Here is a 57,671-nt window from a genome sequence, read left to right on the forward strand (position 1 = left end):
CAAGATTTCTACAAAGGACGACTTGTAGACAAATTTGATCTAGAAGTCCTAGTGCCTCCAGCGGACGCAAGGAAACTTGTTCACGAGATCATCTATGAAGAGCTTTGTCTTGGAATGATAAAAGAGGAATCCAAACAATCTTATATGGAGATCATCCAAAATTTAGTGAGTGAAGGGGCAGAAGCGGTTATTTTGGGCTGTACAGAAATTACGCTTTTAATAGCTCAGGAGGACTCGCCAGTTCCCTTATTCGATACAACGAAACTTCATGCTGAATATGCGGTGGATTATGCATTAAAGGATGTTGTGTATGATTCATGAGATAACGACTCGGTGGGATGAAGCACTATGGGAGGAAGCGGAGCCCGTATATAAAGAGGCCTTTCCAGAACATGGAAGAAAGAGTCGTGCGCTCATTCGAAGTATGTTTGAAAGAGGTATTTGCATGCTGCATACATGGCGAATAGGTGATAGCGTGATGGCAATGGCTCTTACTGCGTTGAATGCGAAAGTACGTATGCTAATTGTTGATTACATTGCGGTTCGTATAGAGCAGCGCGGCCAAGGCGTAGGTTTGGCATGTATGCGTGATATTCGAAATTGGGCAGAGAACGAAGCAAATTGTCTGGGCATTGTCATTGAGGTCGAGGCAGAAATGTCCAAGGAAAATGCAGATCGGATTCGATTCTGGGAAAAAGCTGGATTTCAATTAACCGACTACGTCCATACCTACATTTGGGTTCCGGAAACCTATCGGGCCATGTATATGAGCTTAAGTATAATTGAACAGTATGACGGAGAACGATTGTTCGATTATATTACCGAGTATCACGAGAAAGCCTATCGTGGGAAAGGCTAATAACAATAGCCCACTCTTTGATTAAGAGGGGCTCTTTCTGTTCATCTTTTTGTTTGCGCTGTATGTGAAGAGCAAGCGTAACAGCGGTGGTACCGCAAAGAATATGAAAAAAGTTCGAAATAACTGATAACCGACAACGACGGATAAATTAGCATTAATTTCGTGAGCGATGATTCCCATTTGGTCCATGCCACCTGGTGCTAGACTGAGTAGAGCCGTTGATTTGGAGATAGCGTGCAGATGCATAAAGATAAAACTGAGACCAAATGAGCCTAATAGTAAGACTAGACTACTTCCGATTGATAGTGATAGGATTTGAAACTTGTGGTTAAGTTGAGCAGGCTTAAGCATTAAACCCACTTGGATACCAATCATGATTTGTGCTGCGTTAATTATACTGTTTGGCAGTGCTGGGCCATGAAGACCAAAGAGTTGAATAATTGCCGTACTAAAGGCGGGGCCAAGTAAAAAGGCAGTTGGAAATTTGACGTTATGACCCAGAAGAGCACAACTGATACTTATTATGGCGAAAATAAAGATGTTCGGTGTTAGTTCACCCCAGCTAGCTGTCGAAGCAGTTACCGATTGAATTAGCGTTTGAGTTGCATGCTGATTGCCCATAATCGGACTAAATACTAGCAAGGGGACACAAATAACGATCATCATGAGCCGAATGACTTGCAAGACGGTCACGATGGTTAGATTGATTCCCTTTGTCTCCTCAGCCAAAATAACCATTTGGGTAAGACCGCCAGGGATGCTTCCAAGCAAGGCTGTTTTGAAGTTAATTGGTGATAGTTTGGAGATCATGTAGGCTAGCCAAACACAGAGTAGCATGAGAAGCAGTGTCATGAGCAGCATGGAAGGGAGCTGAATCGCCATTTCATGTAAAGCTGTGGCGGTCATGGAGAGACCAATCGTGTATCCGACAATGATAAGTCCTGCATTTCTAATCGGAGTAGGCCATGCAAATCGGTCTTTGAACACATTTGATCCAAGTAAAACGGAAATCATAGGACCCAACAGCCATGGGATGGGAATATGCAAAAGTTGGAACAAGTAACCGCCTAACAGGGCAGTAATGAGCGCTACGATCAATTTAATGGGTTGCTTGAAAGAAATCTTACTGATTACCATGAAACGTATTCACCACCTTGGCAGAACTGTACTAATGTTAGCACAGTTCTACTAGGGGTTCAAATAAGTCACAAGATAAATAGTCACACAGAAAGTCGAGGTAACTCATCATGATCGTAAGAAAGATGTATCGTGCCGTTTGGCAAAGAGGAATGAAGGATGTAGGTGTAAAAGCATTAGAACAAGACAAACATGTTCGCTTGTTGGTTGCTCAGGGTGAATTAATGACCGCTGCAGCTTATGTTTGGAAGGATAATCTATTCCTCTACTATGAATGTGTGAACCGCGAGGTGTTGCCAGATGAAGTAGCTGGGGCCGCGGCCCCCTATCTGATGGACTGGCCAGGACAAGAACAGCCCCGCAAGTGGATCTTAATGATCGATGTTTTTCATTTCAACGAGCCAGCAAGCGTTGAGCATTGGTTGAGAAAAGAGCCCGTCGTATCCCGAGTCGGAAGGGTTGCGCATCTGAAGCCTGAGATGATGAGCAGCTACATCTATTATCATTATCAATTGCAAGAGGAACGTGCTTTTCATGGAGAAAAGTATGAAATTATTGCCATGCACGAGAACCTGTTATTTGGTTATCAAGAATTTCCCAAAGTCATAGAGGAACCTATCGTAGCAGGGCGTCTCAGCACGAAAGGGACACCTGAGAATTGGAGCGACTCGGGTATGGATTTGCATTTTCAGCCATGGGAAGAGGATGGACATTTGTATTTTAAACCGATTGATCAGGTGTTTGCTTATTATGTTGGCGATTTGAAAGAAAGTACCTGATATTTTAAGTGTATAAGGTGAGATAGTCGAAATAATCGAGTATCTCTGAGAACAATGGCGCCTTTCGGGTTGAGATTGTCGCTGATCCGCCTTACTTCGTTATAAACACATTATCCATATACAAAATGCCTGTAGTATCACCAGCTACGCCAACTTTCAACCGGCTGACGTCAGACGCTGCTGAATTTTTGAAGCCCAATTGATTGGCTATTTTCGCGCCATTAACATAGAGGTCGAATTTTTTGGTGTCGGTATTCAGGATGACTTTAATATCATACCAGCTGCCAGTGGTGATCGGTTCGATACTCGAAAGCGTGGTTGCGCCATCATACACCTTGATGTAATTTCCTTGTAGTCCAATATGCAAGGCTGCTCTGCTCGAGCTGTCGTAGATAATGAAGTCTTTCCAATTGGCATCCTCTGTCCGCAGAGTGGCTTTGAAGGTCACAATGCCTGTTTGTGGGGTGAACGTTTTCTCGGCAGTGGCAGCATTCGTTGTGCTGGTTTTATTGATTTTCATGCTTCGATCAGGACCGGTTGCAAGTCCTACTGTTGGGACGTTCTGCACGGTAACAGTGCCCCCAGTAGTCACCGTCGTCCAGTTGGAGGGGGAGACTCCCGCAGCCGAGTAGCCATTCATAGCATCCTTGAAAATAATACTTTCCGAAAAGAGCGTTCTTCCGAGCGTTGGAACTTCATCCCTGGTGATCGTAACGGCATTACTATAAAAAGTTTGGATCGTGTACGTGTCATTGCCAGGTCCATTCGCAGCGGGGTATCCATAGAATTGATTGTCTGCCCAACCAATTGCCCACGTGAGAAACCAGGTGTAATCAAAGTTTGACTGAACAGCAGATTCCAAAGGGAGCAAACCGACTTCGGACAAACCGTAACGTTTATTGCCTAGAACAGAGGCTAACTCACTGTTTCCATTTGTGAATTTGGCATCTCCACGTGCTTGCGTATAGATGTCAGCCCCACCGAGATCTACGTAGGAGGAACCTGGGTAATGATTGCTGGTAACGGCATTGTTATCATCACGTCCTGGAGCCCACACCCATAGGAGGTTGTTCAATCCATGATAGTTGGTGTAGCGATCGTACATATTTTGCCATAATTTTTTGTAACTTGCTGCTGACTTGCCGCCCCACCAGAAGCCGATATTCATCTCGTGATAGGGCCGCCATAGTACGACAACGCCTTGATCCCGAAGCGATTTCAAATAGCCCGCCATCGTATCAATATGCGCTAACCATTTGTTATACAAGGTCGTTCCAGGGGTTGTAAGCAAGTCGAAATCCGCTTGTGACATGGAACTGATTACACTATTCCAACCACCTGCATCTGCTGTGGTATCCAAGGGGTTCGTCTCATGCCAAGAAAGGGTGACAAGACCGCCCTTCTTCCAATAATCTGTCGCATGATCGACAATGAAGGATCGCCATTTGGCGAGATCGGCAGCGTTTGTTACATTGTAAAGCAGATCATAACCAATCATCGCTGGATATTTACCCGTTACATTATAGAGGTGATCGGTCTCTAAGTAGCCATAGTTTTGCCCTCTTACGTATTGTCCGGAGATGATTTGGTTGTTCGTTTGGACGGTATCAAAATAATTCAATACATTTTGTACAGCTTGTGTCGCATTAGGATTAACAGGGGTTGCGGCATAGGCAGAAGTTCCACCTAACCAGGGTAAGCAGGAACCGAGAAGAGCAACAATGAGTGCAGCGACTACCAATTTGGACAAACGTATTTTTCGCATTATTCATTTCCTCCTTGATGATGTTTGAGTACGGTGTGTCTTTATGATCGTATGGCTTCTAAACGTCCCTCCTTCTATGCAGATGGTAATATTGTAAATGCTTTCAGGAGCAGCGTAGTCTGATTTTTTTGGCAACTAGTTATGGATCTTCGGATGTTAGCTTACGAGTGTAATGAAAAATTCAGTCTACGTTGTTTGAATCTAGGCTTGACATTCCTGTGAATCCCTTGTAATATATTGAAAAATTCATATCGAAATATTAATGAATGGGACAGTAATTCCTAACAGACAGTCACAGCGAGCCGGGTCAGTGTAAGCCGGTACGGATGTTGAGAATGAAACGGACCCAGGAAATGGTTTGCCGAAAATGGAGTAGGTAAATCCGGTCTGCCGACCGTTACGAAGCAGAGGGGTTAAACTAGAGGTTTAACACTTAGAGTGGTACCGCGGGAATTTATAGCTCTCGTCTCTTTCTTAGAGACGGGGGCTTTTTATATTTTCTGAAAAAGACAGGAGAGACACGCTATGTTAAATTATAAGCTGCATTTTGCAAAGAAAATCTCATCGTTACTTGCTGGTATCGAAGCTCAAGACATTATGGCATGGATGGAATATCCAGCGAATTCGGATCAAGGCGATCTATCTTTACCCTGCTTTCGTTTAAGCAAAACTTTAAGTAAATCACCACAAGCTATTGCTGAAGAGTTAAAAGCTGCGCTCGAAGTCGAACACATTGATCATCTGGAAGCTGTATCTGGTTATCTGAACATTTATCTCAACAAATCGATGTTTGTGGAGACTCTTATTCGTCACATAAGTCATTCTGGAGAACGTTATGGATCTCAGAATTTGGGTCAAGGTAAAACGGTAGTGATCGACTATTCGTCTCCTAATATTGCGAAGCCATTTCACGTTGGACATTTGAGATCTACCGTCATCGGGAATGCGATTTATCAAATCCATACCTTTCTTGGATATAGATGTGTGGGGATTAATCATTTAGGCGATTGGGGGACACAGTTCGGGAAGCTGATAGTAGCCTACCAATTGTGGGGAAGCAAGGAGGCTGTGAACGAAAGAGCGATCGATGAGCTTCTTGAATTGTATGTGAAATTTCATGATGAGGCTGAGGAAGACCCAACGCTAGAAGATCAAGCTAGATCTTGGTTTACCAAAATGGAGCATGGTGATCAGGAAGCACTCGCGTTGTGGCAATGGTTTGTGGAGATAAGCCTCGCGGAATTTCAGAAGATTTATAAACTACTTGGCGTGCAATTCGATGCATATCAAGGGGAAAGTTTCTACAATGATAAGATGGAGCCCGTCATTCAGGAGTTGAAGGAGAAACAGCTTGTGGAAGAAGATGAGGGTGCTCTGTTAGTAAGGCTAGATGAATTTGGCATGGCTCCAGCATTAATGTTAAAGAAAGATGGCAGTTCTCTGTATCACACACGTGACCTGGCGGCAGCTGTATATCGTGCAGAGAAGTACGATTTTGATAAATTGATTTATGTGACGGATTATGCTCAAAATCTTCATTTTCAGCAGCTATTTAAGGTTGTTGAATTAATGGGTTACACGTGGTTCTCGAAGCTTGAACATGTCGCATTTGGCCGTGTGAGTATTGAAGGAGGGAGTTTATCGACACGCAAAGGCAATGTGATTAGACTGGAAAACGTACTGGAGCAAGCGGTTCAGAAAATAAGCGATGTCATTGATGCGAGAAACCCAGGATTAGTGAATAAAGCGAAAGTTGCTGAGAAGGTTGGCATAGGGGCTGTGATATTTAACGATTTGAGTGCAAATCGTATCAAAGATATTGATTTCTCCTGGGAGGATGCACTTAATTTCGATGGTGAGACAGGGCCTTATGTACAGTATACCTATGCAAGAACGTGCAGTGTGTTGAAGAAAGCGCAATTGCATGAGAGAGATGAGATACACGACATTGAAATAGATGGCACTTGTTTGCAAAATACCGAGGCGATTGCAGTCGTCAAAATGCTTTATTTATTTACCGAAAGAGTAGAACAAGCAATGGTAAAGCTGGAACCTTCTATCGTATCACGTTATCTCATAGATCTCGCACAAGCATTTAACCGTTTTTATCACGCATGTTATATCTTGGTGGACGATAAGCAGGTACGTGAAGCGCGTCTTGCTCTCGTGAAATGTGTTCAAACGACGTTGCAGAACGGCATGAAACTTATTGGTTTACAGGCTCCAGAAGAAATTTAATACCATTAATTATTAATGGGGTAAAATGTATATTTCGACCATATGAATTGGTAAAAAACCTCATTCATGAGAGATTTTCTTAGGGGAATACTAATTGGCAACACAAGGTTTAACCCCTAAGGAGCTGGTTAATCGTGTTTAAGCGTATGGCTGCACTTGTTTCGACATGCTTATTGGCAAGCGGATGCTTAGGAAGTACCTCTACGCCTAAAGAAGATACAAGGATCGAAGCGAAGCAAATTGCTCCTCTGGTCCAAGAGGGGTCTACGCCGAGACAGTCCTTTCCCCCTTATCCTTTGACCTCAAAGATGCAAGAAGAAGCAGAAACGAAAACCACTCGGGTGAAGCTTGCTGCAATCGGGGATATTCTCATCCATGATAAAGTTTATATAGACGCAAAGCAGAAAGATGGCACGTATAATTTTGATCGTATCTTCGCGTGTGTAACGAACGAATTACAAGCCCCGGATATCCTTGTTGCTAATCAAGAAACGATGATTGGCGGCAAGGAACTGAGGTTATCGAGCTATCCTTCATTTAACAGCCCTCATGAAATTGGAGATGCCTTGAAGTTAGCAGGAGTTGACATAGTTACGGTTGCCAATAATCATGCGCTTGATCGAGGGGAAAAGGTGATACAAAGTGCGCTCACCTATTGGGATACGCTCGGAATTCCTTACACGGGTTCATTTAAATCTCAGAATGACCGAGATAGGATACGAACGGTCACGAAAAATGAGATTACGTTCTCCTTCTTGAGTTACACTTATGGGACGAATGGCATTCCTACACCAAAGGGAAAACCGTTCTTAATCAATCGAATCGATGATTCGCAAATTCGTACGGATGTGGAACAAGCCAAGCGATTGTCTGATGTTATCGTGGTTGCCCTCCATTGGGGGAACGAATATCAACGATTTCCAGATGTTAATCAAACAAGTCTTGCTCGAAAGCTAGCCGACATGGGGGTTCACATCATCATTGGGAACCATCCGCATGTGCTGCAGCCTCCCGCATGGATAGAAGGAAAACAAGGGCATCGAACCTTTGTTGTCTACTCACTGGGTAATTTTTTATCGGCTCAAATCAACTTGTATAAGCAAATTGGTGGAATGGCCACCATTGATGTGGTGAAAACCACGAACAAGGAAACCAAGAAGATTGAGCTCTTGATGCCAGGATTTCTCCCTACCTATACGCATAGTCTGCAAGGACGTCATTTCCAAATTATATCCATGGATAGGTTAACCAATGAGCAACTTATTCATGCCAACTCTCATTATGAAAGTATAAAAAAACATATGCGAACGAACATCCCGGAACTACATATCATGACATCTTCATAAGAAAACGCAAACACCGCTCCTGCTTAGCAGGGCGGTGTTTGTTTTCGTATCAATTACAACGAAGAATCATCTTGTTGAGTCGATTTAGCAAGATTTAGCTTCAAAGTAGTTTTCTTTGCTGCTAGTTCTCTCGCGATATCTTTTTGCAGACGATCACTCGTTTTAGTCTCTTCTTTTAATTTCGCCACGCGTGACAATTTGCTGCTCAAATCACTATGGGATTGGCTTAGTTTCATATCTCGCTCAATCTGCTTCATTTTGGCTTGAGCTTTTTCACTCTTTTTCTTCTCGTTAACTTGCTTGGCTTCAAGATCAGCAATTTCCTTTGTTAACTGAGAAACAATTGTTTTCGTAAAACTAATGGCCATTCTTACACCCCGTATCCATGTCATGTAGCTGAGACATTATTCTACTATAAAAGGGTGAGTTAAGCGAGAAATACCTCTATTACTTATCCTCTAATCGTTATTTCCATCCTTTTGCGGATATGGTTTGTTTTTTTCGATTGAAAATCCGCTTGAACAAGCTGACATTCTTTTTACGTCTGAGAGTGAGTCGAACACCTTCGATAAGCAGCAAAGACCTTAATGAATCGCGGCGATTTAGTGTGTGTAATCTTTTGATAAACTGCGCGTCCATGTCGATCATCCTCCCAAATGTTTACACAATAGTTATGAACCATTCGTTCTTACCTAAGTCTATTATAAATTCTGCATGCGAAAATAATTGTCAAACCATAGCTGAGTTTTATGCTATTTTTGTCGAAAATGTTTGTGATTTTTTTGGAATTGTGGAATGTTAGTACACTTAAGCGATGAGGAATTTTTGACTCGTCTATCCTTGGAAATCGCGGGTATATTGCAATGTTTGAATTTTTTAACAAAAAGGTTTACTTTCGCTGACATTCCGCATATAGTTAAATCACGGTGTTTCCTTTGGTAAACTTTTTGTCCCACTGGAAACTTTATTTTTGCCCGAAATGTTTCCCTAGGTAAAAATTATTGTAAACAAGCAATTTATAATAGGAGGTCATAGCGATGTTTCAGAAATCAGATAAAAAGTTATCGAGACGTAATCTTTTGAAGTTAGGAACGACAGGAGCGTTCGCTGTGTTAGGAAGTGCATTATTGAATCCTTCCTCGTTATTCGGTAGACCACCCGTTGCACAAGCACACGATAAACATGAGATTCACCAAGCGATGAAAGAACAATTACATGAGGGAATGAAGCATGGCTATGTCCCGAGCAACGAAATCACGGAAGGGTTCAAAGCTGCGCAACATGCGCTGACGGCTTTTGATTATGGCAAAGTGAGTCTGCTACCTGACGGTAGAACGCTTAGGGAATATGAAATTGTAGCCTACGAGACCAATGTGGAGATTGCCAAGGGCATCAAGTTTCCAGGATGGACGTTTAATGGCACCATACCTGGTCCTACGATTCGTTGTACTGAAGGGGATGTTCTTCGCGTGAAGTTTACGAATGGAACCTTGCATCCGCATTCTATTCATTTCCATGGGATGCACCCAACGAATATGGATGGCCTTGAATCTGTGCTTTCTGGGGATTCTTTTACGTATGAATTCGAAGCCAAACCGGCTGGTATGCACGTCTATCACTGCCATGTGGCTCCGTTAGCCCGACATATTCACAAAGGTCTCTATGGTAATTTCATCATTGACCCGAAGAAACCAAGAGCTGCTGCAAAGGAATTCAATATGTTGATGAACGGCTATGACCTGGATCTTGATGGAGAAAATGAAATTTACACCGTGAATGGTTATGCTTTTGCCTATCAGCAGGAACCGATTAAAGTGAAGGCAGGGGAGCTTGTTCGTATTTATTTAAGCAATCTAACGGAATTTGATTTAATTAATTCCTTTCATCTTCATGCGAATTTCTTCAACTATTATGCAACAGGGGCAGATCCTGAGGCTCGACCAGCGTATACCGATACGATTATGCAATGTCAGGGTGAACGTGGGATTCTGGAAATTGTATTTCCCCTGCCTGGGCGGTACATGTTTCATGCGCATCAAAGCGAGTTTGCCGAACTAGGTTGGATGGGATTCTTCATAGCTGAATAAGAAAGGAGGCGACGTACGAGATGAGTATAAATGAACAAACCACTAAGCCAGCATCTTCATCCAAAATAAAATCTATTCTTTGGGGCATTCTGCCATTGATCTTATTGTTAGCCATTATTACAACGATTGCCAAAGTAGGAACCGGGATTGAGAACGAGCCTGCGGCTCCGATCGAAGTCTTGAATGTTGAGAAAATCACACTGAATGACGACGGTATTCAAGTCAGAGTATTGAATTCTGGCCCAGAGGAAATAACCATCGCTCAAGTCGTTGTTGATGGCGCATTTTGGAATGCTTCTTTCTCGCCAAGTGATACGTTAAAAAGATTTGAACAGGGCATGATTCACATTCCCTACCCGTGGGTGCAAGGTGATCCACATGAAGTGAAACTTATCACGTCGAATGGATTAATTTTCATAGGCGAAGTAGCCGCTGCTGCCGCTACACCTGAAGCGAACGGCAAGCTTTTCTGGCAATATGCGTTAATTGGCTTCTATGTGGGTGTAATCCCAGTAGGGCTAGGCCTCCTATGGTATCCATTTCTCCGTAGATTCTCGGTTAGAGGCATGCATGCGATTCTTGCTTTGACCGTTGGTCTGTTGTTCTTCCTTGTCATTGATACCTTTGGTGAAGGTTTTGAGATGGCTGCTGAAGCGCCTGGTGTCTTCCAAGGTTCGGGGTTAGTATGGTTCGGCGCCTTACTAAGCTGTTTATTCCTCATTGCTGTCGACCAGTCGAACGAGCGTAAATTAAGCAGTGAGTCGTTTGCTGGAAAGCGCGTCGCGAACAAAATTGCAACAGGCATCGGGCTTCATAATTTCGGTGAAGGTCTAGCGATTGGTTCTGCATTTGCAGTGGGGGAGGCCGCATTAGGGACGTTCCTGATCATTGGTTTCACCCTGCACAACATTACAGAAGGGGTTGGTATTGCAGCTCCACTGCTGAAAGAACGGCCATCATGGAAAACATTCGTCAAATTAGCCTTAATTGCCGGAGGACCTGCTATAATAGGTACATGGGCTGGAGGTTTCATATTTAACGATACGCTTGCTGCTCTGTTCTTCGGTATCGGTGCTGGTGCGATTCTGCAGGTCATTTACGTTATTTCCAAAATGATTCTGAAAGAGTCTGAGAAGAAAGGCCTATCTCCGGTTTCATGGTTAAATTTCAGTGGTCTCACAGCAGGGATATTAATTATGTATGTGACTGCGTTAATGGTTAAATTTTAAGATTGATCCAAGTTGAGAAGGTGGTGATTCACATGTTATCAGGCATTGGCATACCAGGACTTATTGTGATTGTAGGTGTTGCATTACTGTTATTCGGGCCAACGAAACTTCCGCAACTAGGTCGTGCTTTTGGAACGACAATCAAGGAGTTTAGACAAGGAACGAAAGGTTTGTTAGAGGACGAAGAGACGAAAGATACGCAGAAAGATACGCATTAATGATTGCGGAGATAACGGCAACGTAGAGCAGGCTGTCCAGAAGTAGCGTAAGCTGCTTTGCTGGGCAGTTTATTTTTTTTGTATAATATATGTAGGAGGATCTGCCCAAATGAAATCACTGGAACAATATTGGAATGAATCGTATCAGAGGCCTAACCTCAACCCTACATGCGATAATTGGCTAGACAAATACGAGGAAACCTACTTATCGACTGCGAGTCATGGAGGGTTTGTCATTGATCTTGGCTGTGGTGTCGGTAATAACACGAAGTACTTGGTAGACCATGGACTGTCGCCAATCGCTTGTGATATCTCCGACAGGGCCATCCGTACACTGCAGTCATTCTTGCCAGATGTACAAACGCTTTGTTTGGATATGACGGAGGGGCTTCCTTTTCCCAATGATTCTGTACAAGTACTGATTGCTGATCTTAGTATACATTATTTTGATGAACCTACTACTCGCGCCGTCATCCGAGATCTTAGTCGAGTGCTGATGAGGGATGGTATTTTACTTATTCGATTGAATTCAACCAATGAAATTGCCAATAAAGGGAATATCATCGGAACGACAGATCCATACTTAATGGAATCAGAAGGGATTTACCGAAGGTTTTTTGATCGAGGAGAGATTGAGCGATTTTTCAAGGAGGATACGTGGACTTGCCTCCATATTGAGGAGTATGAAATGGATCGCTATTCCAATAAGAAGATGTTATGGGAGATTGCGCTGAAACCAATCGGATAAGTGAAAAGTCATGATAAAGCAAGAAGTAGTCAATTTCCGCATGTGTCAACGTAAAGGAATTGGTGTGGGTTGGGCGAACCTGTATTATATACATGTGTAACATGGAATTGAACCATCATATCGAAGCAGAAAAGGGGATTCCAATGAAACAAATAGGCGTTGCACTTATTGGTTGCGGGGCGATTTCCGGCGTACATTTGAAAGCTATTTCACAAATACCAAGTGCAAAATTGGTGGCCGTAGTTGACACGAACGCCGAATTAGCTGCGCAAATAGCGGAAACGTACTCTTGCGCATACTATACGGATTATCACGAAATGTTGACCAATCCCGAGATTGACGTCGTTCATATATGTACGGCTCATTACCAACACGCGCCAATGGCAGTTGATGCGTTGCACGCGGGTAAACATGTTCTGACAGAGAAGCCGATGGCTGAAACGAAAGAAGCGGCTCTCGCAATGTTACGCGCAGCAGAAGCGAATCCGAGTGTACAGCTTGGTGTTATTTTCCAAAATCGATATAACCCAGCCTCTCAGATCATGAAACAAACCGCTCAATCAGGTGAACTAGGGAAATTGTTATGTCTTAAAGGAATTGTCACATGGAGTAGGGATGCTTCTTACTATGAAACCGCATGGAAAGGGAAATGGGCTACAGAAGGCGGTGGGGTCCTCATTAACCAGTCCATTCATACATTAGATTTACTGCAATGGATAGGCGGCGAAGTAACGAGCATTAAAGGCTCCATGTCGACGGATTCACTTGAGGGCATTATTGAAGTAGAAGATACTGTTCATGCACATCTCACTTACGGAAATGGTGCAACAGCCGTCTTCTATGCAACGAACTCATATGGGGTGAATTCGCCTCCTGAAATTGAGCTAGTGTTTGAAAATGGGAAGCTCGTGCTCACTGGTGATACGTTATATCGTGTGATCGATGGTGAGCAAACGATGTTGTCTTCTCCAGAAACGTCGAATCTAGGGGCCAAATCCTACTGGGGCATCAGTCACGGCACGCAAATCGCTGATTTCTATGACCATATCTTATCGGATCGCAGCTATTGGTTGAATGGACCTGAGGGCTTTAAAGCGTTTAATCTTGTTATGGATGTATACGAATCTGCTAGAACAGGGAAACGTATCAACTATTAGACATTAATTAGAAATCGTGCTAGGTTTCTGCTCGAAACACAGTTCCATCATCGCGGAAATAAAAGGCAATTTCATCAGAAATCGTGCTCATTCTAATAGAAGTTCGGGTGAATTCTTCAATGATTCCGCGGTCAACTTCACAGTACACGCCGTTCTCATCTGTTTGCCACACGGATACCGTTGTTTGAGATAGCGCTGCTGTAAATAGATCTCCATCGGAAGTCAACGTCATCATCATGTTGATCGCCATCTCTCTCGGTTTTGAGTTGCTACTTGAGTATATTCAGAGTTATGTGTGAAATGCGAACTTTACGAGATATGTTCTTATTCTACTATGTAATTCTAGTCGTTGCCTTTTGGTAACGGCTTTTTTGTTGTTTCGAACGAGAAATGGCGTAATTGGCCATCACGGTTTATCTCTTTATTCAAATGGTCATAATGGGGAATGGATGAGAATAAGGAGGGATTCACATCATGCCTGGTGATGCATTGATTCCTATTGACCCGAGTGTTGAATTAAACCTAGAGCGTATCATCATGGATTTAGGCGGAAGTGATGATGTCGTTATTCGAGAGATACAAGATGATGGCACTTTGATAATAGCAGCCGCAGTTGTTTATATCGATGGACTTTCTGATACTGTGGCTATTAATACGTATATTTTTGATGTTTTAAATATGATGATAAGGGATGTCCCTAATGAACCACATAGAGACAAGAGGGATACTGAGACACTTGCCAAAGAATTGTTAACAGGCTTGGGCTGTATTCAAACCGTAGCAGATATGCCAACTCTGTATGAAAATTTACTCTCAGGTGAGGCCATAATTTTATTCAATGGGCAGAATCACGCCTATCGCGCAGACATTCGTCAATGGAAAGGCCGTGATGTAACTGAATCCACCAACCAGACGTCTGTACGAGGTCCGAGGGAAAGCTTTACCGAGACGCTTCGCACCAATACGGCATTAATTAGACGTAAAATAAAAGATCCTAGACTGTGGCTCGAGACAATTTCCATTGGTCGAATAACGAAAACTGACGTAACGATTATGTATTTGAATGGAATAGCCAAGCCGTCCGTCATCGATCTCGTTCGGTCTAAATTAAGGGCAATTGATATTGATAGCATTCTGGATAGCGGGTATATCGAGGAATTGATCGAGGATAATAAATTTTCGCTATTTCCAACTATATATAATTCGGAGCTCCCAGATACCACGGCTGCGCAATTATTAGAAGGAAAAGTGGCGATTCTCGTAGATGGTACACCCAACATATTGCTAGTACCTACGCAACTCGTTACTTTTTTTCAATCAGCAGAGGATTATTATCAACGCGCCTACTATGCGAGTCTTCTTCGATTACTTCGATTCAGTACTGTATTCATTTCTTTGTTGTTGCCATCCATTTATATAGCAATTACGACTTTCCATCGCGATATGCTGCCGGCCTCGCTGTTAATTGGCCTAGCCGCTCAACGCGAAGGGGTACCATTGCCGGCTTTTGTTGAAGCGCTAGTCATGGAAGTGACCTTCGAAATACTGCGAGAAGCGGGTCTCCGCATGCCTCGTGCTATTGGACAAGCCGTATCTGTTGTTGGCACGCTTGTTATCGGACAAGCTGCGGTAGAAGCAGGAATCGTCTCGGCAGCTATGGTTATTGTCGTATCCGTAACGGCGATTTCAACCTTTACGTTACCCGCGTACAGCATGTCTATTCCAGTGCGTCTACTTCGGTTTGTTTTTATGGGGGCGGCGGCAAGTTTTGGATTATTCGGTATTGCCATGGGGATGTTTGTGTTATTACTCCATTTGTGTGCTCTTCGTTCTTTCGGAGAGCCTTTTATGTCTCCATTATCACCATACCGTAAGGCAGATTTAGAGGATACATTACTTCGTTTACCGCGATGGCTTACGTTTAAACATCCTGAGACATCACTCAATGAAGGCAGTGATCGAATACGAAAGCCGTAGTAAGGAGGCGTAATTAGGATGAAATATAAGCTAACCATAGGAATTCTTTGCCTTCTTATGCTGTCTGGCTGCTGGAGCCGACGTGAATTGAATGAGTTGCTAATTGTTCTTGGTGTTGGCGTAGATTGGAAGGATGGCGAGTATGTGGTGTCCTTCCAAGTCGTTAATCCAAGCGAAATATCCGCGCAGCGAAAAGGTGGGGATCGCCCTCCGAGTACCCTGTATCAAGGGAGAGGGAAAACGCTATTCGAGGCAGCGAGATCATTAACAGCGGAAGCGCCTCGGAAAGTCTACATGGGTCACTTGCAACTGTATGTCATTGGAGAGGAATTGGCGAAACGAGGCATTAAAGATTTCCTAGATAATTCAGTCCGTGATAATGAATTACGAATGGATTTCAATCTCGTAGTCGCAAGAGGAACCTATGCAGAGAATATTTTGAAATTATTTACACCTGTTGAGAAATTGTCGAGTTATAGCATGCAGCAATCCTTACAGACCTCACAAAAGTCATGGGCTCCGACTGTCGCGATGACATTAGATGAAACGTTGAATAAGCTATCTGGCCAAGGTTTCGAACTCGCGCTAACAGGTATCAAAATAATCGGTGATACGAGAATTGGAGACACGAAAACGAACGTGGAATATTTTCAGCCGCCTAGTCGATATCGCTATACGGGCATCGCAGCGTTCAAAGAAGATAAATTAATTGGCTGGCTGGATGAGCAGGAAAGTAAAGGGTATACAGATATAACCAACAATTTAGATAGCACTTCTATCGAAGTTGCCTGCGGTGAACAGAAATATATGGCAATTGAAGTTACATCATCGGATGCTAAGTTGAAAGGGAGTGTGCAGAATGGGAAGCCTCGTATGGATGTATCCATACGAACGGAAGCGAATATTGTCGGCAGACAATGCAGAGATATCGATTTAACGGATCCTCAAGCTATCAAACGTTTGGAAGTAGAATCCAAGCAAATCATCCTATCCCATGTGGAAGCAGTCGTTTCACGTGCAATGGCAATGAAATCGGATTTCATCGGTTTTGGTAACCAACTTGGCAAGGATGAGCCTACATATTGGAAAGAAGTGAAAGATACTTGGAATGAAGACATGTTTCTTCAAACAAAAGTCAATTACAAGATAGAATTTTATATTAGAAAAACAGGCACAATTGGTAATTCAACCATGAAATAAGCATGGAGAGAGGACTTGTTCGTAAATGGCGTCTGTACTTACTGTTCTTGCACTAGCTGTGGGTACGTTCTGGCTAGAAGCGCCAAAACTATTGCGGCAAAATCATAAACGCGAATTTATCATTTTCACAATGTTCCTGTTGCTAGCAAGTGGTTCGTATGTCTTACTAACCCTAGAGGTTGTTTTACCAAACCCATTCAAAATCGTTGAATGGATGATTGGTTGGATGATTTAGTTTCAGGCTGACTGCAGGATTGAGGAGGTCCAATGAGTACATTTGACAATGCTACCATTTCTGTACGCCAATTTACGATCTTGATCATTCTTGGTGTTGTTGGAGATTCAATTCTCATTATGCCGACAATTCTTGCGAAATCTGCGAAACAAGATGCTTGGTTGTCTGTAGTATTGGCTCTCTTTCTTGGGTTCGTAACTGGGGGTATCTTTGCTGCTGTTGCGAACAAGCTTCGCAGGCGGCGACTTTTTAATTTAATTAGACTACATTTAGGTGTCTGGGTTGGTAGTATAATCATCCTTCTATTTTTATTTGAATTCTACATGTGTTCGCTAACCTTGTTAAGTGAGATGAGTCAGTTTATGACAACGCAATTGATGCCAGAAACACCCATTAATGCGATCATCGTTGTCTTTATCTTGGTTATCATCATCGCATATAAGTATGGTGTTGAAGCTTTTGCCCGAATGAGCGAGCTGTTGTTTCCTGTCTTTATCCTTTTGTTCCTTATTCTCGTCGTGTTACTGCTGCCACAAGTGGAATTTTCAAATTTGCGCCCCATAGCAGCAGGAGGAATGGGAGAGATCTGGCGGGGAGCATTCATGGCGTTTGCAACAGCATTTTCAGAAATGGTTGTCCTTCTTATGCTAGTACCCAATGTTACTGGTTCTGCTTCGCTAACCAAACCCATCTTAACTGGTTACGCGATTGGCGGTGCCATTTTGTTTATTATCGTAATGCTGTGCTTGCTTGTATTAGGACCCAATTTAATGGAGACGAAATATTATCCTACCTTCGTACTCGCTCAGAAAATCACGATTGGACATTTTCTAGAGAGGTTAGAGGCGGTTATGGCCTTTTTATGGTTCATATCAGTGTTCTTCAAGACGCTGCTTATCTTTTTCTCGCTAACTTCTGGTATGGCAGAACTGTTTCAGTTGAAAGAAAGTCATATGCTGACAATTCCTTTGAGCATGCTATTACTGGTGGGAACCATAGCAGGAACACCTAATATTACAGAGTATAATCTCATTCTGGAGAAGTATTATTCGTTGTTTGATCTTATTTTTTGCATCGGTATTCCTCTGATCTTACTTGCTTTGTTTTATATGCGGGATAAACCCAAGAATAATGTGACAAGTGAAGAGGATACCCATGAACCAGTTGTTTAAATTGAAGGAGCGAGGGACGACTGCAGCAACGGAACGTAATAACCAGAGATACTAAGTACAACGGATGGATTTCTATGGTGCCCTCAAGTCAACCGTGCTTGCGAGGACTGTAGCACCTCGCATTTTGCTGGTAGCGGACGCCGCGGCGTCTGCTTTTTTGGCGTTTCTATTAGTATTCAATCGGGCAAAGCTTGCTCCGCTTTCATACCATGCCTTTCTGGACAAGGGACATAAACTATCTAGAACTACTATATTGAGAGTGTGGTATAGATGGAGAATGAACTTCTCGCAGAAATTGCGGACACATACGGTTTGTCGATCAAACAGGTTGAAACTATCCGTGACACTTCACGTTCCTATGTCTTGAAAATCACGGCCACCCAAGGCAGCTTTGTGTTAAAAAGAATGCATATGGATACGCGCCGATTACAATTTATGCTGGAAACGGAAGACTTTCTTAGGAACCGCGGCATTCACATTCCAATGGTTTATCAGACAAAAGAGAATAAGAAATATGTGGCATATACAGGTCACTTGTACGTTCTCCAAGAATGGATTTGTGCCCATTCATACCCATTGGTCAGCGTAGAAAAGGCCGTTAAGTTAGCTGAAATACTAGGAAGAATGCACGAGTTGTCTAAAGTGTTTTATTCTTCCCATGGAATACTTCGATTTGGTGGTGCGAAGTGGGTACAAGAGTATGATGAAGCTCTTCATTTTCTGGGCAGTTGGAAATCTAAGCAGGAAGACGTAGAGGAGCCTTGGCGCAAAGCGGTGCTAACCTATATTGATTTTTATATGAGGACGGGTGAATACGTAAAAGAGCATATAAATGCCTGTTACACAGCCGGCGGGGAAGTTCATGCACAAGTCGTTCTTAGCCATCATGATTTTCATATGCAAAATATTTTGATGGATCCATCTGGGGATGTTTATATCATTGATTGGGAGTTTGTTCGATTTGATTTGCCTTCTAGGGACGTGAATCGATTGTTATATGCGATGATCAAAAAGTCGAAAACTTGGAATCATCGTGCATTTGTTACAGTGATGCGTGCATATCTGCAAATGAACCCTTTATCTAAGCATGAAATGAAGCTGTTGTATCTTGATTTGGCGTTTCCGCACAATCTGTGCCGCAATCTGATTTGGGGCAAATTCAGAGGTATGACTGAGAATCAAACCCATGATCTCTTGCAGAAAGAAGCAGCTAAAACTGAATTTATGATTGAGTTGTATCACAGTCAATCGTAATGAAATAGAGAAAAAAGATGCCTCGTCAACCTAATCGGTTGAGAGGCATCTCTATTTTTTAATACGCTAAAGCAAATAGTCCGTGAATGTGCGAAAGATAACGAACGTTACTTGCTTCTTTCATTAGTGTAGCGGGTAAGCCCTTTAATTGTGTGTTCTTACCGCCGATTGTACCGATGCCATCTTTACGGCCAAGACTGCCTAGTGTTCCTGAGAATACAGGCACGAATTTGTCCATTACGCCGCCTTTAAGTTGTACGGACAAGTTGTAACCAACCGTTTCACCCATTTGCCAAGCAAGTTGTGCAGTAGGGGGATATGGTCTTTCGCTGCCTTCAGGGAAGACAACTGCGCAATCACCCGCTAAGAAGATATCTGCGTGTGATGTGGATTGCAATGTTGAAGTTACCGTAGCACGGCCGCGATCTTCAGCGATGCCACAGCTGCCGACTACCTGGTTGCCTTTAACGCCGCCTGTCCAAATAATCGTACTTGCTTCAATCGTTTGTCCGCTTTTCAATGAAACTGTATTGCTCGTAGCTTCCGTGATTGCAACGCCAGTCAAGAAGGTAACGCCACGTTTCTCAAGGCTGGACACTGCACGCTCGATGAGTACTGGTGGGAACACAGGAAGAATGGAAAGTCCTGCTTCCACGCAGTAGATGGAGATATCACCAAAATCAATACCTTTGGCGCGGCATACTTCAGGAAGTTTATCTGCGAATTCACCAACAAGCTCAACACCTGTTAAACCACCGCCACCAACCACGATAGTTGCATCGGCTTTATTGCCGGAAGCTTTGTAAGCGTCCAAACGAGCTTCAACGTGTGCGCGAATTCGGTTAGCGTCAGAAGCGGATTTCAGAATTAAACTGTTCGCTTCCAACCCAGGAATACCGAAATAATTCGTTTCACTGCCAAGTGCGACTACAAGCGCATCGTATTTATGTACCGCTCCACTGCTTGTAAGGACTTGTTTTTCATTAGGTTTAATTTCTTGAATTGTGTCAACAATGATATTGACATTTTTGTCGCCTAGCAGCTTCTGTAGGGGAAGCGCAACAGCCTGCTCTTTAATCGTACCGCCTGCTAATCGATGCAATTCGGTAATGATTTGGTGCGTAGAGAATTTATTAATGATCGTAATGTTTGCTTCAGAAGCAGATAAATGTTTGCGAGCGGTTAATGCAGTCAAGAGACCACCGTACCCGCCGCCAAGAATTAGTATTTGTTTAGCCATCGTTACCATCCCTTGTCCGGATTAATTTTTTCGTTCAGCGAGTACGTTCAAGAATGCTTGTGCAAATCGAAGCGTTTTCTGTACTTCAGGGTCTTTCAGCATTTTTAACATTCCGAATAGACCGATGGTTGTGCTAACGTCAGCTTGCGAACGCTCACCAGCTTCAATGGCAGCCGAAGCGATGTTTTTTGCTTTTTCTTGTACTGGTTTTACGAATTCGCCAATACCTTGAGCAAAATCATTAATAAGTACTTTATCAGTCGCCACATTTTGTGCGAAATCGTATGCTTTGGTAAGCATGTTAACCATTTCGGCAAGTTTAGGGAGATTATCCACCAGGATCGTTAGAGATTCTTGCACCTCTGGTTTCAATAATTGGTCGAGTACGTCTAAAGATTTGGGTTCAGCTGCAATCGGAACAGGTATTTCTTGAACAGTTGATGTCTGTGACATGTGACATATCCTCCTTCGCATAGAAAAAACGTATTACATTATTCTACACCTTTTGACAATAAAAATATAAAGACAGATATTTCAAATTGGTGAACATTGCTATGTAAAAACGCAACTTGATCGCGAATTTGCCTGGTCTTGACTTCTGTGCCTGACTTTAGCGGCCGAAAAGGGCGCTAAAGTGCCCGAGGCAGCGCGAAGCGCAGGCCTGCGGTCGCAATAAGGCCCGAAAAGGGCCTTATCGCTCGCCGCGTGCAGCGGTGCCTGACATTAGCGGCCGAAATGGGCGCTAAAGTGCCCGAGGCAGCGCGAAGCGCGAGCCTGCGGTCGCAATAAGGCCCGAAAAGGGCCTTATTGCTCGCCGCGCGAGGAGATGCCTGACTTTAGCGGCCGAAACGGGCCTTATTGCAATCGCACCTTGTTACTCCAAGAAACGTAAATAGTCCTCACTCTCACTAACTTCGGATAATCGGAACGCAAGGGGGGATAAACCCGTCATTTTATGAAAAACCTTTCCGAAGTAGCTCAAGCTGGTATAGCCGCAAAGTGAAGCAACATTCGTGATGGACAGCTCATGATTGCGCAGCAGCTCGGCTGCTTTCTCGATACGCCGGTTTCGGACATAGTCCATCGGGGTTATGCGGAAGTAGTGGGGGAACATTTTGCACAAATAATATTTATCTAGCTGTGCAGCTTCTGCTAACCGATCCAAGGTGAGATCTTCGGCAATATGGTCTTGAATGTAAGTGACAACACGCTTGTAGGGGGAGGGGATCTCTGAACGAGTTGGGGCGTTTCCTTCTAATAAACAGCGTTGTAGTGAAAGCATCCATTCATATATGCGAAGTGACAGATCGAAACGATCATTCAATTGGTTTGCTGCAGTATCGGAATACAATCGCCAAAGTAGCTGAATAGGCAAGGAGTCAGGAGAAAGTTCGAAAACAGGTCCCACCATCTGAAGCAAATCTTGTCGCAGCCATTCTTCCTTAAACCCCCCGAAACGTATCCAAATAAACTCCCATTGGTCACAAAGTGTCGCATCAAATGCGTATTCATGATCGGACGGGATAGAAACCATGAACGCATGGCCCTTCGGAACGGTGTAATGTTCTTTTCCCATGCGAAGTTTGCCTGCTCCTTGTATGGACCATTGAACAATGACCCCTTGCCCGCCTCGCTTGAGTCCGTTCCATTGGTAGTTCTCGTCCGCGACCGAGCTGTGTCCAATCGATAGGAGCTTGAGAAGATGACGATTCTCACTATCCTTATCTGTGTATCTAAAACCATAGGATTTATGCACAATATTTTACCACCAATCATCAAAATGTTACTATTTTACCTCTTCTTACAAGGATGTATAATGTGCGTAATAAATAATATATTACCATATTGGAGGTTGCGGAAGATATGTCCCTTAAGGAATGGTTGGATTGTTATGTGCGCGTTGAAGGGACTTCGCTTCGAGTGGGGAACAGCAGAATAGAAAGGTCCTGGTCATTCGCCAGTGGCCATGCGGTTAATGTCTCCATTTTCGATAAAAACAAAGGTGAAGAATGGCTTGCGCCGCAATCGGATTCCCCAATGTTTCAACTTTCAGGGTTGTCGTATGAACAGCAGCCGCATGCTATATTCATTTCGTCACTCGTTGCGAATGATTACGGCATTTCTCAGCCATATCTACAAACGAATGTAGACATTCACCTTGAAGCGATCTCCACGATGTATCGGTTCACATTGAAGATCTATTCAGATGCACCGTTTATTCGACATGAGTTAACCGTGATGCCAGTTCATCATTTTAGAAGCAAAGTTAGCCTGATCGACAAAGAACCGAACCTCGTATGGACCGAAGATGATTTTAAAACAAATCGAACACTTTCCCCTGCTTCATTACAATTAGATTCGAATAATAAGCATAATTACACTGTATTGTCTGATTATTGTGAACGTATATTACTTCGAGATCTGCATTGCCGATGGACATCGGTTCAATTTCTTGATCAGACGGATACGAATAACAACCTTGTGAGTCAGGAGACAGGTTTAATTTATGTAAGAGAGAAGCGGAACTTGCGCGGAAATCTCCTGTTCCTTACGAAAACACTTCAGGAGCGCGGCTTATTAATCATAAAAGAAGGGCCGACAGAATTGGGGATCTACGGTAACTCTCGCATGGAATTTCAATTTCACGGGAAGAGTTTGAGTCTGCTAGGAACGGGGGTCAGCGAAGCGGATTTGCGCCATAACGTAGAAATGACTACATATGGTGTAACCGTCGGTGTATATGATGGGACAACGCTTGGGGGTTATGACTTACTCAAGACCTATCATCGCAGTCTTCGTGCGCACGTTGCGGATAGGGATAGCTTCATAATGAGTAACACATGGGGAGATCGCTCCAAAGATGGCGCCATTAGCGAGGCGTTTATACGCAAAGAATTAGTTGCGGCAGCAGCGCTGGGGTTGAGCATTCTTCAAATTGACGATGGTTGGCAGAAGGGTGCGACGGTAAATTCTGTTGATGCAGCGACGAAGTCGGATGGCGGACTGTGGAGCGATTATTACAGCGGTGATGGCGATTTCTGGGAGGTTCATCCGGAAAGGTTCCCAGACGGTCTCACACCGATCGTTTCGCTTGCCGCTGAACTTGGGGTAGCCTTGGGTTTGTGGTTTTCCCCGGACTCCGTCCGTGACTTTATAAACTGGGAAAAGGACGTTGCGACTTTACTGCTTCTTCATAGGAAATACAATATTCGAACATTCAAGTTAGATGGCATTGAAATACGCTCAAAACTGGGAGAGGTTCGTTTGCTGAATATGATGCGATTCGTTCAGAAAGCGACCAATGGGCAAGTTGATTTCAATATTGATACAACAGCGCAGAAGAGATTAGGTTACTTTGGGCAAACGCAATATGGCAGCATCTTTCTTGAAAATCGTTACACGGATTGGAGCAATTATTATCCTCATTGGACGCTTCGCAATTTATGGATGCTTGCTCCGTATTTACCATCGTCGAGGCTGCAAATGGAATTCTTAAATGTTGATCGCAACACGAATAACTATGCGGAAGATCCTTTAGCTCCAGATGCGTGTGGGCAAGTCTATGCTTTTGCAGCGGCGGCTTTCTCGAATCCATTAGCATGGATGGAACTAACGGGATTAACGAAGAAGCAAATGGGTTCTCTTACAACAATGATTCAGGCGGTAAAGCCATATCATGCTGAAATCGTAGCTGGACAAGTTTTACCAATTGGTGATGAGCCATCGGGAGCTGGTTGGACAGGTTTGCAAAGTATTTGTAGTCCCACGCACGGCTATTTCATCATCTTCCGCGAGCTGCACGAATCCGACACTGCCGTTATGAAGCTTTGGGGTGTGAGTGGCGAAGTAAACGTCACTGAGCTACTGAGAATGGATGTCAAAGATGAAGTGTTTGTTCCTCAAAGACAGCATCAAGTAACGTGGAAATCGACACAACAAGGTGATTATGTAGTTACGCGACCAGCACCATTTACATTCGTCATGTATCGCTACGATAATTTATCAGTTTCTATCTAACCGTCGAACATTTCAATAGAGGTTGGCACTTTGTCTTCAACGACAACGTGCCGACCTTTTTGTTTGTCTAATTACACAAGTTCCTTCTCATATAGAAAGACGTGGAAACCATCAATTGTAGCTGGACCCTTCTGTTGATAACCATTATTCATAAATAACTTTTGAGCGCCGAGTTGATTAGAAAGGGTATCGAGAATCAAATGGTTGATACCCAGTTCTCTGGCCTTATTTTCTAATTGAGTTAGAAGCTGTTGCCCATATCCCTTCTTCTGGTGACTAGGATGAACACGAAGACGTTTAATTTCGGCTTTGCCTTCGTCTAGGATCTTCAAGCCACCCATGGCCAATACATTTCCGTCAGGACCTGTGCCCACCAGAAATTCGCCGCCATCCTTCAAATACTGTTCAGGTATATGCAAAATATCATGGTAATGTTGGTGCGTTGGTTCTACGTTCGCCTCAGAGATAACTAATAAATGAATTCTCCATAAATCATCTGTATCCAATGTCGAGTAACGCCGCGTTTGGATCATAAAGCATCCTCCTCATTCCATAAATTTCATACTAGGTATACATGTAATATAAACTAACGTTAAATCCGTGACAAATAACCTTTTCTTATAGTTTTTCATATATTTATAAATAATTTAAAAATTTTTCATGTTAAATCTAACATGGAATGGCGTTTTTTCTTTTTGGACAATGAAAAATAAATAGGATGCCATCAAAAAAACAAATAACTAATGATTGATTTAAAATAGTTCATGCGAGGATAGACGGGGATAGATACATTTTTGTTAGTTAACTTAACATGAATGAACTACTTATCGTAACTCCTTGCAAAAAAGAAGAGGGTGTGATCACTTGTGAAAACGCAAACAATGCATGAAAAAGCGTACAATATTTTAAATATTTAGATTAAACGTTCGGAATTTAAAATAATCATGTACAAAATCACAATAAAATGGCAAATTTTTGTTGAAAAATACGATGATACAGCGTATATTAATAACAAGAAGAATGTGTTAGATAAATTTACATCCGTTTTTCTATATTGCTGATCGAGTGATTGGGATATGTAACATGACTTAAAATGTTAGTTTAAATCAAGTGGGAGTGTGAATAGGATGAAGAAAAAAATAGTTTTAGTTGGAAATGGTATGGCTGGTGTTAATTGTATCGAGCAATTGCTAAAACTTGCGCCTAACTCCTACGAAATTACGATCTTTGGAAAAGAACCGCATCCAAACTATAACCGGATTCTGCTGTCATCTGTATTGGCTGGAGACGCGGATATGAAAGATATTGTGATTAACGACTGGTCTTGGTATAAGGACAACAACATTACCTTGCATACGGGTCACACCGTTAACAAGATAGATACGGAACGCAAGATTGTGAGTACAGATCTTGGCATTACTGTCTCCTACGATGAACTCATTCTGGCAACGGGATCACTGCCTTTCATGTTGCCGTTGCCAGGTGCAGACAAAGAAGGTGTGATTGCATTTCGAGACATAGCGGATTGCGAGACGATGATGGAAACGGCCAAGAAATACAGAAAAGCCGTAGTTATTGGCGGCGGTCTTCTCGGGCTCGAAGCTGCACGCGGATTGCTGAACCTGAACATGGAAGTTTCTGTCGTGCATATCAACGAATATTTAATGAATCTACAACTCGACAGAACCGCATCCTCAATGCTGCAACAAGAATTAGAACAACAAGGGATGAAGTTCCTCCTGAAGAAAAATAGTGAAACCATTTTAGGCAAGAAGCGGGTAACAGGCCTTCGATTTACGGATGGTTCAGAGGTCGATGCTGATTTAATCGTCATGGCTGTTGGGATTAGACCTAATATGGCTCTTGCGAAGAACAGCGGAATCGAGATCAATCGAGGCATTGTTGTCAATGATTTCCTTGAGACAAATGCCCCACATGTTTACTCCATTGGGGAATGTACGGAACATCGAGGTGTTGCATACGGTCTAGTGGCGCCGTTATATGAACAAGGAGCTGTTCTTGCGAAGCGATTAGCAGGTGTTAATACGGAAGGCTATCAAGGGTCAGTCGTTTCTACGAAGCTCAAAGTTTCTGGTGTTGATGTATTCTCCGCAGGTGAGTATGCAGATAAGCCGGGTACACGTGCAGTTCGTGTACAGGATGATTTTGAGGGCATTTATAAGAAAGTTGTCATTCGCGATGGGAAAGTTATAGGAGCCGTCTTGTTCGGTGATATCAGTGATGGATCGAGACTGTTCGCTATGATTCGTAACGGCGAGGATGTAACAGGGAAGGAAAAGACAGTACTCCTTGGCGATGGCGGAGGCAAGACGAAGTCTGGTGTGGATCTGGTTGCTGATATGAGTGCAGATGAAATCGTATGCGGATGTAATGGCGTTTCCAAAGGAGCCATTGTTCAAGCGATTCAAGAGAAAGGCTGCTCCAGTGTGAATGACATCAAAGCCTGTACGAAAGCTTCTGCTTCTTGCGGAGGGTGTAAGCCACTAGTAGCCGATGTGCTTACGTATGTCCTTGGAGCGGACGGTGTGAAAACCGTGAAGGAAGGTATTTGCGGTTGTACAACGCTAGGGCGAGACGAAGTTGTTGAAGCGATCCGTACCATGCAACTTTCGACGACCAAAGAAGTAATGAACGTTCTCGAATGGTCCAATACAGAAGGGTGTTCCAAGTGTCGTCCCGCATTGAATTACTATTTGGGTATGGTGTGGCCAGAAGAGCACGAGGACGAAAGAGAGTCACGCTTTGTGAACGAACGTAATCATGCCAACATTCAGAAAGATGGCACGTACTCAGTCGTACCGCGCATGTACGGCGGCGTAACGACACCGAAAGACTTAAAGAAAATTGCGGAAATCGCTGAGAAATATGAAGTTCCCCTCGTTAAAGTAACAGGCGGACAACGTATCGATTTGCTCGGAGTGAAGAAAGAAGACTTGCCTGGTATGTGGGCTGATCTCGATATGCCTTCAGGCTACGCCTATGGTAAATCGCTTCGTACGGTGAAAACATGCGTGGGTTCTACGTTCTGCCGCTTTGGTACGCAAGATGCGATCGGCATGGGCATTCAGCTTGAGAAGAAGTTCGAACGGTTAAATACGCCAGCTAAGGTGAAAATGGCTGTCTCTGGTTGCCCGCGTAACTGTGCGGAGGCAACGATCAAAGACTTCGGGGTAGTCGCCATTGATGGCGGCTGGGAACTCCATGTTGGCGGCAATGGCGGAACGAAGCTGCGTGGCACAGATCTTTTATGCAAAGTAAAGACGGAAGAAGAAGTGCTAGAATGGTCAGGCGCTTACTTGCAATACTACCGGGAAACAGGGAAATACAATGAGCGTACAGCGGAATGGTTGGAGCGTGTAGGTCTTGAGACAATTAAGACAACACTTGCGTCTAGTGAAGATCGTGCTGCTTTCAACACCCGCATTAATAAAGCATTGTCCCTATTGAAAGATCCATGGAAAGAAATTATTGAAGAGGGGACACTTCGCCAAACATTTTCACCTATGGAAGAGCAATCGGCAGCGTCGATTATGAAATAGAAGGGATGATGGATATGAAAAAGGTTCACATTGGCCACATTTCAGAAATTGCAGTAAAGAGATCGCGTGTTGTACGTATTGGTGATTTGGAAATTGCCGTGTTTAAGCTTTCAGATGGTGTCATCAAAGCGATCGAGAATCGGTGCCCGCATAAAGCGGGTAAGCTTTCCGAGGGTATTGTTTGTGATCATCATGTATTTTGTCCCCTGCACGATTGGAAAATAGATCTGCACAACGGACTAGTTCAAGCCCCGGATACGGGTTGTGTTCCCAAATTCGAAGTTGAGATCGATGATGCGAGCGGAGAAATGTATTTGCATATTTCAGAAGAAAGAATCTTAGCTTCTTAGCAAGGGGGAGTAGCAATCATGCGACATCATGGATCAGGAGTTGCTTTAGGATTGTCCACGTTAGCCATGATGGCATCCTTTGTGATCTGGGGCGTATTTTCACCGATCGCTGGGCAAATTCAAGAACTATTTCAGTTAAGTACGATACAAAAAAGTCTTTTAATCGCAGCGCCAGTGCTGCTCGGCTCTATACTACGAATTCCGATGGGGATATACACAGATCGCTTCGGAGGTAAGCGTGTATTTGCGATGACGATGCTCTTTCTCACAATACCACTTCTGCTTGCGGGGTTTGTGCATACCTACTGGATGTTACTGATTTGTGCACTCTTTATAGGGATGGCGGGGACGACCTTTGCCATTTCCCTTACTTATGTGTCCAGATGGTTTCCTCCTGAGCGACAAGGTTTGGTACTGGGATTAGCTGGACTCGGTAATTTAGGCGGTGCGGTTGCGAGCTTTTCATTGCCCTTCGTGTTTAACCAATATGGCTTCCAGTGGGTGTTCTGGAGCCTCGCAATTATGATCGTGCTAGTGACAGCGATTTTCTGGATTGGAACGAAAGATTTACCATCTCCTTCTCAAAAGAAGACATTCAAACAATCGATGGTTGTCCTCAAAGATCAATCAACGTGGTACTTATCCCTTTTTTATTTTCTAACATTCGGTGGGTTCGTTGCGTTCGGCGCTTACTTACCTACATTTCTCAAGGATTTATTTCATGTATCAGCTACAGATGCAGGATTGAAAACGGCAGGATTTGTTGTCATTGCAACGCTCATTCGTCCATTAGGGGGCTACTTGGCAGATCGCATTGGTTCACGAAGTGTACTTGCGGTGGTATTCACAGGTATGATTATAACCTCGCTTGCATTGGCAGGATCCATGCATCAATTCACTTCTTTTAGTATCTGTTGTCTAGTTGCGGCAACCTTGTTGGGCATTGGGAATGGAGCTGTGTTCAAAATGGTTCCCGAAGTATCTTCGGGCAATACGGGAGCTGTTACCGGCATTGTTGGCGCAGCAGGCGGTTTAGGTGGATTTTTCCCACCTATTGTTTTAGGAATTGTGAAAGATTTATCAGGTGCGTATACATTAGGCTTTGTCATGCTTATGGTATTCGCGTGCGCTTGTCTGTGGATGAATCTTGCAACGAGACGCATGTTGTTGAACAAACAACGTACATTGGCATCATAGTTCGGGCTATCTTATGGCGAGGAACAAGCGTACTACAGCACGGGAATGTGGAGGTCAGTAGCTATGGGGAAACAAAAACTTGTCTTAATCGGAAACGGTATGGCTGGCGTACGCTGTATAGAAGAAATCCTTGCCATAGCGCCAGATCGATTCGATATTACGATTTTCGGCAGTGAGCCGCATCCGAATTATAATCGCATTATGTTATCGAAAGTGCTGCAGGGAAGCACAACGGTGAATGATATTACCATGAATGATTGGCAATGGTATCAAGATAAAGGGATTACACTTTATGCTGGGGACTCTGTAGTTCATATCGATACTGCCAAGCGGAAAGTTGTGAGTGAAAAAGGAAAGATTGTTGCGTATGACCAATTGATTCTTGCAACTGGTTCGTTACCATTCATGCTGCCGCTTCCAGGGGCGGATAAACCGGGTGTAACGGCATTCCGCGATATTAAAGATTGTAATAAAATGGTAGAAGCATCCAAGAAATATAAGAAAGCCGTTGTTATTGGCGGAGGCTTACTCGGACTTGAAGCTGCTCGCGGTTTGCTTAATCTGGGTATGGATGTTCATGTCGTTCATATCTTCCACCATCTGATGGAGCGTCAACTCAGTCCAACTTCAGCAGGGATGCTGCGCAGAGAGCTGGAGAAACAAGGAATGAAATTCCTTCTAGAGAAGCAGACGGAGAAAATTCTTGGCAAGAAGCGAGTAGAGGGTCTTCTATTTAAGGATGGCAGCAAAGTGGAAGCCGATCTAATTGTTATTGCAGTCGGTGTACGACCTAATATAAAGCTTGCAGCAGATAGTGGGATTGAAACGAATCGTGCTATTATGGTCAATGACTATATGGAAACGAGTGTGCCAGGCGTGTATGCAGTCGGGGAATGCGCGGAGCATCGTAATACGGTCTATGGGTTGGTAGCCCCGCTATATGAGCAAGGTAAAGTATTGGCTAAAAAGATTTGCGACGTGGAGACCGAAGGCTATCAAGGTTCAATTCTGTATTCCCAATTAAAAGTATCAGGTGTTGAAGTATTCTCAGCAGGAGAAATTCGCGATTCCGAGATTACAACGTCTCTGAAAGTGATTGATGGAATCAAAAACACATATAAGAAAATTGCTGTGCGCAATAATAAAATCGTAGGGGCCGTTCTCTTCGGAGACAGCAGCGAGGGCAACAAATTACTCGGCTATATCAAGCAACAGGCGGACGTGTCCGTGTTGGAGGAAGCATCAGCCGTAGGCGGCGGGGGAGATGAAGCCTATGCGGCTTCACTGGCGCTAACGGCCACCGTGTGCTCTTGCAACGGTGTAACGAAGGGCGGCATCCTCGATGCGGTACGTGACAACGGATGCGCAACTGTCGAGGATATTCGCGCGTGCACGCGCGCATCGAGCACCTGCGGTGGCTGCAAGCCGCTCGTATCGGCGATGCTCCAGCTGGCGCTGCAGAGCCAGGACACGCCGGCTGCGCCGAAGGAAACCGTGTGCGGGTGCACAACGCACAGCCATGACGAGCTGCGCGACGCTATGCGCAGCGCAAGCTTCAAGACCGCGAATGAAGCGATGCATGCGCTTGGCTGGAAGGCGGACGGCTGCGCGATATGCCGTCCGGCCATGCAGTACTATCTCGGCCAGGCACGAGGTGCTGCCGCCGAAGAGGCTGAATCCAAGTTCCTGGATTCAGCAGCGAGCCTGCTCGCCGATGGCACGTACGCCATCACGCCGCGCATGTATGGCGGCGTCACGAATGCCGAGCAGTTGAGGCTTCTTGCCGACGTGATCGATAAATATCACGTCCCGGTAGTGAAACTAACCGGCGGCGCGCATCTCGATCTCCTCGGTATTGCCGAGGAGCAAGTTGGCGCCATCGGTGCAGAGATGGGTCACCTAGCGTCGACGACGCCTTCTTATGGTAGAAAGATCACGACTGTTGCAACATGCTCAGGTAAAGATTATGATCGGAGTGCAATGCAAGATTCGATTCGAATGGGGATTCTTCTCGAACAGCGATTGGAACATATGCAACTGCCAACGGGGGTAAGTGCTGCGGTTTCCGCGAGTCCCTTGCACCGAGCGGGCACTCTTGCCAAAGACTTAGGACTAGTAGGAGTCCCAGGAGGCTGGGAAATCTATGTCGGAGGCAGTGCCGGAACGAAACTTCGGCAAGCTGAGCTGTTCTGTACGGAAGCCAATGAGGAGAACGTGCTAGATCTAGCAACCGCATTTCTACAATGGTACCGAGAAGAAGCTAATTTCGGTGAAACAACAAGTCAATGGGTTGAACGAATTGGGATAACGCAGTTACGTGAACAGTTATTCAATCTGACCACTCGAATGGAGCTGCTTCGCAGATGGCAGGTTGAAAGCAGGTTGATAGAACCACAGCAAGTAAATTCGCAGCCCACAGCTGCATTGGTCAGGTGAGCTTATGAGTCTATTTGCACAGCAAGATCAAATCGTTGCTACTTCTTTGCATGTGATGGATACGCAGTGCCCGTTTTGCAGTGTACAGTGTAAGATGCAAGTCATCGAAGATCGCAATGCCTCCAGTGGAAAGTCTGTTTATTCTGTTGTGCCGAAGCCTAATCAAGCCTCAGAAGGACGTCTCTGTATCAAAGGCATGAACGCATACCAGCATGTGCTGACAGGTGAACGTTTACTCCATCCGATGATGAAGCGGAATGGTCGTTTCGAGCGGATTTCCTGGAGCGATGCCTATGAGCTCATCGTAAGTAAGTGTAATGGTCTCCGCGAAACTTATGGTAACCACACGGTAGGTTTATACGGTGGCGGATCGCTTACGAACGAATCCGCATATTTATTAGGCAAATTCGCGCGCGTTGCACTGCAAACAAAGTACATCGATTATAATGGAAGATTTTGTATGTCAGCTGCAGCATCAGCCGGGGTGAAAGTATTCGGGATTGACCGAGGGATAACGAACCAACTATCAGACATTGAATTAGCCGAGTGCATCATTCTTGCAGGAACGAATATTGCGGAGTGTCAACCGACGCTGATGCCTTATTTTACAAGAGCGAAAGAGAAAGGTGCCATCATCATAACCATCGATCCGCGTGAAACGGGCACCACACGTATCTCCGATATTCATTTACGTGTGAAACCTGGCATGGATGCGACTTTGGCCAATGGGATGCTCAAAGTGCTGATGGAGGAAAGTTGCTTAGACGAAGAATTTGTAGCTAATCGGACAACAGGCTTTACGGAATTGAAGGCGCATCTTGAAGCACTGGATATGGAAGAGATCGCCAACCTGACCGGAGTGTCGGCTGCATTGATTCGTAAGGCTGCACTGAGTTACGGTAAAGCGCAGACGGGTATGGTGTTTACAGCTAGAGGCGTTGAGCAGCAAACGGATGGTCATATGGCCGTTCGCAACTTCTTGAATCTCGTACTCCTAACTGGTAAAATCGGCAAACCCGGCTGCGGCTATGGGGCTGTTACAGGACAAGGGAACGGCCAGGGCGGTAGAGAACATGGTCAAAAAGCGGATCAGCTTCCAGGTTACCGACTGATTGAGAATCCCGCGGATCGCGCGTATGTCGCAGGTGTTTGGGGCATAGATCCGAGCGAGTTGCCCGGTAAAGGCGTGTCTGCTTACGAAATGATGGAGAAAATTCATGAGCAGGAGATTCGCGCGTTACTCGTAATGGGATCGAATCCGCTTGTTTCGAATCCGAACGCGAACTTCGTCGAAGAAGGGTTGAAGAAGCTCGACTTCCTTGTTGTTGCAGACTTCCTCATCTCGGAAACGGCCCAGTTAGCTGATTTGATATTACCGGTAACGGCTTATTTAGAGAATGCCGGTACGTTGACTAACTTGGAGGGACGCGTACTACTGAGAGAAGCTGGTCGTGCTGCTCCCGGTGAAGCTAAGCATGATTGGCAGGTGCTATGTGAGCTTGCAGAGCAGTTTGGGCGAGGTCAATTTTTTCGATTTGAACATGTGGAAGAAGTCTTTAACGAGCTTCGACTCGCAAGTCGTGGTGGAACTGCAGACTATTATGGCATTACCTATTCGCGATTGCGGAAGGAAGAAGGCGTCTATTGGCCTTGTCCGGAAGTGGAGCATCCAGGGGCCAAACGCTTATTCGAATCCTCATTTCCACTTCCAGCGGGAAGAGCGCTACTCACAACCGTGGAGAATCATCTGCCCAAAGAGCAAACCAGTGCAGATTTCCCGCTGTATTTGACCACTGGCCGCGTGCTTGTGCATTATTTAACAGGTGTGCAGACTCGCAAAAGTCCAGCGTTAGCTGCAAGAGACGTAGAGTCTTTCATGGAGATCCATCCTAGAACGGCGAAGAAAAACCATATCGAAGATGGGACACTTGTGAAGTTGACATCCAAACGCGGTGAGATTTATGTGCGTAGTCGGTTTAGTGATGCGATTCGGGAAGACACTGTCTTCGTTCCGATGCATTGGGGCGATACGCAGAACGTCAATAAATTAACGAATGATGCTCTCGATCCAACTTGCAAAATGCCTGGGTTTAAAGTTTGTGCGGTCCAGGTAAGTCCGTTAGTATCTGAATATGTATACAAAATAAACGGATACGCCGTCCTTTGAAGGACAGGAGCGTTTATCTAGAAATTCAGCATAATTAGTAAGTAAAACTTATAAATTCTGATATTTAAATGAATAACCGAACTCGTCGATCTCTTCAAACGATGAGTTCGGTTTCTTTATGATTGAGTAAGATGATAAGCATATTCCATGGGTTTGCGATACAAATCCTTTAATTTAAATCCCTTTAGATCCTCATATATACTTTTTTGAGGCATGCCGTTAAGTTCAATAATCCATAATTTACTTTGTTTGTCCAGTACAAAATCCACGCTCAATTCTCCTAAATTTCCCATGAGAGTCTCTGCTTCTTGAGCGGCGATAACACTAACATCATTCAAAGATTGTAGGATTTCATTTGCTTTTTCTGACGCATATAGTCGATGGAGAATTTCGGCTACCTCATAGACACTTTCACACATACTCGTGTTAAAGTAATGTTCGTGTGCCACTCTACAAGCGATGCTGGCAATCTTCCATTGACCAACTTTTCCCTTCTGAACAAGAACCCGGATGTCAAAATATTGACGGTCCAGTCGACTCATTTGAATCCCTTCTTGGACCAAATAGGTCTTTTGTCCGAGAATCTCATCTAGCTTTTCTTGAATACTTTCATTTTTCCTACAAATAATTCTTGGTGCTAAACTGTGTAAGGAAATGTGAATATCTCCATTCTCTAGGCGATCAATTCGATAGACAGACGTACCTCTAGATCCATAAATCGGTTTTATAAAGAGAAGATTATTTACCTCTAATTGTTCTGCTAGGTTCACTTCATGATATTGAAATGTACGGGGTACATATTGCGAAAGACTCGATTGTTGTAGCTGGTTGTAGATGTCCCACTTATTGAAATGATTAATCGTATTGAAACACATACTTTTACCTATTATTTTCTCCAGACGTTGAATAGTCATCGAGACTTTGTTGAAACAACGGTTATAAACGACACGTGGAAAAGGAAATATACGTTGTATCCATTTGCCATTTTTCAAGCTGAGTCCACTAATACGTTGCATTTTCCAACGTATATCTGCTGGAGTGAAAGCGTAAAGTCTCAGGTTTTGACTTTGATAACGTTGACAAAGAGCTAAAATTCTTTTTCTACTATTCCGTTTAGTTACCATAATACCTATCCATAGGCGCTTGTCCATTCCAACACTCCCTAACCATCGAACCATCTTTAGTAGCTAATGCTAACGCAGTCATTTTGGTATGGGACAATAACATAGATGAATAGAGTTTTGTGTGAATAAATGGTTCTATTTCCCACTATTTATATTTTGATAGGCATATGCTGTGTCTATCTATTTAGGCATTTAATATGATGAAATACGTTTAAATAGGGAGATGAGAATAGTATGGGAAAATGTAATTGCCCCCCTGGACCTCCCGGACCAGAAGGTCCACGAGGTCCCCAAGGACCTGCGGGAACATCAGGGGAAGCAGGTGCTACCGGTGCATCAGGACCTGCAGGATCAGCAGGGTCAACGGGAGCTACAGGGACTATGGGGCCGGAAGGGCCACGTGGTCAAAGAGGGGAAGAAGGTCGACGAGGGCCTCGAGGGTTTGAAGGTCCAGAGGGACCAGCTGGTGTAGCGGGAGCAACAGGGGCTACAGGGGCAGGAGCGACGGGAGCAACAGGACCAGAGGGTGGGCCACCGGGACCAACCGGCTCAACTGGTGCAGCGGGAGAAGCGGGACCAACCGGCCCAACTGGTGCAACGGGCACAGCTGGTACAGCGGGAGCAACAGGCCCAACCGGGTCAACAGGTACAGCAGGAGATGCAGGTCCAACAGGAGCAACGGGAGCAGCAGGTGCTGGAGGATTAATTCCATTTTCAACGGGTATCATTCTTAGTGGTGCTACAGTCGTATCAGCCGCGCCAATTCTAATGGGATTCGGTAATCGAACAGTAGAAGTTATTGATGGTGGTGGAGAATCAACCATGCCACCCGAAGCAGGTGGCTTTGCTTTCCCGATTCCGTTCAATGGAACCGTTCAAAATTTACAAATAAGCGCTGAATTGTTGGTTGCTTCAGTAGCTTCGATCAATGTGACACCCCTTGTCTATGATTTCACAGTTTTCAGAGCTCCTTCAGCTCCTAATAATGGGGTTAGTCACCTCGCTTCACTTTACTTGACAACTCCACTGACGAGCTCGCTTTCTTTTGGAGGTCCTGGTAATACGGTTATTGCCGGTAATTTCTATGCAGCAACTAATATTAATCTCGGTTCATTAGGTGTCGTAGCAGGTGATCGTATTGGTATACGAATAAGGACGAATGTAGCGTCTGATCCTTCAGCAGCTGATATTACGCAACTCTCGTTTAGTGCCTCTCTATCATATACGCCTAGTTAAAACAACGTAACCATAACCATGTTAGATTATGTTCAGTTTATAGACCGTCCTAATATGCTGCCTTGTGCAGCTTATTTTTTTGCCGTTGTATTATCATTTTTGCTGCTAGTAGAAGCGAATGAATACGTACTAGAGAATAGGGGAAGATAATCGTTGGCTTGGTGATGCTCGTATTGTATATATAAGGAGAATGATTATGGGAAAGCTTGATGGTAAAGTTGCGCTCATTACAGGAGGAAGCAGTGGAATCGGTTTGTCTGCTACTCAACTGTTTATTGCAGAAGGTGCGAAAGTTGTGATTACAGGTCGGAATCAAACGACGTTAGACAATGTGGCGAAGGAACTGGGTGCACATGTCGTTGTTGTTCAAGCGGATGCGGCTGATCAAGTCAGCATGGAACAGGCAGTGGCCAAGACTATCGCAGCCTTCGGGAGACTTGACATTGTGTATGCGAATGCAGGTATTGCATCCCCTACACCATTAGGAAGTACTGAGCTATCGGTTTTCGAAGAAGTGCTTCAGGTGAACGTAACTGGCGTCTTCTTCACCGTACAAGCTGCTTTACCTCATTTGAATGAAGGGGCTTCCGTTATATTGACGGGCTCAACACGTGCAACCGACGGTGCTCCAGTAAGAGCAGCATATGCGGCTAGCAAAGGAGCCATCAGCTCCATGGCAAGAGTTTTCGTATCCGAGCTTTCTCCAAAAGGTATCCGAGTAAACACCGTGGTGCCCGGGGCGACACGTACAACCATTTGGAAGAAAACGACCCCTGAAGAAACCGCTAAGTTAGAAGCATCACAAGCTCGAACGATACCGCTCAACCGTATGGGAGATCCAAGGGAAATTGCGAATGTGGCCTTGTTCCTTGCCTCAGACGAGTCTTCATTCGTTCAAGGAGCAGAGATTACAGTAGATGGGGGAGCTCGCTCGGCTCCATTCGGAGCACCTATTTATCGTGAAGGATAATTCACGTACAAACCAGAGATATGGAGGCTACGATGGGAATACTTGAGAATAAGATCGTTCTAATCACTGGCACAGGTGGAGGGCTTGGACGCGCAGCAGCGCTTACATTCGCCAGAGAAGGAGCTAAGGTAGTTGGATGTGATATTAATGTTAATGCAAACAACGAAACAGTTGAGCTAATACGCAGCTCCGGTGGTGAAATGAAGGGTATTGCACCTGTAGATCTAACGGATCCCGAACAGGCAAGGAAAATGGTTGAGGATGCCGTGGTTGCTTATAACGGGTTAGATGTTGTGTATAATAACGCGGCGATCCAACGATTCGGTCCGATGCCTGAATTCTCGATTGAAGACTGGCGTGTGACCATAGCCGGTGAACTCGACATTCCATTCTTCGTGTCGAAATATGCATGGCCGCATCTGGTTCAGCGGGGTGGTGGGGTCATCATCAACGTTGCGTCCTTAGCAGGAATTATTGCTGGTGAGACCCCTCCGATGGTCGGTCACTGCGCAGCGAAAGCAGGCGTTATTGCTATGACGCGTCAATTCGCACTTGAAGGTGCACCTCATGGAATCCGTGCTGTGGCGATCAGTCCTGGTCCGTTCTTGACACCTGCCAGTGACCGTGACTTAGGCGATAATCAAGCGGCGAGGGATGCGATAACCAAAAAAACGCTTCTCAAGCGCTTTGGTCAACCTGAAGAGCTCGTGGAACTCGCGGCTTTCATTGCTTCGGATCGAGCATCGTATATTACGGGTGCCAACTTTCCGGTAGATGGTGGTGCGTCTGCTTGGTAAGTGGTTTCAAACGCATTCCAATATAACCGTAATGATGGAAGGGCTGGCTACATGTCAGCTCTTCTTTTTTATTGGAGTTGACAAGAACAGAAATCGCAAATATCCTATTATTATAATATATATTATTATTATAAATATCAATAGAGTTAATTATATTTTCTATACATCGCTTATTAGGAGATGATTCGAAATGGAGATTGGCATAGATACTTTTGTCGAAACAATACCGGATGTACGAACTGGCGTGACGATAAGTCATGGAGAGCGGTTGCGACAGGTCGTGGAAGAGATTGTCCTTGCTGATAAGGTAGGGTTAGATATATTTGGAGTCGGCGAGCATCATCGCAAGGAGTTTGGAGATTCGGCTACAGCCGTTGTGCTTGCAGCAGCGGCAGCTATGACTACAAGGATACGATTAACCAGTTCAGTTACTGTGCTCTCTGCAGCAGATCCAGTGCGCTTATTTCAGCAATTTGCCACTTTGGATGGGATATCAAATGGACGTGCTGAGATTATTGCGGGCAGAGGCTCTATGGACGATGCATTTCCGTTGTTTGGATATGATTTGAAAGACTATGAAGAGCTATTCGAAGAAAAATTGGAATTATTATTAAAACTAAGAAACTCGGAAATGGTAACTTGGAAAGGTGGACATAGACCAGCCTTTACGAATCTTGGCGTGTATCCGCGTCCGGTTCAGGATCCACTCCCGATATGGCTTGGCAGTGGGGGGAATGCGGAATCGGTCATCAGAGCTGGGTTACTCGGGCTGCCTCTTGTTTTGGCGATAATCGGAGGGAGTCCGCTACAATTTGCTCCGCTTGTACCACTCTATAAGAAAGCCGCCATGCAGGCAGGACATGATGCTTCGAAGTTAAAGGTAGCCGTACACTCATCAGGTTTCGTTGCGGAGAGTACTTCACTTGCGGTAGATAAGTATTTCCCACCTACGCAAGCATCGTTTAATTATTTTGGAAAAGATCGGGGATGGGGACAATACAGCCGTGCAAGCTTTGATGCTGCAAGCAGTTTAGAAGGGGCCTTATACGTTGGTGATCCTGACACGGTAGTCAATAAAATCGTACACATGTATAAGCACTTAGGCTTCTCGCGGTTTTTCCTTCATTTGCCTGTCGGCACTATGCCGCACGAAGATGTTATGAAAGCCATTGAACTACTAGGAACGGAAGTCGCACCGCGAGTCCGGGAAGAAGTCGTGAAGTTAGAGGCTGAGGGAAGAATTATCTTAAATACGTAAGAGTAGACCATACTGTTATAGGAGAGGCTGTCTCAAGAGTCGTTGTAGACTTATTGAAACGGCCTATTCTTTCGTTGTTGACCTTATGGGCGATGAATAATAAACGGACTTCCCGCAGTTTAACTGGATTTTCTCCATCTATTTGAAACGGAATTATCGAATATGGATGATTAACTGTATTTCCTGTAGCTAAATTCCTTTAATTATCTCGATTTTTCAAATTTGATTGAATTTACCTGTATTTTTTCCATCTAATCGCGAAAATACCCCAAATTCGCCAATATTAGCTGTAGTTTTTACATCTAAATACGATTCGGCAGCGGGGCAGACTCTGTCTACTAGTCACTGACACCGTCACCTTCTTAGTACACAGTCTCATTCTCAGTCACAACCTCCGTCCCCGTCATCGTCCCAGTCACAGCTTTAGTCCCCAGTCACCGTCCCAGTCACAGCCACAGCTTCTGTCACACCAGTTTCCGTCTCCGTCCCAGTCCCAGTCACCGTCAACACAGCTTCTGTCACACCAGTTTCCGTCCCAATCCCAGCCTCCGTCTCAGTCGTATTCCCCAGATTAATCAGAGGAGAAATTAACCAAACTTTTTTTTGTCACACTTCGCGGACGTCAATTGTCTTATACATGTCAAACAAATTTGAGGTACTTAATAACACATCACACGCCCAGATAATGGGCTATAAACTGGAGGAATTCATATGAAAATTGTAGTTATTGGTGGTAGTGGTCTTATTGGATCCAAGGTCGTGCAGAACCTTCGTGAGCTTGGGCATGAAGCTGTGCCGGCATCTCCATCTTTAGGCGTTAATACGATTACTGGCGAAGGACTTGCTGAGGCACTGCACGGTGCAGAGATTGTCGTAGACGTGACGAACTCACCTTCGTTTGAAGACGAGGCAGTAATGTCGTTCTTCGTGACGTCGAATAAGAATCTTCTGACTGCTGAAGCAGCGGCAGGTGTGCGTCATCACGTTGCACTGTCGGTCGTAGGAACGGAGCGTCTGCTCCAAAGTGGCTATTTCAAGGCGAAAATGGCCCAAGAAGAGCTAATCAAGGCTTCTCCGATTCCTTATACAATTGTCCGTGCAACACAGTTCTTCGAATTCATTGGGAGCATCGCATATGTGGCTACGGAAGGGGATACGGTACGTTTGCCTTCCGCTCTGACGCAGCCTATGGTTTCGGATGATGTCGCGGCTGTTGTAGCGGATTTCACCCTTGGTGCACCTGTGAATGATATTGTAGATGCGGCAGGTCCTGACCAAATTAGGCTTGACGAACTTGTTCGACAATTCTTGGCTGCCAATCAAGATCCACGTCAAGTGATCACTGATGACAATGCACTCTACTTTGGGTCAGTGGAAGTGAATGATCAATCTCTCGTTCCGATTGATGGCCCTACACGAATCACGACAATTACTACAACACGGTTTCATGATTGGCTTAAACGGTCAGTGACCCAAGAATAATTAAGCGACATATTTCGGGTGGTTACACTACCACATAGCAACTATCTAGCCACGCTGTGATCTCACAGTGTGGTTTTTCTCATGTTATCTCGAAGTATTTTGAAGGAATCGAATGGGAGAATGTTCTTGTCATTGATGTTACTTTATTTGGGATAATAGCAGTGATTGTGTCAACCAGGAGGATCTTTCATGAGATGGTTTATAAAAGGGAAACCCCATAAAAACGATAAGCTTCCTACGATGAAAACCATTAGCCTGGAGGAAGAGAATAATCATGTGTTTTCAACGGATATGGATCACAATGAGAAGTTGATTCAAGAAGCGTTCCAGGATTGTTCCGATGTAGTGTACCGCAAAATAGAAGTTAAGCAAGAAACGCAATGGCTCATTGTTTATATTGATAACTTAATTGATACGAATATGCTTGAAGAACAAGTCATTAAACCCATGCTGACAAGTATAACAAGGGATGAGGTTCCGTCGGAATCAGGAAATCTCAAAGATGAGTTGGTCTCCATCGGAACCACAACAAGTTCTACAAAAGTTGCGGATGTTATTCAAAACGTCCTAGAAGGACATGCGGCCATTCTCAAGATAGGTGCAAGTAACGTAATGACAGTTGCTATGCTAGGCACATCCAAAAGAAGCATTGATGAAGCTTCATCGGAGCCTGTCATTCGCGGCCCAAGAGACGGTTTCATTGAACAGATTTCGACCAACATTAGTTTGATTCGATCCCGACTCAAAACGCCAAAATTAAAAGTAGCGTATATTACGCTAGGAGAGCATACCCAGACCAAAATAGCGATCACCTACCTAAAGGGTGTCGCGTTGGACTCTTTGGTAGAAGAAGTTAAAGCACGATTAGAGCCAATAAAATTGGATGGTGTACTCGAATCAGCGTATATCGAAGAATGTATTGAAGATCAACCGTTCTCACCCTTTCCTCAAGTTCATAACACGGAACGGCCGGATGTGGTGGCTGCAGAATTGCTTGAAGGTAAAGTAGCCATTCTTGTGGACACATCGCCATTTGTTCTCGTTGTTCCAATGACGTTCTGGACTGGACTTCAAGCGAGTGAGGATTACTACATACGTTGGCCAGCAGCTACATTTTTTCGATGGATTCGATTGCTTTTTATCCATCTTGCGATTTTTGCGCCACCCCTGTATGTAGCGATTACAACTTTTCATCAAGAGATGATCCCGACAAGCCTGGTGCTGAGTATTGCTGCTTCAAGAGAAGCTGTTCCCTTTCCTGCGATGATTGAAGCTTTAATTATGGAAATCATATTTGAAGCCCTCCGGGAAGCTGGTATTCGGCTGCCGAAACAGATCGGCCCAACTATTAGCATTGTTGGAGGTTTAGTCATTGGTCAATCTGCGGTTCAAGCGGGTTTAATATCTGCACCGGTCGTTATTATTGTATCGATCACTGGTATTGCCGCTTTCACCATTCCTCGCTATAGCTTTGCCAATGGCATCCGCTTGCTTAGGTTTCCTATGTTGTTCTTAGCTGGAAGCTTGGGCTTATACGGCATCGTTCTAGGATTTCTAGGTATTATGTTACATGTGACTTCACTTCGATCATTCGGAGTTCTCTATTTTTCTCCAATCGCGCCATTCAAGCTTGCGGCTTGGAGGGATGTTTTGATACGAATACCGATTTGGGCGAAACGATCGTGGGGGAACAAATGAGGATACTTAAATGGATTATGCTTCTTATTGTATTAGTCCTCATTAGCGGATGTTGGGATCGTACCGAAATTAATGATCTTGCCTTTGTAATGGGGACTTCCTTAGATCTAACGGATGAGGGGGACCTCTTATGTACCCTTCAAATTGCGATACCTTCATCAGCAGAAGGTGGGAAGAGTAGTCCTGATGATAGCGGCAAATCTTTCGTTATCTCCGTTGTAGGGAAAAACGGGAACGAAATTCATCAAAAACTTCAGAAAAAGAGCTCACGCCATTTGTTCTATTCTCATCGTAGTGTTGTGTTTATTAGTGAACGTTTGGCGAAGCATGGCATTGAGAATGTTCTTGATATTTTCACGCATGACCCTAGGAATCGCTTAAAGACTTATCTTATGGTAGTCAGAGGGGGAGAAGCGCGGAATATATTGCAATTGAATTCTCCTTTGAAGCCAGTTCCTATAGAAGCGGTGAGGGGGATGGAGGGTTCAGGAGAAGATGTCGCGGAAACATTACGCGATTTTTTTATCTTGTATGGCAGTGAGGGGATCCATCCCGTTGTTGGTGTAGTCGAACCGGAGCTTCACTTCGATGACCCCCATAAGCAAATTTTTAAGGTAGTGGGGACTGGCGTGTTTAAAGATCTCAAACTATCTGGCATATTAGATGAAAGAGAAACACTAGGACAAATGTGGGTGACAGGCAAGTTGAGAGTAGGATACCTCACAGCTAAACTACCCAAGGGAAATGGGCAAGTTGGGATGGTAATCAATCATGCAAATCGCAAAATCTCTACACAGATCCGTCAAGATGCCCTTCAATTCCATATTCAACTTGATGGTCAAGGAAGCTTACTTGAGAATAATTCACCGTTGGATCTTAATGAACCTGCAAATTTGCAACTCATCAAAAGTGGTTTGGAAGACGCAGCCAAGAAACAGGTTCAGGCCTACTTAACCAGAATCCAGAAGGAATTAAAAGTAGACAGCGCAGGATTTGGCCAAGAAATTTACAAGAATTACCCAGATCAGTGGAGTAGATTGAGGGATCAATGGGACACGCGATTTCCGGAAGCGGACATAACCCTTGAAGTGAACCTGAAGGTACATGGGGCTGGGATGATACACTCCACCTTCGAATTACGAGAATAGGAGACCTCATGATGATCCTGCAGTTCGCAGCTTATGTTCTTGTAATGTTGAGTTGGACCGTCTATAGCGCTCGAATATTTATCAAAAAACAACAGTATAAAGAAACTGCAATCTACAGTAGTCTAATGGGACTATGTGTAATTCTAGGGGTACTATACATTGCCCATGTGCGTCTCCCAAGCACAACCATTCCTGCAAGACTTATGTTTGGGTACATCGGAAGAATCATCCTGGAACATTAACTTTAAGGCGCGGACTTCGTCCAGCGCTTCTTTATCGTATCAACCAGTAATAGCGATAAGGGTATTAATAAATGGGTAGAGAAAGCGAAGCTCGGATACGTATCTCTGAGGTAACTATTCAAATCGGTGGAATAATTATCGAAAACGAAAACAGATCCAATCACAGATAGAATCACGATGGGTACTAGAAAGGTTCTGTAGCTTTTGATTTCAAATAGATGAGCGATTGTTAGACAGATAATAAAGAAGGTAAGCGATACTTTGATAAAGCACCCCATCACCCAGATCGCTACCGCAACAGCTTCCAAGCGTTCAAAGCTTCCTTTGATCCCGATATATTGAATGACGCTTAATACGGGAAAGGCTAATTTCCTCGTTAACGGACCGAAGATCATGATGAGTGGTAAAACGGTTATGCAGAATAGTCCTGAGATAATGGACAGTGAAATGAATGACGCTTTGGCTGCTTTCTTCGGCTGATTCAAATAAGGAAGGAACCACCCTAAAACCATAAATTGTCCTAAATATGCAATGGGGAAAATAGACCCCTGGAGGACAGGGCGAATCCCTTTGCTTAACACAGGGCGGAGTAATTGAGGATCCGATACGGCGATCATGAGCAGCAGCAGTGGAATGAGGAGTACAAAGATAAGATAAGATAGATATTCATTACACCTAGCGATAGATTCAATGCCCATATAGACGGCAATTCCACATAAAATAGCCAACGTTAGACTGACAACAATGGATGGCGTTCGCATGAGAAAGATGCTATTGATGAACTGTATATGTTGGTTAAGAATAATAAAATCAAAGTTAACCCAGTAATACAATAAATAAAATCCTACTAATTTCCCAAAGAATTTACCTAAGATTCGGGAACTGTATTGGATGATGGAGAGTCCTGGATAGCGTTTGGATAAAACGATCATAATCCATACTTGTAAAGCACCGATCAGATAAGCAGGGAAAATCGTCATCCACGCATCTTGACGGGATATTTTCTCCATAAGCGAAGGTACAACAAGAATGAGGGTGGGAGCAATGAAGGAAAAAACTAATAAGCATAGCTGATTCCCTGATATTTTTTCAGTGGACTCCATTCAAGTTCTCCTTCTGTTCAGATTCACTCCAAGTATTCCCTCCATGACATCCTGTATGCAGTAAGAAGCCATTTGAGCCTGAACGCAGAACTCAGCGAACTTTGGTTTCTTTCCCGAAAAGGAGAAGAATCCCTGTACATAACAAAATAACGACTGCAAATATCCCGAATATGGGTGCGTAGCCAATGTCCTTTTGTACCAGTGCGCCTACCAAAAATGGTGCAATTACACTGCCTATTCTGCCAAAGCTAGCCGCAAATCCAGTTCCCACTCCTCGGATTGCAGTCGGGTAATTCTCTGGCGTATACGCGTACAATGCTCCCCATGCACCTAAATTAAAAAAGGAAAGCAACGAACCAAACCACAACAGCATGGTTATGCTTTGGCTTAATCCGAAACCCATTGCCATTCCCCCAGATAACACCAAGAATAGAGATAACGTCGGTTTACGGCCCCATTTCTCAACTAAGTAAGCCGCAGCAAAGTAACCGGGAAGTTGGGCTAGCGTCATAAGTAGTACATAACGAAAGCTTTGAATCATGGAGAAGCCTTTATCAACTAAGACGGAAGGCAGCCAAAGAAACATCCCATAATAAGAAAAAGCTATGGCAAACCATACTGCCCATAGGGCAATAGTCTCTCTTTTATAAGCAGTGAACAACTGCCCAAACTTAATCGGTTGACCGCGTTGAATACGGTACTGTGGAGACTCTGGGATCGCTCGCCGGACCCAGAAGGCGAACAAAACAGGGATGGCGCCAATGAAGACAGCAATTCGCCATCCGTACGGAGGGATTACAAAGTAAGCCAGGACAGCTGCTATGATCCAGCCTGCGGCCCAGAAACTTTCCAATAGGACAACAATTCGTCCTTTTTTATCAGGAGGTGCGAATTCATTCACAAGTGTAGATGCTACAGGAAGCTCAGCACCGAGTCCGAGTCCCATCAAGAAGCGCAGGATGAGCATACTGCCTAATCCGTTTGCAAATCCGCTGCCAAAACTGAATACACCAAAACAGACTAACGTCAATAAAAATAGGGGGCGACGTCCAAACTTATCGGCAAGATATCCACCGAAAGCTGCTCCGATAGCCATACCAATCAGATTGACCGAACCGAGAAGCCCCGCCTCTTGGGCTGTGAGACCCCACTCTTTACGAAGTGCAACAAGGATAAAAGATAACAAACCGACATCCATGGCATCGAATAACCAGCCAAACCCAGCAGCCCAAAATACGTGACGAAAGACGAGTTTGGGATCTTTATTATCGTTTATTTTGGTTATATAGCTTCCTCCTTAAGTACATGTTGAGTCTCTCCCTTTACATCAATTCGTATATATTTTCCATCTCAGGCGTAGAAGATACAGGGTGACTATAAGCTGTTTTTGTTTGAATCGGTTATAATAGGAATGAATTGTAAGTGAAAGTAAGTTTAGTTTGTGTATGAGGAGCGCGATAAGGATGAAACGAATAACGATATTAATCGCAGATGATGAAGCGGAGATCGCTGATTTGGTTGCGTTACATTTGGAAAAAGAGGGATATCATCTCATTAAAGTATCCGATGGGAAAGAGGCTATCCAAGCGATTGAGACACATGCCATTGATCTGGCAATTCTGGATATTATGATGCCTAAGATGGATGGCTATGAAGTGACGCGGCAAATACGTGAGAAATATCCCTTACCGATCATTTTTTTAAGTGCCAAGTCATCGGATTTGGATAAAATTACGGGATTAGTGATGGGCGCTGTCGATTACATGACGAAACCTTTCAACCCCATGGAGTTGGTAGCTCGGGTGAATGCGCAGCTGCGGCGAACGACTCAATTGAGTCAACCGACAACAGCGAGCAGCACTCTATTGGAGGTAGGAGGGGTGATCATCGATGTGGATCAAAGGTCAGTTCTTCTTTATGGAGAGAAAATCGAGCTAACACCGAAAGAATTTGATATTCTTTATCTTCTAGCAAGTCACCCTAAGAAAGTGTTCAGTGCTGAACATATTTTTGGACATGTATGGGGGGAAGCCTACTTTGAAAGTGGCAACACGGTGATGGTACATATTCGTACGTTGCGCAAAAAACTCGGCGAAGATAGCAATAAAAACAAGTTGATCAAAACCGTATGGGGTGTGGGATATACATTCAATGGCTAATCTACTACGCAGTTTTCGATCCAAAATGATCGGTTTATTAGGACTCAGTATGCTAATGTCTGGTGCTTTTACTTTTATTCTTTATCGTATATTGAAGCTTTATTATTCTGGCGTTCGAAGGGAAGATCCTGTAGCGAAATTACGTCATTTTGTGAATACAATTGGGGACTTGAACTTTTTCTTAATCGTGTTTGTGCCCCTTTCTATTCTGTTTTTCTTCTTCCTGACGAAGCGCTACGCCACGTATTTCAACGAGATTTCGACGGGCATTCATCGCCTCGCTGGGGGTGACTTTCATAACCGTATTCACATTAATTCGAATGACGAATTTAAGGATATTGCTGATGACATCAATATGGCAAGCGAGAAGTTGCAGCAAGCCGTTGAACGTGGAGATTTTGCTGAGAACAGTAAGGATCAGCTTGTGTTGAATTTAGCACACGATCTTCGTACGCCGCTGACGTCTGTGATTGGTTATTTGGATTGGATTCTCCAGGGCGAGCAGTTATCGAGAGAACAGATGATCCATTATACGACCATTGCTTATAACAAATCGCAACGCTTAGAGAAGCTCATTGATGAACTCTTCGAGATCACGCGTATGAAATACGGTATGGTGACCATTGACAAGAAGCCAATCGATCTAAGTGAACTACTCACTCAACTCAATGAGGAATTGTACCCCGTCTTCGAAAAAAGTCAATTAATAAGCAGGTTGGATGTTTCTCCACATTTGGAAATTTTGGGAGATGGCGAGCTGCTTGCACGCGTGTTTGAGAATCTATTGACGAACGCCAATCGGTATGGAAAAGATGGTCAATTCGTTGATATTAACGGTCATCGGGAGGGGCAAGAAGTGGTTGTTCAAGTCATCAATTATGGCAATTGCATACCCCCAGACGAGCTTCCGCATCTCTTTCAAATGTTTTATACAGGTGATCAAGCACGAACCCATCAGGGCGGAAGCACAGGACTCGGTTTATTTATTGCGAAGAACATCGTAGAGCAACACGAGGGGACGATTACGGTCCAAAGTAATGTGATTCGCACACTTTTTGAAGTCAGATTACCATTACCCTGAAAAAATTTAAGAAAAACTTTATCTTTGTCCCACTTCTCATTTAAACAGTTTTCTGTATTCTAAATGCAAGATAAGGTTTAGGAGGGAAACGAGTCATGAGGAAGTGGGTTTTTTGGTTTGTCATAGTCGTACTATTAGGCTACGAGGCGATACAGCAGCATTCAGCAATTGGTAAACGGATGGATACCTCTCCTGCTGAAATTGAGAAAAGTTCTTATGTAGCGACTTCCTCTGGGAAGGATTCAACAACGATCAAAGTGACGAAAGACCAGATATATCAAGGAGATCTTGTTTTAATTAACGGGGATTTTTCGGTTCATCCGAATGGCATGCAGACCGATATTGTTAATCTTTATCAGCATAAAGAGCTTGTTAAAGGATTCGGTCTACTAGATAACACGATTCGGCTATCACAGAGCGTAGTTCAAGCTTTTACAACTATGATTAGCGCTGCGGACAAAGAGGGGGTTCGTCACTTCCTGATTAATAGTGGCTACCGAGATCAAAAAGAACAAAGTCAGTTATACAAAGATATGGGATCCAATTATGCATTGCCTGCGGGTCATAGTGAACATAACTTAGGATTAGCTCTTGATATTGGGTCTACGCAAGCTGAAATGAATCGGGCGCCAGAAGGTGAATGGTTGATCCAAAACGCCGCGGACTACGGGTTTATTCTACGCTATCCGAAAGACAAAACAGCGATTACGGGCATTCAATATGAACCCTGGCATTTTCGCTATGTGGGACTGCCACACAGTGTTGTTATGAAGCAGATGAATTTCTCACTGGAAGAATATTTGGCCTACTTGAAACAACAAGGGCACATTTCAACGAAGGTAAAAGGGAAGATCTATGAGATTTCGTATTATCCAAACTCAAAGAGAAGTACTATTCAGATTCCTAGCAACCGTACTTATCACATATCGGGTGACAATATGGATGGAATTATTGTCACTGTGCTTCCTTAAGGGAATAACAAAATCACACGAAGGAGCGTGAGATGCCAGTATGAAACAATTGAAAGTATGGAACGAGATGTTGTTGTCGGCTTTATTTGCTTTGTATATGTATGTCCTGTTCAAGGTCATTCTCTTTAAATTTAGCAGCATCGATTTGCTATTTCTGTGGCATCAACTTCAGCGAAATATGAAGAATCCTGAACATATCCATAATCGGTTGGAATTTGCGAACTTTAAGCCTTTTGTTTCCATATCGGGTAATATTCAAAGCTTATCGCAGCACGACCTCGTTAATTTGTTTGGGAACATTGTGGTCTTTATGCCGTATGGCTTATTTCTAGTGTTATTGGCGAGGCGCAAAAAAATGTCACTGTTAGGTGTCCTACTACGGTCAGTGGGATTAAGTTTATGTTTCGAAGGATTACAACTTGTGCTTTCTATGGGGAGTTTTGATGTGGATGATCTCATTCTAAATGGGATAGGCGGTGTACTAGGGTATATTGTAATTAGACTATCCAGTACAGGCAAGACAATGATCTTACGAATGATCGAAACTGAGCGTATGACGTTCTCGAAAGAAGGCAATATCACTTAAGGAAAGACATCCAAGTTTACGTGTATAATAGGCTGTCCCTACAAGCAAAGCAATCTACTTGAGGACAGCCTATTTGTGCATTCAGCATGTATTATTTTTCAACATAGAGATCACTGCCGTTGTCGGCAACGATCATCCCGTATTTTTTCAGAGCTCGCAAGATCGCTTGATTCGATGCCTAGTAACTCGAAATATCGAAACTGTCACGCAGCAACTATTCCTGATTTCCATTCATTCATTTGTTACCACACTCCATTGTCTAGTTGGCATTCTTCGAGATTTGTCCTATCATAAGAATGTTCGTAGGTTATAGTTGGATTTGTGTCCAGAGCGGCGAAAGAAGTTCAAATATACGTTTATTATGATAAATATACTATCACGGAGGTTTTACAATGAGTCAACGCTATCGGATTACGCGGGCTTTGCAGCAACAAGATGGAATCGAATCAACCATTTCATTAGAAGCGTGTAAACAATACTTCTCCACCCAGTCGGATTTCACTTATACTTCCGTCTTTACAGTAACTGGTGCGACCACGATGTCCATCGAGGGTGACTTTTTCATGTGGAGCTATGGTGAGGTTACGATTCCTTTTCGCCACTATCAGGGAGATATTTATGTTTCTGGAACGAACGAAGCTGTTATCCCAAGAATGCTAGAAGTGGCAAGTGCATTAGGAGCCGATGTGGCTGAAGGTTAATTTCATGTTATTGTAAAATAGATTCAACATACGCTCCACATACTTTTCCTATATAATAGGAGTTGAATTAAGCCAAGTAGCTATCGTATATTCTAGAATAGCATTCGAGTCAATTCGTAATTCTCGTGTGTTAAGGAGGGGTCAAACTTTGCATAAACATCCATTCATTCACCTATTACAAACGGAACTGGTTGTCGCGCTTGGCTGTACAGAGCCGGTTGCGATCGCTTTGGCTGCTGCCAAGGCTCGAAGCTATGTCCAAGGTCCAATAGAGCAAGTAACCGTGCATGCCAGCGCTGGCATCATTAAGAACGCATTGGCCGTTGGTATTCCAGGTACGAATCTAACTGGGATTGATTTTGTCGCGGCTTTGGGGGCTATTGCAGGGAATGCGGACAAACAATTAGAAGTCCTTGCTGATATACAACCAAGTGATGTTGCCATGGCGCAAGACTTAGTAGAAAAGGGCTTGTCAGTAGTTCACCTAGCGGATACAACCAGGAAATTATATATTGAGGTCATCGTCAACACAGCGCACAGTTATGCCAAGGTTGTAATCACGGATAATCATACCAATATCACTTTAATTGAAGTAGATGGCAAGGTTGTTGAAACAGGAGGGTGTGCCAACGCGAGTTTCAAGAGTTCCAAGGAGGAACGTGAGGAGCTTACGGTTGATGGCATCATAGAATTCGTAAATACAGTTGATCTCGCCGAGCTTCAATTGGTTAAGCAAAGCATTGAATTGAACCGTAGGGCTGGATTAGACGGATTAGCGAATGAGTATGGTCTCCAAGTCGGGAAGACGATCAAAGAGAACGTGCAGAAAGGCATTTTGTCTGATGATCTTATCTCGCATGCGATGGCGCTTGCTTCCGCGGGGTCGGATGGTCGTATGGCGGGATCGAGTATGCCTGTTATGGCAAATTCGGGTAGTGGAAATCAAGGGATCGCCGCGACCAATCCCGTTATTGCGGCAGCCGAGAAGCTTGGTTCATCTGATGAGCAATTGATTCGGGCTGTGGCACTGAGTCATTTGGTGACGATTCATATCAAATCCAAATTCGGTCGATTGTCCGCACTATGCGGAGTCACTGTATCAGGAACAGGCGCAAGTTGTGGCATTACGCACCTGCTTGGTGGAGGAAGTAACGAAATCAAAGCTGCTATTCAGAACATGCTCGGCAATGTAACAGGGATGATGTGTGATGGTGCCAAAGGCGGTTGTGCTATGAAAGTCGCTACTTGCACAAGTGCTGCCGTTCAATCTGCACTTCTTGCTTCGAAGGGGATGACGATATCCTCAACGAATGGCTTTATTGAGAAGGACGCTGAGAAAACGATTGACAATTTCTGTCGCATCGGGAATGAGGCTACATCCGATATCGATAAGCTCGTCCTTGAAATGATGCTGAATAAAAGCCTATAGTTGGTTTACGATCCGCCGAAAGGCGGATTTTTTAATTTGAATAAATGGTAACTTTTGGGGTGAATCGATCGATATTGGAAATTGGGCAACGATGATTAAGATGGGGGTACAGTTGCTAAAAGGCAAGGAAAGCGACTTAATTGCGGGTTATGTCTATGATCTGTTACCGAAATATGCGCAACATGTGAACCGCGAGACGGCTGTAGGCGGGTTAATTAAATTGCTGACGTATAGCATCGTACAGGTAGGCGGCACAAATAATCAACTGAATGCCAGGCAAGTTTTCTTGGATTTCAAAGACATTAAAGACATGCATCAAGGGCTTGTTCAAAGCGCTTACCAGTACGGTTTGCTAGACAGCGCAACGACATCAAGGTTCCGGACGAAAGACGATTTGACGAATGCAGAAGCTATTTCCATAATGGCCAAAGTGATGAATAAATTTGAGGAAGAGGCATCTCAAATTAAGCCGCCCGCTCAACCTGGATTTCCGAGTGTCATTACTTTATTTGAAAATACCCCTATATATAGCGCCAAGGATACATCTACCGGAATAAACGGAATGATCTCACCACAAGATGTTCGTATTGTTGCCCTTTAAGCGGCACCAGACCCTGATCGCAAGTTTTCAGAATCACTTTCGCCTCAAAAAGTACACGTTATTGGGCTTTTCCGAAGCAAATTCACGGAGAGTTTTCTCATCGAAACATGGGTAGGGCCTAGATGGATCTCGCATCCAAATGGAGTTATGCAAGAAAAATAATGAATTTCACAAAATTTATTGTTTACGTACCTCGCGTAATTTGATAATATTATCGCAATAACAAATGCGTTGAAGAGATGAGTAAATAAATGATATCTTTCACAGAGAGCTCCGTCCGCTGAAAAGGAGTAAAGAGAACTTTATTGAACAAAGCCTCAGAGCAGCACATCGGAACCAACCGTGGGGGATGGTGTGACAGGAGCTCCTGTTATAGAGCTAAAGTATACGCAAGGCGTCGGCCTGTCGTACTTGAAGAGGCTGATATGGCGACATATTGGTGAAACTGGGTGGTACCACGAGGATATGAATCTCGTCCCTAAGACTGACAATAGTCTTGGGGGTGGGATTTTTTGTTATTGCGTAAGATTCTTTGCGCTCGTGCTATAATATTTGGCACACAGAAGTAGGCTGGTTGAATTAACTATTGAGATACTTATTATCAATATCATACGAATGTGAAAGGATTTGAATATAGGATGTCGACAAAATTAAAAGTAGGTATTGTTGGTGGAACAGGAATGGTTGGCCAAAGATTCGTTGAATTGCTGGATCAACACCCTTGGTTTGAAGTGACTGCGATCGCAGCAAGCAGCGGTTCTGCAGGTAAAACATATGAAGAATCTGTTCAAAATAGATGGAAACTGGCTACGCCGATCCCTGAGAATGTCAAACAGATTATTGTGCAAGATGCATCGAAAGTGGAGGAAGTTGCCACTGGGGTTGATTTTATTTTCTGTGCTGTTGATATGAAAAAAGATGAAATTAAAGCCTTAGAAGAAGCTTATGCCAAAACAGGAACACCTGTTATTTCGAATAACTCCGCGCACCGCTGGACACCAGACATTCCGATGGTTATCCCGGAAGTGAATCCAGGTCATATTGATATTATTGCTGCGCAAAGAAAACGTCTTGGAACATCCACTGGATTTATCGCAGTAAAACCGAACTGCTCTATCCAAAGCTACGTGCCAGCGCTGAACGCTTTGTTGGATTTTAAACCGACGAATGTGGTTGCATCTACTTATCAAGCTATTTCTGGCGCAGGTAAAAACTTCACAGACTGGCCAGAGATGTTGGATAACGTTATTCCTTACATCGGTGGGGAAGAAGAGAAAAGCGAGCAAGAACCTCTTCGTATCTGGGGTAGTATCGTAAACAATGAAATCGTTAAAGCGAGTTCTCCGCTCATTACGACACAATGTATCCGCGTTCCTGTAACGGACGGACATTTGGCAACGGTGTTCGCGTCATTCGAGAATAAACCTTCGAAAGAAGAAATTCTTTCTCGCTGGTTGAACTACAAAGGACGTCCGCAAGAGTTGAATTTGCCGAGTGCTCCGAAACAGTTCATTACGTATTTCGAAGAAGAAAACAGACCACAAACGAAGCTGGATCGTGAGATTGAGCGCGGTATGGGCGTTTCTGTTGGACGTTTGCGCGAAGATAGCATGTTTGATTACAAATTCGTTGGATTGTCGCATAACACATTGCGCGGCGCAGCAGGCGGCGCGGTCCTGATCGCTGAGTTGCTTAAAGCGGAAGGTTATATTCAAGCGAAATAAACCGTGGAAGGCAGCGGTTTAGAGTTTAAGTCCGAGGGAAAGCAGCTGCAGGATATATTTCGAGGCGTCTGCTCAACATAATAATACCAAAAAGGGGCAATCCCCGTGTAGATGGATCTACGCGGAAGCGGCCCCTTTTTTGGTTTAATTATGATTCGGATAGCGTTCCTGCAGGAATGAGACCGATTGGCTGATTAGAGTTTTTAAGATAGCAACGTTGATATCGGCAACTTTGTTGATATACACACAAGCTTTGGCAGCCTCATGCTTGCCGAGCTGCTGCAATAATTCCTCTCGAGAGGTATCTTCCGTAGCAAAGTATAAGCTAATTTTGGCTTTGCGCGGTGAGAAACCAGCTAGAGGGGCATCGCCTTCATGACCAGACGCATATTTATAGTGATAAGTGCCGAAACCTATAATGCTGGGACCCCACATTTTCGCTTCATAACCTGTCACTTCCGTAAAAATATCTACCAATTGATAAGCGTCTTCACGCTTTTTTGCGCTTTCTACATTTTCGATAAACTCAAGGACACTGCTATCCGTTGCTTTCGTTTTGGCTTCGTATGCCATTGCAAACACCCCTTATGATGATACCGATGTGATGATGAGTCATGACTATTTTACCAAAGTGTGTGATGAAATAGAAACATTTCTCAACGAATATACGTCTAATTCATACGACAGACCGGCATGCTTCTTATCACGTGGAAGAAAGGTGGGTATCTCATGTGGAGACAGCGAAAGTACATTACGATGGTACTCAGTACAATTATTCTATGTTTATGGATTACGGGTTGCGGTGATCGAAAGGTAGTAGAAAAGCAAGTCGAAGTAAACGGGAAAATCACGGCATTAAATGAGCAGGGTGGTATGCTTGTCGTTTCAATGGATAAATTTATCGGGCAAGATAAGAAAATGCCTGATGCAGCTTGGTATAGCATATCAGACAATGCAACTATAAAGTTCAATGGAAAAAAGTTGCCATGGAATGATGTTCAGATTGGATCTACCGTTAAAGTTTGGACAGATGGTATGATGCTGACAAGTTACCCCGGTCAAGCTACAGGGCTTCGTTTTGAAATCATAACACAAGATAATGGTGTTGGTGATGCAAGTGGTAAGGTCACAGGCGTATTTGCTGCTGGAGAAGGTGTTAATGTTGAGCGTTTTATTGAAATCTATGGAGTGAAGCATAAATTACTGCCTTTTACACAACTAAAAAAGGGAAGCGAGCCAGCACAATTCTCAGATATCATCGTTGGTCAGCAGGTGAAAATTTGGTTTGCTGGGTATGAATTTGGAACTGAGAAATTTGTGACTAAAGTCGTGATAGATCGATAAGTTAGCTGTGTAGTTGGAATTATTTCTATAAGCTTGAATGACTCCCAAGGATGTGTACGAATGAGCCAATCGAAAGAGATAGCTATTGACTTGAAAAGCGTGCAACACCTAATCTCATCACAATTTCCGCAATGGGCAGAGCTTCCAATTCGGCCTGTAGATTCAGCTGGAACAGACAATGCGATCTATCGTCTTGGTGATGATATGGCGGTTCGGTTACCGCGAGCAGAATGGGCCATTGGACAGGTGGAGAAGGAACAGCGTTGGCTGCCTAAGCTAGCTCCGATGATCCCGATATCGCTGCCAGTTCCCTTAGCAAAAGGTGTCCCGACGGAAAACTACCCGTGGTTCTGGTCTGTGTATAGTTGGCTAGAAGGGGAGAATGCAACAGTTGGCCAACTAGACAGCTATAAGCAAGCGGCGATTGCAATTGCACAATTCATCAATGCCATGCAGGCAATTGATGCTACAGGTGGCCCTGCGCCTGGTGCTCATAATTCCGGCAGAGGTGAACCCCTAGCCATGAGAGATGGCGCAGTTCGAGATGCCATCACGAGCCTAAATAGGATCATCGACCCTGACGTTGCATTGGCACAATGGAATTTGGCGCTTCAAACCCAGGAATGGCAAGGACAGGGTGTTTGGATCCATGGGGATTTACATCCCGGGAACCTTCTTATTGAACAGGGACAATTAAGTGCCGTGATCGATTTCGGCACGTTAGGTGTGGGGGATCCAGCATGTGACCTCATGGTGGCATGGACTTTTCTCACGAAGGGGAGTCGAGAGGAATTCCGCTCCTTGTTGACAGTTGATGAGGCAACATGGGAGCGAGGACGCGGGTGGGCGCTTTCCTTCGGATTAGTTGCTTATGCTTATTATATAGACAAGAACCCTGGATTGGCGGCAATATCCCGTCGAACAATTGATGAGGTTCTCAATGAATATGTGAAATTTTGAAACTAGAGTGATTTAGATTTACGATGATTTGTAGATAGGAGAAATACATCATGCTTACTGCCATCTTCCAAGGAATTCTTTTATCAGCAGGTCTAATCTTACCGTTAGGAGTTCAAAATGTATTTGTATTCAATCAAGGTGTAACACAATCACGTTTAAGTAAGGCATTGCCTGTCGTTCTAACAGCATCCATATGTGATACGGCACTTATTACTTTGGCTATTCTAGGCATTTCCGTCGTTATTGTAACGATTCCTGCTATTAAGTTTGTACTTTTCATATTAGGGATACTTTTCCTCATGTATATGGGGTTTGTTACTTGGACAAGTAAGCCTGCTGCCACATCATCGGATGAGAAAGCATTATCACCTAAGAAGCAGATCGCATTTGCGGCATCTGTGTCACTTTTAAACCCTCATGCTATATTGGATACGATTGGCGTGATTGGTACCAGTTCAATTCACTATATTGGCAAAGAAAAATGGGCATTTGCCATTGCCTGCATACTAGTCTCATGGATATGGTTTTTGGCTCTTGCCGTGGTGGGGAGACAGGTTGGGAAGTTAGATAAATCGAACACATTTATGAGGGGTCTCAATAAAGTTTCGGCATTAATCATGTGGGTGACGGCCATATTTTTATTGAAACAATTAATGGCTTGATTTCCAGAGAATGATCTGATGACAATT

51 protein-coding genes and 2 other annotated features (1 of these 53 cut by a window edge) are annotated in these 57,671 nt (G+C 44.0%); of the genes, 39 read left to right on the top strand and 12 right to left on the bottom strand.

Annotation, left to right across the window (positions count from 1 at the left end):
• Nucleotides 1–321 carry the 3' portion of an aspartate/glutamate racemase family protein gene (locus A8708_RS22360; RefSeq protein WP_068667509.1) on the top strand. Its footprint begins 390 nt before the window's first position, so only the last 321 of its 711 coding nucleotides appear in the window; its start codon lies beyond the left edge, outside the window; the stop codon is at nucleotides 319–321.
• Entirely contained in the window at nucleotides 311–859 is a 549-nt protein-coding gene (locus A8708_RS22365; protein ID WP_068667510.1) for a GNAT family N-acetyltransferase, read from the top strand. The genes A8708_RS22360 and A8708_RS22365 overlap by 11 nt, the downstream gene beginning before the upstream one ends.
• Before the next feature lie 21 nt (nucleotides 860–880).
• Here A8708_RS22365 and A8708_RS22370 read toward each other — a convergent pair whose 3' ends face one another.
• Nucleotides 881–1,996 carry an AbrB family transcriptional regulator gene (locus A8708_RS22370; protein ID WP_068667511.1) on the bottom strand — a complete coding sequence of 372 codons (1,116 nt, stop codon included), beginning with the start codon at nucleotides 1,994–1,996 and terminating at the stop codon, nucleotides 881–883.
• Nucleotides 1,997–2,106: 110 nt separating this feature from the next.
• Between A8708_RS22370 and A8708_RS22375 the strand changes: the two genes are divergently transcribed.
• The gene (locus A8708_RS22375) at nucleotides 2,107–2,775 is read left to right on the top strand and encodes a hypothetical protein (protein WP_068667512.1); all 669 of its coding nucleotides are present in this window, start codon (nucleotides 2,107–2,109) and stop codon (nucleotides 2,773–2,775) included.
• A gap of 91 nt (nucleotides 2,776–2,866) precedes the next feature.
• Here A8708_RS22375 and A8708_RS22380 read toward each other — a convergent pair whose 3' ends face one another.
• Nucleotides 2,867–4,540 (bottom strand): glycosyl hydrolase, encoded by a 1,674-nt coding sequence (locus tag A8708_RS22380; protein ID WP_068667513.1) that lies wholly within the window; start codon nucleotides 4,538–4,540, stop codon nucleotides 2,867–2,869.
• A 253-nt stretch (nucleotides 4,541–4,793) separates the two neighbouring features.
• Nucleotides 4,794–5,014: a binding site (T-box leader), on the top strand.
• Nucleotides 5,015–5,065: 51 nt separating this feature from the next.
• Here A8708_RS22380 and argS point away from each other — a divergent pair.
• Together argS and A8708_RS22390 are read left to right on the top strand one after the other, a co-directional pair.
• Entirely contained in the window at nucleotides 5,066–6,778 is a 1,713-nt protein-coding gene (gene argS, locus A8708_RS22385) for an arginine--tRNA ligase (protein WP_068667514.1), read from the top strand.
• 134 nt (nucleotides 6,779–6,912) lie between these two features.
• A complete protein-coding gene (locus A8708_RS22390; RefSeq protein WP_157264957.1) occupies nucleotides 6,913–8,124 on the top strand; it encodes a CapA family protein in 1,212 nt (403 codons plus the stop codon).
• 53 nt (nucleotides 8,125–8,177) lie between these two features.
• Here A8708_RS22390 and A8708_RS22395 read toward each other — a convergent pair whose 3' ends face one another.
• Complete coding sequence (locus A8708_RS22395) at nucleotides 8,178–8,492, bottom strand: hypothetical protein (protein WP_068667515.1); 315 nt, start codon at nucleotides 8,490–8,492, stop codon at nucleotides 8,178–8,180.
• Between the two features lie 669 nt (nucleotides 8,493–9,161).
• Here A8708_RS22395 and A8708_RS22400 point away from each other — a divergent pair.
• The 5 genes from A8708_RS22400 to A8708_RS22420 all read left to right on the top strand — a co-directional run bounded on the left by A8708_RS22400 (nucleotide 9,162) and on the right by A8708_RS22420 (nucleotide 13,563).
• Nucleotides 9,162–10,211, top strand: a complete 1,050-nt coding sequence (locus A8708_RS22400) for a multicopper oxidase domain-containing protein (protein WP_068667516.1) — start codon at nucleotides 9,162–9,164, stop codon at nucleotides 10,209–10,211.
• Nucleotides 10,212–10,231: 20 nt separating this feature from the next.
• A complete protein-coding gene (locus A8708_RS22405) occupies nucleotides 10,232–11,440 on the top strand; it encodes a ZIP family metal transporter (protein ID WP_068667517.1) in 1,209 nt (402 codons plus the stop codon).
• A gap of 32 nt (nucleotides 11,441–11,472) precedes the next feature.
• Nucleotides 11,473–11,658 (top strand): twin-arginine translocase TatA/TatE family subunit, encoded by a 186-nt coding sequence (locus tag A8708_RS22410; RefSeq protein WP_068667518.1) that lies wholly within the window; start codon nucleotides 11,473–11,475, stop codon nucleotides 11,656–11,658.
• Nucleotides 11,659–11,767: 109 nt separating this feature from the next.
• On the top strand, nucleotides 11,768–12,406 hold the full coding sequence (locus A8708_RS22415; RefSeq protein ID WP_068667519.1) for a class I SAM-dependent methyltransferase: 639 nt from the start codon (nucleotides 11,768–11,770) through the stop codon (nucleotides 12,404–12,406).
• Nucleotides 12,407–12,498: 92 nt separating this feature from the next.
• A complete protein-coding gene (locus A8708_RS22420) occupies nucleotides 12,499–13,563 on the top strand; it encodes a Gfo/Idh/MocA family protein (RefSeq protein ID WP_239696800.1) in 1,065 nt (354 codons plus the stop codon).
• Between the two features lie 19 nt (nucleotides 13,564–13,582).
• Here the strand turns inward: A8708_RS22420 and A8708_RS22425 are convergent, their stop codons facing one another.
• Nucleotides 13,583–13,801: a hypothetical protein gene (locus A8708_RS22425; protein WP_082927702.1), complete on the bottom strand. Its 219-nt coding sequence runs from the start codon at nucleotides 13,799–13,801 to the stop codon at nucleotides 13,583–13,585.
• Nucleotides 13,802–14,037: 236 nt separating this feature from the next.
• On the opposite strand from A8708_RS22425, the gene A8708_RS22430 reads away from it, so the two are divergent.
• The 5 genes from A8708_RS22430 (at nucleotide 14,038) to A8708_RS22450 (ending at nucleotide 19,401) form a co-directional block, all read left to right on the top strand.
• Nucleotides 14,038–15,540 (top strand): spore germination protein, encoded by a 1,503-nt coding sequence (locus A8708_RS22430; protein ID WP_068667522.1) that lies wholly within the window; start codon nucleotides 14,038–14,040, stop codon nucleotides 15,538–15,540.
• A gap of 18 nt (nucleotides 15,541–15,558) precedes the next feature.
• Nucleotides 15,559–16,740, top strand: a complete 1,182-nt coding sequence (locus A8708_RS22435; protein WP_068667523.1) for a Ger(x)C family spore germination protein — start codon at nucleotides 15,559–15,561, stop codon at nucleotides 16,738–16,740.
• 25 nt (nucleotides 16,741–16,765) lie between these two features.
• Complete coding sequence (locus tag A8708_RS22440) at nucleotides 16,766–16,975, top strand: hypothetical protein (RefSeq protein WP_068667524.1); 210 nt, start codon at nucleotides 16,766–16,768, stop codon at nucleotides 16,973–16,975.
• A gap of 32 nt (nucleotides 16,976–17,007) precedes the next feature.
• Nucleotides 17,008–18,147, top strand: a complete 1,140-nt coding sequence (locus A8708_RS22445; protein WP_068667525.1) for a GerAB/ArcD/ProY family transporter — start codon at nucleotides 17,008–17,010, stop codon at nucleotides 18,145–18,147.
• Nucleotides 18,148–18,417: 270 nt separating this feature from the next.
• Nucleotides 18,418–19,401, top strand: a complete 984-nt coding sequence (locus A8708_RS22450; protein ID WP_068667526.1) for a phosphotransferase — start codon at nucleotides 18,418–18,420, stop codon at nucleotides 19,399–19,401.
• A gap of 58 nt (nucleotides 19,402–19,459) precedes the next feature.
• Here A8708_RS22450 and A8708_RS22455 read toward each other — a convergent pair whose 3' ends face one another.
• The 3 genes from A8708_RS22455 to A8708_RS22465 form a co-directional block, all read right to left on the bottom strand.
• Entirely contained in the window at nucleotides 19,460–20,641 is a 1,182-nt protein-coding gene (locus tag A8708_RS22455) for an NAD(P)/FAD-dependent oxidoreductase (RefSeq protein ID WP_068667527.1), read from the bottom strand.
• 21 nt (nucleotides 20,642–20,662) lie between these two features.
• Entirely contained in the window at nucleotides 20,663–21,094 is a 432-nt protein-coding gene (locus A8708_RS22460; protein ID WP_068667528.1) for a DUF1641 domain-containing protein, read from the bottom strand.
• A gap of 421 nt (nucleotides 21,095–21,515) precedes the next feature.
• Nucleotides 21,516–22,397: a helix-turn-helix transcriptional regulator gene (locus A8708_RS22465; RefSeq protein WP_068667529.1), complete on the bottom strand. Its 882-nt coding sequence runs from the start codon at nucleotides 22,395–22,397 to the stop codon at nucleotides 21,516–21,518.
• A 107-nt stretch (nucleotides 22,398–22,504) separates the two neighbouring features.
• Between A8708_RS22465 and A8708_RS22470 the strand changes: the two genes are divergently transcribed.
• Nucleotides 22,505–24,658: an alpha-galactosidase gene (locus A8708_RS22470; protein ID WP_068667530.1), complete on the top strand. Its 2,154-nt coding sequence runs from the start codon at nucleotides 22,505–22,507 to the stop codon at nucleotides 24,656–24,658.
• Nucleotides 24,659–24,729: 71 nt separating this feature from the next.
• Here A8708_RS22470 and A8708_RS22475 read toward each other — a convergent pair whose 3' ends face one another.
• Nucleotides 24,730–25,191, bottom strand: coding sequence for a GNAT family N-acetyltransferase (locus tag A8708_RS22475; RefSeq protein ID WP_082927703.1), 462 nt, complete (start codon nucleotides 25,189–25,191; stop codon nucleotides 24,730–24,732).
• Nucleotides 25,192–25,785: 594 nt separating this feature from the next.
• Here A8708_RS22475 and nirB (A8708_RS22480) point away from each other — a divergent pair.
• From nirB (A8708_RS22480) to nasC, 5 genes are all read left to right on the top strand, one after another.
• The gene (gene nirB / locus A8708_RS22480; protein ID WP_068667531.1) at nucleotides 25,786–28,218 is read left to right on the top strand and encodes a nitrite reductase large subunit NirB; all 2,433 of its coding nucleotides are present in this window, start codon (nucleotides 25,786–25,788) and stop codon (nucleotides 28,216–28,218) included.
• 14 nt (nucleotides 28,219–28,232) lie between these two features.
• Nucleotides 28,233–28,568, top strand: a complete 336-nt coding sequence (gene nirD, locus A8708_RS22485; protein ID WP_068667532.1) for a nitrite reductase small subunit NirD — start codon at nucleotides 28,233–28,235, stop codon at nucleotides 28,566–28,568.
• A gap of 18 nt (nucleotides 28,569–28,586) precedes the next feature.
• The gene (locus A8708_RS22490; protein ID WP_157264959.1) at nucleotides 28,587–29,765 is read left to right on the top strand and encodes an MFS transporter; all 1,179 of its coding nucleotides are present in this window, start codon (nucleotides 28,587–28,589) and stop codon (nucleotides 29,763–29,765) included.
• A gap of 63 nt (nucleotides 29,766–29,828) precedes the next feature.
• Nucleotides 29,829–32,201: a nitrite reductase large subunit NirB gene (nirB, locus tag A8708_RS22495; protein ID WP_068667533.1), complete on the top strand. Its 2,373-nt coding sequence runs from the start codon at nucleotides 29,829–29,831 to the stop codon at nucleotides 32,199–32,201.
• A gap of 4 nt (nucleotides 32,202–32,205) precedes the next feature.
• Nucleotides 32,206–34,368 (top strand): assimilatory nitrate reductase catalytic subunit NasC, encoded by a 2,163-nt coding sequence (gene nasC / locus A8708_RS22500; RefSeq protein ID WP_068667534.1) that lies wholly within the window; start codon nucleotides 32,206–32,208, stop codon nucleotides 34,366–34,368.
• A gap of 116 nt (nucleotides 34,369–34,484) precedes the next feature.
• Here the strand turns inward: nasC and A8708_RS22505 are convergent, their stop codons facing one another.
• On the bottom strand, nucleotides 34,485–35,519 hold the full coding sequence (locus A8708_RS22505) for a YheC/YheD family endospore coat-associated protein (RefSeq protein WP_082927704.1): 1,035 nt from the start codon (nucleotides 35,517–35,519) through the stop codon (nucleotides 34,485–34,487).
• A 207-nt stretch (nucleotides 35,520–35,726) separates the two neighbouring features.
• On the opposite strand from A8708_RS22505, the gene A8708_RS22510 reads away from it, so the two are divergent.
• The 7 genes from A8708_RS22510 (at nucleotide 35,727) to A8708_RS22540 (ending at nucleotide 44,081) form a co-directional block, all read left to right on the top strand.
• Nucleotides 35,727–36,728 (top strand): hypothetical protein, encoded by a 1,002-nt coding sequence (locus A8708_RS22510; RefSeq protein WP_068667536.1) that lies wholly within the window; start codon nucleotides 35,727–35,729, stop codon nucleotides 36,726–36,728.
• A 196-nt stretch (nucleotides 36,729–36,924) separates the two neighbouring features.
• The gene (locus A8708_RS22515) at nucleotides 36,925–37,698 is read left to right on the top strand and encodes an SDR family NAD(P)-dependent oxidoreductase (protein ID WP_068667537.1); all 774 of its coding nucleotides are present in this window, start codon (nucleotides 36,925–36,927) and stop codon (nucleotides 37,696–37,698) included.
• Between the two features lie 32 nt (nucleotides 37,699–37,730).
• Entirely contained in the window at nucleotides 37,731–38,495 is a 765-nt protein-coding gene (locus A8708_RS22520; protein WP_068667538.1) for an SDR family NAD(P)-dependent oxidoreductase, read from the top strand.
• A gap of 190 nt (nucleotides 38,496–38,685) precedes the next feature.
• Nucleotides 38,686–39,753: an Atu2307/SP_0267 family LLM class monooxygenase gene (locus A8708_RS22525; protein ID WP_068667539.1), complete on the top strand. Its 1,068-nt coding sequence runs from the start codon at nucleotides 38,686–38,688 to the stop codon at nucleotides 39,751–39,753.
• A 711-nt stretch (nucleotides 39,754–40,464) separates the two neighbouring features.
• Nucleotides 40,465–41,235, top strand: coding sequence for an SDR family oxidoreductase (locus A8708_RS22530; RefSeq protein ID WP_068667540.1), 771 nt, complete (start codon nucleotides 40,465–40,467; stop codon nucleotides 41,233–41,235).
• Nucleotides 41,236–41,424: 189 nt separating this feature from the next.
• Complete coding sequence (locus tag A8708_RS22535; RefSeq protein WP_068667541.1) at nucleotides 41,425–42,933, top strand: spore germination protein; 1,509 nt, start codon at nucleotides 41,425–41,427, stop codon at nucleotides 42,931–42,933.
• Nucleotides 42,930–44,081 carry a Ger(x)C family spore germination protein gene (locus A8708_RS22540; RefSeq protein ID WP_068667542.1) on the top strand — a complete coding sequence of 384 codons (1,152 nt, stop codon included), beginning with the start codon at nucleotides 42,930–42,932 and terminating at the stop codon, nucleotides 44,079–44,081. Before A8708_RS22535 ends, A8708_RS22540 begins: the two co-directional genes overlap by 4 nt.
• 244 nt (nucleotides 44,082–44,325) lie before the next feature.
• Here the strand turns inward: A8708_RS22540 and A8708_RS22550 are convergent, their stop codons facing one another.
• Complete coding sequence (locus A8708_RS22550; RefSeq protein ID WP_068667544.1) at nucleotides 44,326–45,426, bottom strand: GerAB/ArcD/ProY family transporter; 1,101 nt, start codon at nucleotides 45,424–45,426, stop codon at nucleotides 44,326–44,328.
• Between the two features lie 91 nt (nucleotides 45,427–45,517).
• A complete protein-coding gene (locus tag A8708_RS22555; protein ID WP_068667545.1) occupies nucleotides 45,518–46,711 on the bottom strand; it encodes an MFS transporter in 1,194 nt (397 codons plus the stop codon).
• A 178-nt stretch (nucleotides 46,712–46,889) separates the two neighbouring features.
• On the opposite strand from A8708_RS22555, the gene A8708_RS22560 reads away from it, so the two are divergent.
• The 8 genes from A8708_RS22560 (at nucleotide 46,890) to asd (ending at nucleotide 54,678) form a co-directional block, all read left to right on the top strand.
• A complete protein-coding gene (locus A8708_RS22560) occupies nucleotides 46,890–47,585 on the top strand; it encodes a response regulator transcription factor (RefSeq protein WP_068667546.1) in 696 nt (231 codons plus the stop codon).
• Entirely contained in the window at nucleotides 47,578–48,666 is a 1,089-nt protein-coding gene (locus A8708_RS22565) for a HAMP domain-containing sensor histidine kinase (protein WP_068667547.1), read from the top strand. Before A8708_RS22560 ends, A8708_RS22565 begins: the two co-directional genes overlap by 8 nt.
• A 95-nt stretch (nucleotides 48,667–48,761) precedes the next feature.
• A complete protein-coding gene (locus A8708_RS22570; protein ID WP_068667548.1) occupies nucleotides 48,762–49,637 on the top strand; it encodes a M15 family metallopeptidase in 876 nt (291 codons plus the stop codon).
• Nucleotides 49,638–49,677: 40 nt separating this feature from the next.
• Nucleotides 49,678–50,223, top strand: a complete 546-nt coding sequence (locus A8708_RS22575) for a VanZ family protein (protein WP_068667549.1) — start codon at nucleotides 49,678–49,680, stop codon at nucleotides 50,221–50,223.
• A 392-nt stretch (nucleotides 50,224–50,615) separates the two neighbouring features.
• A complete protein-coding gene (locus tag A8708_RS22580; RefSeq protein ID WP_068667550.1) occupies nucleotides 50,616–50,924 on the top strand; it encodes a hypothetical protein in 309 nt (102 codons plus the stop codon).
• 148 nt (nucleotides 50,925–51,072) lie between these two features.
• Complete coding sequence (locus tag A8708_RS22585) at nucleotides 51,073–52,353, top strand: L-cysteine desulfidase family protein (protein ID WP_068667551.1); 1,281 nt, start codon at nucleotides 51,073–51,075, stop codon at nucleotides 52,351–52,353.
• Nucleotides 52,354–52,444: 91 nt separating this feature from the next.
• Nucleotides 52,445–52,954: a hypothetical protein gene (locus A8708_RS22590; RefSeq protein WP_068667552.1), complete on the top strand. Its 510-nt coding sequence runs from the start codon at nucleotides 52,445–52,447 to the stop codon at nucleotides 52,952–52,954.
• Nucleotides 52,955–53,176: 222 nt separating this feature from the next.
• Nucleotides 53,177–53,437: a binding site (T-box leader), on the top strand.
• A 155-nt stretch (nucleotides 53,438–53,592) separates the two neighbouring features.
• Nucleotides 53,593–54,678: an aspartate-semialdehyde dehydrogenase gene (gene asd, locus A8708_RS22600; protein ID WP_082927706.1), complete on the top strand. Its 1,086-nt coding sequence runs from the start codon at nucleotides 53,593–53,595 to the stop codon at nucleotides 54,676–54,678.
• Nucleotides 54,679–54,822: 144 nt separating this feature from the next.
• On the opposite strand, the gene A8708_RS22605 is transcribed toward asd, so the two are convergent.
• On the bottom strand, nucleotides 54,823–55,251 hold the full coding sequence (locus tag A8708_RS22605) for a DUF1801 domain-containing protein (protein WP_068667554.1): 429 nt from the start codon (nucleotides 55,249–55,251) through the stop codon (nucleotides 54,823–54,825).
• A 156-nt stretch (nucleotides 55,252–55,407) separates the two neighbouring features.
• Between A8708_RS22605 and A8708_RS22610 the strand changes: the two genes are divergently transcribed.
• The 3 genes from A8708_RS22610 to A8708_RS22620 are packed head-to-tail and all read left to right on the top strand — an operon-like array spanning nucleotide 55,408 to nucleotide 57,644.
• Nucleotides 55,408–56,022: a DUF3221 domain-containing protein gene (locus A8708_RS22610; protein WP_068667555.1), complete on the top strand. Its 615-nt coding sequence runs from the start codon at nucleotides 55,408–55,410 to the stop codon at nucleotides 56,020–56,022.
• Nucleotides 56,023–56,082: 60 nt separating this feature from the next.
• Complete coding sequence (locus tag A8708_RS22615; protein ID WP_068667556.1) at nucleotides 56,083–56,982, top strand: aminoglycoside phosphotransferase family protein; 900 nt, start codon at nucleotides 56,083–56,085, stop codon at nucleotides 56,980–56,982.
• A 50-nt stretch (nucleotides 56,983–57,032) separates the two neighbouring features.
• Nucleotides 57,033–57,644: a LysE/ArgO family amino acid transporter gene (locus A8708_RS22620; RefSeq protein ID WP_068667557.1), complete on the top strand. Its 612-nt coding sequence runs from the start codon at nucleotides 57,033–57,035 to the stop codon at nucleotides 57,642–57,644.
• Nucleotides 57,645–57,671 lie beyond the last annotated feature (27 nt).

It is taken from the genome of Paenibacillus oryzisoli (assembly GCF_001653565.1).
Classification (GTDB): Bacteria; Bacillota; Bacilli; order Paenibacillales; family NBRC-103111; genus Paenibacillus_E; species Paenibacillus_E oryzisoli.

What these genes read in the sequence shown, in the direction of transcription:
- A8708_RS22365 (WP_068667510.1), top strand. Translation starts at nt 311, where the DNA reads ATGATTCATGAGATAACGACTCGGTGGGATGAAGCACTATGGGAGGAA.
- A8708_RS22370 (WP_068667511.1), bottom strand. Translation starts at nt 1,996, where the DNA reads ATGGTAATCAGTAAGATTTCTTTCAAGCAACCCATTAAATTGATCGTA.
- A8708_RS22375 (WP_068667512.1), top strand. Translation starts at nt 2,107, where the DNA reads ATGATCGTAAGAAAGATGTATCGTGCCGTTTGGCAAAGAGGAATGAAG.
- A8708_RS22380 (WP_068667513.1), bottom strand. Translation starts at nt 4,540, where the DNA reads ATGCGAAAAATACGTTTGTCCAAATTGGTAGTCGCTGCACTCATTGTT.
- argS (WP_068667514.1), top strand. Translation starts at nt 5,066, where the DNA reads ATGTTAAATTATAAGCTGCATTTTGCAAAGAAAATCTCATCGTTACTT.
- A8708_RS22395 (WP_068667515.1), bottom strand. Translation starts at nt 8,492, where the DNA reads ATGGCCATTAGTTTTACGAAAACAATTGTTTCTCAGTTAACAAAGGAA.
- A8708_RS22400 (WP_068667516.1), top strand. Translation starts at nt 9,162, where the DNA reads ATGTTTCAGAAATCAGATAAAAAGTTATCGAGACGTAATCTTTTGAAG.
- A8708_RS22405 (WP_068667517.1), top strand. Translation starts at nt 10,232, where the DNA reads ATGAGTATAAATGAACAAACCACTAAGCCAGCATCTTCATCCAAAATA.
- A8708_RS22410 (WP_068667518.1), top strand. Translation starts at nt 11,473, where the DNA reads ATGTTATCAGGCATTGGCATACCAGGACTTATTGTGATTGTAGGTGTT.
- A8708_RS22415 (WP_068667519.1), top strand. Translation starts at nt 11,768, where the DNA reads ATGAAATCACTGGAACAATATTGGAATGAATCGTATCAGAGGCCTAAC.
- A8708_RS22420 (WP_239696800.1), top strand. Translation starts at nt 12,499, where the DNA reads ATGTGTAACATGGAATTGAACCATCATATCGAAGCAGAAAAGGGGATT.
- A8708_RS22425 (WP_082927702.1), bottom strand. Translation starts at nt 13,801, where the DNA reads ATGATGATGACGTTGACTTCCGATGGAGATCTATTTACAGCAGCGCTA.
- A8708_RS22430 (WP_068667522.1), top strand. Translation starts at nt 14,038, where the DNA reads ATGCCTGGTGATGCATTGATTCCTATTGACCCGAGTGTTGAATTAAAC.
- A8708_RS22435 (WP_068667523.1), top strand. Translation starts at nt 15,559, where the DNA reads ATGAAATATAAGCTAACCATAGGAATTCTTTGCCTTCTTATGCTGTCT.
- A8708_RS22440 (WP_068667524.1), top strand. Translation starts at nt 16,766, where the DNA reads ATGGCGTCTGTACTTACTGTTCTTGCACTAGCTGTGGGTACGTTCTGG.
- A8708_RS22445 (WP_068667525.1), top strand. Translation starts at nt 17,008, where the DNA reads ATGAGTACATTTGACAATGCTACCATTTCTGTACGCCAATTTACGATC.
- A8708_RS22450 (WP_068667526.1), top strand. Translation starts at nt 18,418, where the DNA reads ATGGAGAATGAACTTCTCGCAGAAATTGCGGACACATACGGTTTGTCG.
- A8708_RS22455 (WP_068667527.1), bottom strand. Translation starts at nt 20,641, where the DNA reads ATGGCTAAACAAATACTAATTCTTGGCGGCGGGTACGGTGGTCTCTTG.
- A8708_RS22460 (WP_068667528.1), bottom strand. Translation starts at nt 21,094, where the DNA reads ATGTCACAGACATCAACTGTTCAAGAAATACCTGTTCCGATTGCAGCT.
- A8708_RS22470 (WP_068667530.1), top strand. Translation starts at nt 22,505, where the DNA reads ATGTCCCTTAAGGAATGGTTGGATTGTTATGTGCGCGTTGAAGGGACT.
- A8708_RS22475 (WP_082927703.1), bottom strand. Translation starts at nt 25,191, where the DNA reads ATGATCCAAACGCGGCGTTACTCGACATTGGATACAGATGATTTATGG.
- nirB (WP_068667531.1), top strand. Translation starts at nt 25,786, where the DNA reads ATGAAGAAAAAAATAGTTTTAGTTGGAAATGGTATGGCTGGTGTTAAT.
- nirD (WP_068667532.1), top strand. Translation starts at nt 28,233, where the DNA reads ATGAAAAAGGTTCACATTGGCCACATTTCAGAAATTGCAGTAAAGAGA.
- A8708_RS22490 (WP_157264959.1), top strand. Translation starts at nt 28,587, where the DNA reads ATGCGACATCATGGATCAGGAGTTGCTTTAGGATTGTCCACGTTAGCC.
- nirB (WP_068667533.1), top strand. Translation starts at nt 29,829, where the DNA reads ATGGGGAAACAAAAACTTGTCTTAATCGGAAACGGTATGGCTGGCGTA.
- nasC (WP_068667534.1), top strand. Translation starts at nt 32,206, where the DNA reads ATGAGTCTATTTGCACAGCAAGATCAAATCGTTGCTACTTCTTTGCAT.
- A8708_RS22505 (WP_082927704.1), bottom strand. Translation starts at nt 35,519, where the DNA reads ATGGACAAGCGCCTATGGATAGGTATTATGGTAACTAAACGGAATAGT.
- A8708_RS22510 (WP_068667536.1), top strand. Translation starts at nt 35,727, where the DNA reads ATGGGAAAATGTAATTGCCCCCCTGGACCTCCCGGACCAGAAGGTCCA.
- A8708_RS22515 (WP_068667537.1), top strand. Translation starts at nt 36,925, where the DNA reads ATGGGAAAGCTTGATGGTAAAGTTGCGCTCATTACAGGAGGAAGCAGT.
- A8708_RS22520 (WP_068667538.1), top strand. Translation starts at nt 37,731, where the DNA reads ATGGGAATACTTGAGAATAAGATCGTTCTAATCACTGGCACAGGTGGA.
- A8708_RS22525 (WP_068667539.1), top strand. Translation starts at nt 38,686, where the DNA reads ATGGAGATTGGCATAGATACTTTTGTCGAAACAATACCGGATGTACGA.
- A8708_RS22530 (WP_068667540.1), top strand. Translation starts at nt 40,465, where the DNA reads ATGAAAATTGTAGTTATTGGTGGTAGTGGTCTTATTGGATCCAAGGTC.
- A8708_RS22535 (WP_068667541.1), top strand. Translation starts at nt 41,425, where the DNA reads ATGAGATGGTTTATAAAAGGGAAACCCCATAAAAACGATAAGCTTCCT.
- A8708_RS22540 (WP_068667542.1), top strand. Translation starts at nt 42,930, where the DNA reads ATGAGGATACTTAAATGGATTATGCTTCTTATTGTATTAGTCCTCATT.
- A8708_RS22550 (WP_068667544.1), bottom strand. Translation starts at nt 45,426, where the DNA reads ATGGAGTCCACTGAAAAAATATCAGGGAATCAGCTATGCTTATTAGTT.
- A8708_RS22560 (WP_068667546.1), top strand. Translation starts at nt 46,890, where the DNA reads ATGAAACGAATAACGATATTAATCGCAGATGATGAAGCGGAGATCGCT.
- A8708_RS22565 (WP_068667547.1), top strand. Translation starts at nt 47,578, where the DNA reads ATGGCTAATCTACTACGCAGTTTTCGATCCAAAATGATCGGTTTATTA.
- A8708_RS22570 (WP_068667548.1), top strand. Translation starts at nt 48,762, where the DNA reads ATGAGGAAGTGGGTTTTTTGGTTTGTCATAGTCGTACTATTAGGCTAC.
- A8708_RS22575 (WP_068667549.1), top strand. Translation starts at nt 49,678, where the DNA reads ATGAAACAATTGAAAGTATGGAACGAGATGTTGTTGTCGGCTTTATTT.
- A8708_RS22580 (WP_068667550.1), top strand. Translation starts at nt 50,616, where the DNA reads ATGAGTCAACGCTATCGGATTACGCGGGCTTTGCAGCAACAAGATGGA.
- A8708_RS22590 (WP_068667552.1), top strand. Translation starts at nt 52,445, where the DNA reads ATGATTAAGATGGGGGTACAGTTGCTAAAAGGCAAGGAAAGCGACTTA.
- asd (WP_082927706.1), top strand. Translation starts at nt 53,593, where the DNA reads ATGTCGACAAAATTAAAAGTAGGTATTGTTGGTGGAACAGGAATGGTT.
- A8708_RS22605 (WP_068667554.1), bottom strand. Translation starts at nt 55,251, where the DNA reads ATGGCATACGAAGCCAAAACGAAAGCAACGGATAGCAGTGTCCTTGAG.
- A8708_RS22610 (WP_068667555.1), top strand. Translation starts at nt 55,408, where the DNA reads ATGTGGAGACAGCGAAAGTACATTACGATGGTACTCAGTACAATTATT.
- A8708_RS22615 (WP_068667556.1), top strand. Translation starts at nt 56,083, where the DNA reads ATGAGCCAATCGAAAGAGATAGCTATTGACTTGAAAAGCGTGCAACAC.
- A8708_RS22620 (WP_068667557.1), top strand. Translation starts at nt 57,033, where the DNA reads ATGCTTACTGCCATCTTCCAAGGAATTCTTTTATCAGCAGGTCTAATC.